Below are 45,887 nucleotides of genomic sequence, written 5' to 3'. Positions count from 1 at the left end.
GCCCCGGGCCCTTTCGAGGGCCCGGGGCAGACGGCGCACCGGGGCTATACCGCAGAAGGCGCGGCAGAGCGCCGCGCCGCTTCCAGGACGGCCGGCAGAAGCCCGGGGAAGCGCGCCTCCAGGTCGTCCTCGCGCAGCCTGCTCATGCGGGAGGTGCCCTCGTAGTGCTGCCGGATCACGCCCGCCTCGCGCAGCACCTTGAAGTGGTGGGTGGTGGTGGACTTGCTGACCGGGAGGTCGAACGCGATGCAGGCCATGTCCGCGTGGCCGTCCGCCAGCTCGCGCACGATGGTCAGCCGGACCGGGTCGGCCAGCGCGTGCAGCACGCCCTCCAGGCGGATCTCCTCCGTGGACGGATGGGCGAGGCGGCGCCCGGACGGGGCGGCTACGTCGGACTCGGTCGTGGGCATGGGCGGCCTCCTCAGGTCTCGCACCTCTAAAGTACGAACATCCTCGTAGTTTGACAACTGCCGTACTACGAGGGCTATCGTACTGGCCATGGTGGTCCTGCCCTCCGGCGAGGGCCGGACCACCACTCCGTGCCCCGACCCATCGAGGAGACGTTCCGGTGAGTGCTCTGTTCACGCCCCTGACCCTGCGGTCCCTGGAGATCCCCAACCGCGTGTGGATGTCCCCGATGTGCATGTACATCGCCGCCTCGCACGGCCCCGAGGCCGGGGTGCCGACGGACTTCCACCTCACGCACCTCGCCTCCCGCGCCGCCGGCGGCGCCGGGCTCGTGATGGCGGAGGCCACCGGCGTACGCCCGGACGGCCGGATCAGCCCCTGGGACCTGGGCCTGTGGAACGACCGCCAGCAGGAGGCCTTCACCCGCATCGCCGCGGCGATCGCCTCCCACGGATCGGTCCCCGCGATCCAGCTCGCCCACGCCGGCCGCAAGGCCTCCACCCAGCAGCCCTGGAACGGCGGCGGCCCGGTCGCCGAGAGCGACGGCGGCTGGCAGCCCGTGGCCCCCAGCGCGGTCGCGTTCGACGGCCTGCCCGTCCCGCACGAGCTGACCGAGGACGAGATCCAGCAGTTGGTCCGCGACTTCGCCGCGGCCGCCGAGCGCGCCCTCGCCGCCGGATTCCGGGTCGTGGAGATCCATGGCGCCCACGGCTACCTCATCAACTCCTTCCTCTCCCCGGCCGCCAACCACCGCACCGACGCCTACGGCGGTAGCTGGGAGAACCGGCTGCGCTTCCCGCTCCAGGTGGTCGACGCCGTCCGCGCGGTCTGGCCCGACGACCTGCCCGTCCTCTTCCGCACTTCGGCCACCGACTGGCTGACCGAGAACGACGAGGACCCGCGCGAGGGCTGGACCGGTGACGACACCGTCCGCCTCGCCAAGGAGCTGACCGCCCACGGCGTCGACCTGCTCGACGTCTCCACCGGCGGCCTGGTCCGCGACGCGCGGATCTCCGCCCACCCCGGCTACCAGGTGCCCTTCGCCGCACAGGTACGGCAGGCCACCGGCATACCCGTCTCCGCGGTCGGCCTGATCCTGGAGCCCGCCCAGGCCGAGGAGATCGTCGCCTCGGGCCAGGCCGACGCCGTCATGCTCGGCCGCGAGCTGCTGCGCGACCCGTACTGGGCCCACCACGCCGCCGACGCCCTCGGCGCCGAGCCCCGCTGGCCCGACTCGTACGGCTACGCCGTGGTGCGCCGCCGCACCGCCGAGAAGGAGGCCCGTACGGAGACGGCGACGGCCTGACCCGCCGCCTGGCCACCCGGAAGGAGTCGGCCTCGGCCTGACCTGCCGCCTGGACACCCGGAAGGAGTCGGTCACGGCCTGACCTGTCACCGGGCCCCGCCTGTCCGCCCTCCCGAGCGGGCGGCCCGGTCCAGGCCGACACTGGAGGATGTGACCGCCACCGGGCAGGAGAGGGCGACCATCCTCCGCCGTGCCGTCCGGGTCGCCGTCGCGGCGAGCGCCGGGTTCTACCCGCTGCTGTACGGCGCCGGGCTCCCGGTCATGGCGCTGTACGCCCTCTTCGCCCCAATCGCCGTCGGCCTGCTCTCACCGATCCCCGGCTCCGGCCGCCAGCGGGTCTCCGTCATGCTGCGGGCGCTGCCCCCGGCCCTGGTCCTGGCGACCCTGGGCACCCTGCTCGCGGTGGAGACCTGGGCGGCCGTCGGCGGCATGCTGGCCGTGGGGTTCGTGCTGGCGTTCGCCGCGGTGGGCGGCCCGCGTCCGGCGGGCGTCGCGCCGGGCCTCCAGCTCTTCTACATCCTCGCCTGCTTCCCGCCGTACGCCCCCGACTCGCTCGGTCAGCGGCTGGCGGGACTGACCATCGGCGTCCTGGCCCTCGCGGCCTGCGAACTCCTGCTGCCCGACCCGCCCGCCGCCTCCTACTCGGAACGCCTCGCCCGCGCGCTCGGCGAGGGGGCCCGCGGGGCCGCCCCCGGCGGCGTACCGCCCGAGAAGCTGCGCGAGGCGGGGGCGCGGCTGCGCCTGGCGTCCGTACCACCGGCGGAACGCCCGGCCGGCGCGGGGCGGAGCGACCGCGCGCTGGAACAGGGCGGCCGAGCGGTCCGCAGACTGCTGGACCAGTTGGCCACGCTCGCCGAGACGCCACCGGCAGCCCCCGACCCCGCCTCCACCGCCCTCCTGGAACGGGTGTCCGAGCTGTGCACCACCTGCGCCCGGTTCCTGCGCACCGGAACCGGGCCGCCGGTGGCCGGGGCCCTGGAAGAGGCGATGCGAGGCTTCCAGGCGGAGCGCGTACGCCTTGCCTCCGGGCCGCCCGGCGAGCGGCCACCGGTCGAGGTCCTGCGCCGCCAGTCGCAGGTGCTGGCGCTCGCCGAGTCGGCGCGGATGGCGGAGATCACCACCGACATCGCCGTGCGCGGCCGACCCACCGAGCCCGCCGTCCCGCGCCGGCTGTTCTGGTACGCGGAGCTGTCCACGCCGAGACTCTGGGCCCGGCGGGTCACCGGCAACGTGACCTTCCGGTCGGTGCTGTTCCAGAACGCCCTGCGGACCGCGCTCGGCCTCGCGGCGGCCCGCGCGGTGGCCGGCTCCCTCGATCTGTCCCACGGCTTCTGGGTGCTGCTCGCCGTCCTGACCCTGGGTCGCACGACGGCCGGCGCGACCTGGCGGGCGGTCCGCCTGGCGGTGGTCGGGAACGCGGCCGGAGCGCTCGTGGCGGGAGCACTCCTGATCGGGCTGAGCCCGCACACCGACGTGTACGCCGCGCTGCTCGCTCCGGTGATGCTGGTGGCGTTCGCCCTGGGACCGCTGCTGGGCATCGCGTACGCCCAGGGGCTGTTCACGCTGGTCGTCGCCACCGCGTTCGCCCAGATCGAACCGGTCACCTGGCGGCTCTCCGAGGCCCGGATGATCGATGTCGTCACCGGCAGCGTGATCGGTCTGCTGTGCGGACTGCTCGCCTGGCCGGCCGGTGCGCGGCGGGAGGTCCACCGGGCCATGGCGGGGCTGCTGCGCACCTGCGCCCCGCTGGTGCCGGTGACGGCGGACGCGCTGCTGGCGCCGCCGGGCGGTTCGCGGGCCGCGCCGCAGACCCTGCCCGGCGTCCACCGGCTGCGCCTCGCCGAGGCGGCGTACGCGCAGTACCGCACGGAGGCTCCGGGGGAGGACACCCGTACCGACTGGCACGCCCTGCTCATCGCGGCGAACCACATGCTCCTCGGCGCCCACTGGCTGCCCCGCTTCGGCCTCCGCCCCGAGTCCGGCGCGAGCGCCCCGGCCGCCGCCTGGGCCCGGACCACGGCCGGGGAGCTGGTCACGGAGACGGACCGGATCGCCTCCCGGCTGACCGGTGACCGCTCCAGCCCGGAGCCCGTACGGCGGTGGACCGCGCCGGAGGGCCCTCCGCCGACGCCCCTCTCGGTCGACCTGGAGGTGTGGATGACGAGCCTCGCCCACCAGCTCACCCGCATCGAGTCCTCGCTGACCCCGTCGCCGGGCCCGGACGCTCCGCCCGTCACGCCGTCGCGGCGTCGAACAGCACCCCCGGGTTGAGGATCCCGGCCGGGTCGAGGGCCCGCTTCGCCGCCCGTAGCGCGAGCGCGAACGGCTCCGGGCGCTGCCGGTCGTACCCCGGCCGGTGGTCGCGGCCGACCGCGTGGTGGTGGGTGACCGTCGCCCCCTGCTCACCGAGCACCTCCATGGCCGCGGCCTTGATCTCGTCCCACATCGCCACCTCCGCCCCGCGCCGGCCGGGGGCGATCACCGTGAAATAGGGGGCGGGACCGTCCGGGTAGACGTGGGTGAAGCGGCAGTTGACCAGGCCCGGCGCACCGGTCACCTTCCGTACGGCCGCCCCGACGTCCCGGTGCACCGCCTCGTACAGGGCCGGGAACCGGTCCCAGGTGCAGGCCGTCTCGAACGTCTCGCTGATCACGCTCATCCGGGCCAGCCCGTCGCGGAGGTACGGCATCCGCAGGAACGCCGAACGCCAGGTGCCGGCCGCCGAGTCGCCGTCACCGGACGCCTCGTCCACCGGGGAGCCGCCGTGGTCCCGGGCCACCACGACGAGTTCGGCGAGCCGGCCCTCCACCGGGCCGTGCGCCGACTCCACCCCCAGCACCAGCACGCTCCCACCCCCCGAAGCCACCCCCGACAGGGCCGCCTCGCCTGGGTCGAGCAGCCGGCAGTTGGCCGGGTGCAGCCCCGACTGCGCGATGGCCCGGACGGCTTCCACCGCGTCGGGGAACCGCTCGAACACCACCGAGGCCGACGCCTTGTGCGACGGGCGGTCCTGGAGCCGCATCCACGCCTCCGTGATGATCCCGAGCGTCCCCTCCGAGCCGAGGAACAGCCGGTCGGGCGAGGGCCCGGCCCCCGACCCCGGCACCCGCAGCGACTGGCTCACCCCTGAGGGCGTGACCACGCGCAGGGATTCGGTCAGGTCGTCGATGTGCGTGTGGAGGGTGGCGTAATGGCCGCCGGCGCGGGTGGCGAGCCAGCCGCCGAGGGTCGAGAACGCGAAGCTCTGCGGAAAATGGCGCAACGTCAGCCCGTGCGGCCGCAGTTGCGCCTCCAGTTCGGGGCCGAGGACACCGGCCTGGATGCGGGCGGCGCGGCTGACCCGGTCGACCTCCAGGACCCGGTCCAGCCCTGACAGGTCCAAGGAGAGGACGCCGGAATGGTCCCCGGCCCGGTACTCGACCCCGCCCACGACCGAACTGCCCGCCCCGTACGGCACCACGGCGACATCCGCCCCGGCGGCCCAGTCGAGCAGATCCACCACATCGCGTTCCTCCCTGGGGCGGCCCACCAGATCCGGCGCCGCCGACATATCCCCGTACAGCGCGCGGACCACGTCCCGGAAGGCCTTGCCGTAGGTGTGGGCCGCACGGTCGGCCGGGTCGGCGGAGAGAAGCGGCGCGAGTGCGGCGGGCCCGCTCACCCGGGGCGCCGGCAGCCCCAGCGAGGCGATGGACGGAACGGCCAGCGGCGACGGAGCCGCGCCCGGGACCAGCGCGGCGAGCGAGGCGCACTCCGCGTCGGGGAGGGCCTGGTCGAGGGCGCCCCAGCCCCACCAGGAACGGGTGCCGACGCTGTCGGGCCGGGGAGGAGAGGAGGAGGTGCGGTCCGCCATGAGATATGACCTTCCAGTAATTTACCTCTGGGTAATTTACTGCAACGTATAGTCTCAGTCATGAACACGGCAAGAGGTTCGTCGCCCTCCACCCGGCCGGTGCGCTCGGCCCGTCCCAACGCCGGGACCACCCGTCCCAACGCCGGGACCAAGGGAATCCCGCGCGCGCGACGCGAGGAGCAGATCCTCGCGGCGGCCATGGACGAGTTCGGCCGGCACGGCCACGCGGCGGCCTCGATGGCCGAGATCGCCCGGCGGGTGGGCGTGACCAAGCCGATGCTCTACACGTACTTCGGCTCCAAGGACGGCCTCTACCTCGCCTGCCTGGAGCACGTCGCACCCCGGCTCGTCACCGCGATCGAGGAGGCCATGGCGGAGGACGGGCAGCCTGAGGCGGAGACGCCTCACCGCGTGCTGAGCGCCGTCTTCGGTGTCCTGGAGGGTCAGCGGGGCGCCTGGTTCGTGCTGTACGACCGGACGCTGAAGCCCGGAACCGACCTGCACGCCGCCGCGCACCGGCACCGGCGGACCATCGACGACCTCGCCGCCTCAGGGACGGCGGACCTGCTGCGCGGGCACGGCAACGAGGACCCGCTGGACGCCGACGCGCTGAAGCACGTGTGGACCGGCACGGTCGGTGCCCTCGTCGGCTGGTGGACCTCCCACCCCGACCAGTCGGCGCGGGACATGGTGGCGCGCTGCGCCCGGCTGCTGACCGCGATCCGGGGCTGATTCACTACGCGGTAGGGCCCCGCCGCGTGCGACGGGGCCCTATGTGAGCGATGCGCGTGGTCAGCCGGTCAACCGGTCAGCGCGAACGACTGGGCGGCGGACCCGTTGCACGGCTGCTGGGAGAGCCGAGCTCCGTTGGCGGTGGAGGAGTTGTCGACGGTCAGGCACTTGCCGCTGTGGCGGGCGACGAAGCGGTAGCGGCCGCCTGCGGCCAGCGGCTCGGGGCGCCACTGCTGGTTGGTCGAGCCCACGGACGACCAGAGGTGGACCTTGGTGCCGTCGGCGGTCGCCCCGGCGCCGCCGTCCACGTCCCAGACCTTCGCGTTGTGCCGGTTCACCACCTGGTAGTGGCCGCCGCCGGCCGGCCGGAACTGCCAGCCCTGGTTGGCCCCGGTGCCGCAGGCCCACTGCTGCAGCGCGGTCCCGTCACCGGTGCCCCAGTCGGCGGCGTCCAGGCAGGCGCCGCTGTTGGTGTTCTGCACCCGGTACCAGGCGGCCGGGTCGATGGAACCGGCCGGAGGCTCCGTCGTACCGCCGTCGCCGCTCCAGGTGAAGGTGGCGACGGCACCGGCGGGCAGGGTGTACGCGAGCGACTTGCCGTTGTCCGTCAGCGAGAACCGCTGGGAACCCGATGCGGTGTTGACGACGACGGCCGCGCGAGTGCCGTCCGGGTTCTGGAAGGCGACGTTCTGCACACCCCCGGCACCCTGGCTGGTGGAGCCGATCCGGGTCGCGCCCGGCTTGATGAACTTGGTGACGTGCCCCAGGACGTAGTACTCGGCGTTCCGGGTGACCTGGCCGCCGGCGATCTCGACGATGCCGTTGCAGCGGTTGGTGCAGTGCCCCTGGTGGGGGCCGCCGTTCTGGTCCAGGGCCAGGTTCCAGTTGATGACCGTCTCGCCGCCGTTGCGCATGTTCTGGACGACGAGGTTCTCGGCGTGCCACTTGAGGGTGTCGCCGAACGTGGTGGCGGGGTTGGCGCTGTCGGTGCCGGAGCACTCGGTGAAGAAGACCCGCTTCCCGGCGTTCACGATCTGCTGCTGCGCCGCCGGGGCACCCCCGTAGCAGTGGAAGGCCGCGCCGATGATGCGCTGGATGCCCCCCGTGCGCGCGAAGACGTCGAGCGGGTAGTTGGGATGGTCCCAGTTGTGGTCGTACGCCAGCAGGTTGGTGGGCAGGTTCGCGGCCGTCAGCGTACGGTCCAGGACCTGGAAGAAGTCCGCCTGCTGCGTCGCCGTCATGCTCATCGACGGATAACTGGTCGCGAACTCCGGCTCGTTCTGCGCGGTGAGGTCGGTCAGGGTGATGCCCTCCTGTCCGTACGCCCTGATCGCCTTGACCAGGTAGTCGGCGTACGCCTGGTGGTGCTCGGTCCTGAGGCTGCCCCCGTTGAGGGAGTTGTTCGTCTTCATCCAGGCCGGGGGAGACCAGGGTGAGCCCATGAACCGGATGGCGGGGTTGATCGCGGTGGCCTGCTTCAGGACCGGGATGATCTGGCCCCGGTCCCGGTCGATGGAGAAGGAACCCCGGGTGTCCTCGTACGTGTACGCGTTGGAGTTCGCGTCGAAGTCGGTGCTGCCCAGGGGCTGGCGCAGGTAGTTGAGCCCGATGCCGTCCCCCTCCGCGGAGAACAGCGACCGCAGCAGCGAGGTGCGCCGGTCCTGCGGGAGGCTCTGGATGAGGTGGGCGGACGCACCGGTCACGGAGGCGCCCGCGCCGGTGAACTTCTGGCCCTTGCTGTTGGCGTCGATCCGGATGTCGAGGCCCTGCGGGGTGCCGGTGAACGGCACGCTTCCGTCGGCGGTCAGCTTCTTGCTGCCGTCGGTGGTGGTGACCCAGACCTGGGCGACCGGGTCGGCGGCCTGTGCGGTGGTGACGGTGGCATGGAGACCGAGACCGGCGACGGCCACGACGAACGCGGCGCCTGCCGCGCCTGCTCTGAGGCGGCGGGGGTGGGGGTGGGGGTGGAACATATGCGGCTCTCTCCTTGGGTCGATACGTCGATACCTGGAGACATCGGCGGGGCAACGGCATGAAACCACACCCACTAAGTGGTTAGTAAGTGGTCGGAGACGGTGTTCTGCCGCCCGGGGGAGATCTCTCCCGGATCACCGCCCGGAGCAGGCTTAAGCTGACCCGGTGAGCAACCAGTCAGTGGGCAAGCAGCCAGGGGGCAGGCAGCCGGTGGGCAAGCAATCGGCAGGCAAGAAGCCGGTCGGCAGGCCGGCACGCCGCCCGGCCGAGCCCCGTACGCCGCGCAGCCCGGAAGCCCAGCAGCGGCAGCAGGACATCCTGTCCATCGCCATGGACACCTTCGCCGCCCGCGGCTACAACAACGCCTCGCTCGCGGAGATCGCGGACCGGGTCGGCCTCACCCAGGCGGGCGTCCTGCACTACTTCCGCTCCAAGGCGCTGCTCCTCACCAGCGTCCTCGAACTGCGCGACCGGGCCGACATCGAACAGCTCGGCCCGGACCGCCCCCAAGGGCTCGACTTCCTGCGCCACCTGGTGAACACCGCGCTCCGCAACGCCGAGCGCGAGGGGATCGTCCGGCTGTACGCGGTCCTCTCGGCCGAGTCCGTCACCGACGACCACCCGGCCCAGGACTACTTCCGCGACCGCTACGACGGACTGCGGATCTTCGTCGCCGACGCCCTGCGCGAGGCGTGCGAACTCCCCGCCGACCGCGCGGAGACGGCCGGAAACGCGGCCAACGCCATCATCGCGGTCATGGACGGTCTCCAGGTCCAGTGGCTGCTGTCGCCCGACTCCGTGGACATGGCCGCCTCGACGGACCTCGTGGTCACCTCCCTCCTCGCCACCCTGGCACCTCAACGGTTCGGCCCGTCCGCCCGCCCCTGACCCCTGACCGCCGCGTACGGACGACGTATTGGCCCATTCCCCGGCCGGACGCGGCCGACCGGCCGTACCATGCGAGGGCTTCGGTGGATCCGGAGCGACAACTGAATGCGTGCGCGACTGGGGGAAGCCGGTGGGAATCCGGCGCTGACCTGCAACCGTGTGCGGCCCGCCGGGCCGCGAGTCGGACAGCCCGGCGCGTGACGTGTACCGCTTCCCCTGTCATGGTCTGCAGTGCGAAGCCCCGCGGCCCCGGTCTGCCGCGCGTACGCCGCGAGACGCGCGGACGGACGCGGTGCGGACGGTCGGGCTCCGGTGCGGGCACGGCAGGCCGCCCCGTACCGGAAAGGCACACTCGTGCACCTGACATCCGCCCGCCGCACCCTCGTCGTCACGGCCGCCCTCGGCCTCGCTCTCGCCTCCGCCCCCGCCGTCGCCCAGCCACAGGCCACGGCCGCTTCCACGAACGCTCCGGTGAAGGTCACCCTGACCGTGAAGGGGCCGGACGGGCGTCTCTTCAAGGGAAAGATCAAGACCAAGGGGCATGACGTGACCACCGCCACCGGCGGCACGCACCGCTGCGACGGCACCAACGGCGGAGCCAACCCGAGCGCCGTTCCCACGCCGACCGCCGCCCTCGACGACGCCGCACGGAAGAGACACTTCACCTGGGACGGCACCTGGTACGCGTCGTTCGACGACTTCTCCGTCGACACGATAAAGAACGTCAGCGGCGGCGGAGTCGCCTACTGGAACATCGCCGTCAACGGCACCTCGATCCCGGTCGGCGGCTGCCAGTTCAAGCTGAGCGCCGGGGACGAGGTCGCCTTCACCTGGACCGCCTTCTAGGGCGTCCGGGCCCGGGTCGTACCAGGCCCGGGCCCGGTCAGGGGCATCCGGGCGCCCCGCTCCCCGAGCCCCGTCGACAGGTGCGTGTCCAGCGCCTCCAGAAGCCAGTCATGGGCCGTTCCGGGCGTCGGCTCCCGTTGGCGGCCGTCCGGAGCGCCGAGCACCTCGGCCGTCAGCTCCCAGTACCGGTCGATACGCGGATCGGCCGCGAGCTGACCGGCGAGCCGACGGCGGAATCCGGGAGTGTCACGGGTGCCGTACGTGCTCGCGTACGCGTCCACGAACCCGTCCAGGGCCTCACCCGGGCGGGGTGTCCCGCCCCGCCGCATCTCCCCGCCCGCCAAGTCGTACGCCGTCGCGAGCCCCGCGTACAGCACGGCCGACTCACGGGCCCCGGCCGAGCTGTGCGCCCTGGGCTGGCACGGGCCGCCGCCGCTTCCTCCGCACGGCCGGGTCACGAAGGCGTACAGCCGGGCGAAGGCGAGCACCTGATCGGGGCGGGGGTCGTCGGGCGGCTGCGGTACCGCCGCCTCCAGGAACGCCCCGACCGAACGGGCGGGCATCCGGGCGGGCAGCCACGCGCGCCAGAACCGGACCAGGGCGGCGGTGCTCGGCGGAGCGGCCACCGCGCCGACCAGGCGCAGCCGGGCAGGCCGCTCCTCCGGCGGGCAGTCCCGCACCAGTTGGAGCGCGGCCTCCCGCCAGCGCAGGGCCCTGAGCTCGGAGCCGAGTACGCGCAGCCGGCCGTCGACCGCCGCCTCCAGCACATCGGCCGCGCCCCCGGCGTCCTGCTCGTCGAGGACGCGCCGTACGTCGGCGACCGGCAGGCCGAGACCGCGCAACGAGCGGATCAGGCCCAGCCGCTCCACGGCCTCCGGGGCGTACCTGCGGTGCCCGCCCGCACTGCGGGACGCCTCCGGCAGCAGCCCGCCGTCCGAGTAGAAGCGGACGGTCTTGACGGTGACGCCCGCGTACTCGGCCAGCTCACCGATCGTGCAGAGACCGTCGTACGACGAGAACACTTGAACCTCCCCCAAGAGGAGTTCCTACGGTACCGGCGAGCGCTGCCGGCGGATCGGGCCGGTGCGCGGAAGAGCAGGTGACGAGGAGGAACCATGACCGCATTCATCCTGGTGGCGGGGGCGTTCACCGGCCCGTACGTATGGCGGGACACGGCCGCGCGACTGACCGCGCAGGGCGCCGAGGTGCGTACGGTGGCGCTCACCGGGCTCGGCGGGCGCCCCGCCGGTCCCGGCGAGGCCGTCGACCTGGAGACGCACATCGCGGATGTGCTCGCGGTGATCGACTCGGTGGCGGTGGAGGGCGGCGGTGACATCGTCCTCGTCGGCCATGACTACGGCATCCACCCGGCGCTGGGCGCGGCGGACCGGCGGGCGCGGTCGGTCGCCCGGATCGTCCACCTGGACTCCGGGATGCCGCGGGACGGCGTCCCGGCCCTGGCCGCGGTGCCCGACCAGCGCCTGCGCGAGGAGCTCACCGAAGGCGGGGGAGGGGACGGGGTAGGGCAGGTCGGTGAACTGCCGCCGCCCGCCCGGGACGCGTGGCCCCGCTGGGGGAGCACCGCCGGGCTCTCCGAGGCGGCCCTCGACGGGCTCACCGCCCTCGCGGCACCGCAGCCCCTGGGCACCCTCCTCCAGCCGCTGCGCCTCACCGGTGCCGTGGCGGCGGTCCCCGTGACCGGGGTGCTGTGCACGGGCAACGGGCCGGGCATCGAGCTGGTCCAGCTGATGGTGGACCTCGGCGAACCCGCGCTCCAGGCCCTCGCCGACCCCCGGGTGACCTTCTTCGAACTGCCCACGGGCCACTGGCCGATGCTGTCCTGCCCCGTCGAGCTGGCCGAGGTCCTGGCCGAGGCGGCGGCCGGCCGGGGCCACCGGCTGAAGCCCGCCGACGCCGCCGAACCGCCCCCGCATCTGCGGCCGTTCCTCCTCGACGCACCCGAACGCCCCCGCGAACGGACCGGGAACACCGACCTGTACCTGCCCGAGGGACCGGGGCCGCACCCGGCCGTGGTGTTCGTCCACGGCGGCCCCGTACCCGCCGAAGCACGGCCGACGCCCCGGGACTGGCCGACCTTCACGGGGTACGCCCGGTACGTCGCCGGGCACGGAGCCGTGGCCGCGACCGTGGACCACCGGCTGCACGCTTTCACCGACTACGAGCGGGCCGCCGAGGACGTGGCCGCCGCGGTGGAACGGGTGCGGGCCGATCCCCGGGTCGACGCGGACCGGATCGCCCTGTGGTTCTTCTCGGGCGGCGGCCCCCTCACCGCGGACTGGCTGGCCGCACCCCCGGCCTGGCTGCGCTGCCTGGCCGCCAACTACCCGATCCTGGCCCCGCTGCCGGGCTGGGGGGTGGCGGACGCCCGCTTCCACCCGGTGCGGGCGGTCGCCCGGGCGGGGAAGCTCCCGATCGTGCTGGTCCGGGCGGGCCGTGAGATGGCCGAGATCGCCGCGACCGTGGAGGAGTTCCTGACCACGGCGAGGCGCTGCGGGGCCGACGTCGAGGTGGTCGACGTACCGGAAGGGCGCCACGGTTTCGAGACCCTCGGCCCGACGGACGAGGCGCGCGACGCGGTACGCCGGGCGGTCGAGACGGTGCTGGCCCGCCTGACCGCCTGACGGCCTGACCGCCCGGAAGCGGGGTCGACCGCCTGACGACGGGATTACTCGATGACCAGCTCCACGTCGATGTTCCCCCGGGTCGCCTTGGAGTAGGGGCAGTAGGCGTGGGTGGCCTCGACCAGCCGCTGTCCGACCTCTCCGGTGAGGGAGTCCGGCAGCTCCACGCGCATGACGACCGCGAGACCGAAGCCGCCGCCGTCCTTGCCGATGGAGACCTCGGCGGTCACGGAGACGTCCTTCGTGTCGAGCTTCATCTCGCGGGAGACGGCGGCCATCGCGCTGGCGAAGCAGGCCGCGTACCCGGCCGCGAAGAGCTGCTCGGGGTTGGTGCCCTTGCCGTTGCCGCCGAGGGCCGGGGGCAGGGCGAGCGGCAGGTCGATCTGGCCGTCCGAGCTCACGGCACGGCCCTCGCGGCCGTTGGCGGTTGCGGCGGCGGTGTACAGCGCGTCCATGGGGGTGACCCTCCTCGTCGGTGCCGCGAACGGATCGTCGCGGCCACGGAACAAAGATTGCACATCATTAAGTTGTACACAATTCAATGGCGCGGTCGGCGGTACGCTGGATCCATGACGCCTGCTTCCCACGCCTCGCCCGACCTCCCCGCCGTCCCCGACGAGGAGCTGCTGCGACTGGACCACCAGGTCTGCTTCTCGCTGCACGCCGCGTCGCGGGCGTTCGGCGGCTTCTATCGGCAGGCGCTCAAGGGTCTCGGCCTCACCTACCCCCAGTACCTGGTCATGCTGGTCCTGTGGGAGGAAGGTCCCCGGCCGGTCAAGGTCATCGGGGAGCGCCTCCGGCTGGACTCCGGCACGCTCTCGCCCCTGCTGAAGCGGCTGGAGGCGGCGGGGCTGGTCCGGCGTGAGCGCAGTCGTGAGGATGAGCGATCCGTCGTCATCGAACTCACCGGCGAGGGCGCGCGGCTGCGTGAATCCGCGCTGTCCGTCCCCCGTGGGGTGCTGGCCGCGACGGGTCTGTCCGTGGAGGAAGTTCTCGGGTTGCAGGAGGTTCTCGGCCGCCTCACCACGGCCCTGTCGGAAGCCGCTGACGCCCGGTGAGCGTCGGAGTGACAGTTTCTCTTGTCGTTCAGCCCTTGCGACAGCTAAAATTGTCGTATGGATGGAACGAAAGTTGTCCCCACCCCGACCCGCGACGACGAGAACTTCTGGACCGTCGTCATGACCCCCGTTGAGCCGGCCTGGAACGAGCCCGGCGATGACGACACGTTCGTCATGGACGAGCAGGTGCTCGCCGCGGTCCGCGCACTGGCCGAGCGGATCTCCACACGCGCGCTCGCCTACCGCACCGCCGGCGAGCCGTTCGACGCCGCGCTCCTGGCCGCCCCCGACGTACAACTGGCCACGCTCCGGGCCCTGTACGAAGCCAAGCGGTCCGTCGACCGGCTGGCCGAGAGCGCGGCCACCGCGGCGGGCCGCAGCGGAGCCAGCTACTCCCAGCTGGGCGCGGCCTGGGGCGGCATCAAGCGTCAGTCCGCCCGCCTCAAGTGGCCCCACGCGGTGGTCAAGAGGTCGGCCGGCGAGTCCGTTCCCCTCGCGTACGCAGGTGGCTCCGCCGTCATCCACCATGACCCGGGCGTGGACGCCTGGTGGTACACCGCGACGGCGGCGGACCGGCAGGAGGAGGAGTCCGAGGCCGTGCACGGCACATCGGCCGAGGCCATCGCCCGGGCGACCGAGTTCCTCCTGACGCACGCCCGGCCCGCGCCCCGGGAAACCGCATGACCCGAGCCGTGGACGCCCGACGCGACGACAGCCCCGACGAGCCCCGGCGGGCACGCCTGGCCCGTACGTTCGACGAGGACGCGGAGCTGTACGACCGGGCCAGGCCCGGATATCCGCCCGCGCTGTACGACGACCTCGCGGAGCTCGCCGGTGCCCGCGCCGGCAGCCGGGTCCTGGAGGTGGGCTGCGGGACCGGTCAGGCGACGGTGCCCCTGGCCGCACGGGGCTGCCGGATCACCGCTGTCGAGGCGAGCCCGCACATGGCCGCGATCGCCCGCCGCAACCTGGCCGGCGCCACGGACGTGGAGGTGGTGACGGCCCGGTTCGAGAGCTGGCCGCTGCCCCCGGAACCGTACGACGTGGTGGTCTCGGCGACCGCGTTCCACTGGATCGACCCGGCGGTACGGATGACCCGGGCCGCCGACGCCCTGCGCCCGGGCGGGGCGCTCGCCGTGGTGCGCGGCCAGCATGTCAGGGGCGGCACTGAGGAGTTCTTCGCCGAGGTCCAGCGCTGCTACGAGCGCTTCGACCCGCAGACCCCGCCCGGGCTGCGGCCTCCCGCGGCGGCCGACGTCGACGCGTCGGACCACCTGCGGGAGGTGGCGCGCAGCGGCCGGTTCGGCCCCACGGTCCTGCGCCGCCACGAGCAGGACCTCACCTTCACCACGGCCGGCTACCTGGAGCTGCTGCGGACCTTCTCCGGTCACCGGGCGCTTCCGGTGGCGGCCAGGAACGGGCTGCTGGGATGCGTCGAGGCCCTGATCGACGGGCGGTACGGAGGCAGGGTCACCAAGCGGTACCTCTTCGAACTGGCGGTGTCGCCCACGCGCTGACGTCCCGGGTCAGACGGTCCGGAGCCCGGAGGGGTGGTGCCGGCTGATGTTCCGCTCCAGCAGGGCGGTCGAGGCCCGCACGCCGATCGACGTACCGGGTGAGAACTCCGGGAGCCGTCCGTCGGCCTCCTTCAGCTCGCTGAGCGCGGAGTCGATGGCGGCGTGTGCGGCGAACAGGCAGGGCGTGCTGTAGATGGCCACCTGGCATTCCAGATCGGTGAGTTCGGAGAGCGAGAGCCTCGGCGACCTGCCGCCCGCGATCTGGTTGAAGAGCAGGGGCTTGTCGTCGATGACCTTGCGGATGCGGCGGATCCACTCGACATCCCGCACCCCGTCGACCAGCACCACGTCGGCATCGGTCTCCGCGAGCGCCTGGGCGCGGCGCAGGATGTCCTCCTCCTCGGTGGCGTCGGTGCGGGCCACGACCACCAGGTCCTGCCGGCTCTCCAGGACGAGGTTCAGCTTCTCCAGGTACTCGGCCAGCGGCAGCACCCGCTTGCCGTCGGCGTGGCCGCAGCGGCGCGGACGCCGCTGGTCCTCCAGGATGACGCCGGAGGCTCCGGCCCGCTCCAGCCGCTGCACCACGTGGCAGGCGACCTCCGGGTCCACGTAACCGTCGTCGATGTCGACCAGCAGATGGTGGGCGGGAAAGGCGAGCCGGAGCCGCTCGACGAACGCCACCATGTCCGGCCACGCGATGAAGCCGATGTCCGGCAGCCCGTAGTGGGAGGCGGCGAAGCCGAAACCGGAGACGAAGAAGCCGTCGTAGTGCCGGGCGGCGACCGATGCCGAGTACATGTCGTAGATGCCGACGAGCGGGGTCGTTCCCGGCGTGCGGATCTGCTCGCGCAGCGCGCTTCCGTAGCGCATGTCTCTCTCCTTGGGTGCGGCCGTGCACCGCGGGGGGTGGCGGACGCACCCCGAGGCGACGGCATGGGCACTCGACGGAAACCATGATCTCTTTGCGAGTGCTCGCATACATATACCGGCCCGGGACAAGCACACCGGGCGCCGACACACGTGCCCGACTGGTGCTGTGGAGCGGCGTGTTGACGACGTACCGCGCCAGGGTGGCGAACCCGGATCAGGTTCCGTGGCCGAAGGTCCAGGCCTCGATGTCGCGGTAGCGGATCGGCCCCGGGCCACGGCCGAAGTTGCTGCCGACCAGATGGAGCCGTTCGGCCTCCCACACGCGGCCGGAGAACGCGGCGAGTCCCGCGGCGACGTCCACCGCGGCACGGTGGTCGCCCCGGCGGGAGCGGGCCAGCGTCAGATGGGGCCGTAGCGGCCGGTCCGGGAAGGAGACACCGCAGGCCCTGACGGTGTCGCGTACGTCGGTGGCCAGCCGGTGCAGCCCTTCGAGGTCCCCCTCGATCCCGCTCCACAGAACCCGCTCGTCGAAGTGGCCGCCGCCGCGCAGCGCCAGCCGCAGGGGCCGGTGCCGGGCGGCGAGTTCAGCGAGCGGGGGCATCAGGAGCGGGACGGTGGTGAGCGGGAGCTCGCCGAGGAACGCCAGCGTGATGTGCCAGTCCTCGATCCGGTTCCAGCGCAGGCGCGGGTACTCCTCGTAGGCCGGACCCAGCGCCCGCGCCAGTTCGTCCTTGGCGTCGTCGGGCGGGGCGAGTGCCAGGAACACGCGGATCGTCGTGGCCGGTTCACGCTCGTCCACGGCGGGCTCGGCAGCGGCTTCGGGCGGTTCGTTCACCTGCCGTACCGTACGTGGCGGTCCTGCCCCCGGGGCAACGCGGGTCTCATACGCGGGCCCGTGGTCGCCGGTGACGTCATGAGCGGGGCTTTCAAGCCGCGGGCCGGGCTTTCAAGCCATGAGCGGGGCTTTCAAGGCATACGAGGGCGCGCCGTCGGCGTACGGCATGATTCAGGCCCCGCCCTCCCGTCCGGTTCCAGCCGTCGGCGGCCCGGTGGCCACGTCCGGCGTGAACCGGGCGCCCCTTCGGAGCTGAGCCGATGCGGTGCGGTTCGAACGCGTACGAATGGCACCGGCCAGATCCATGGCCCCGGTGAGCTGGCCGGTCTACCCGTCGACCGAATAGGTGCCTTAGGCATCCAATGGTGGGGAAGCGCGGAACGACCGGCTCCGCGCGTACGACCGAGCACTGCGAGGCGACCCGATCCCATGACGGAACCCACGACGGACGGCCCGGCCCGCCAGGGCCTCGCCCCCCACACCCTTGCCACCGCCCCGGCCCCCGCGACGTCCTTCCCCCAGGACCGGGGGTGCCCGTACCACCCGCCCACCGGGTACGCACCGCTCCGCGAGGAGCGCCCGCTGAGCCGGGTCGCCCTCTTCGACGGACGCCCGGTCTGGGCGGTCACCGGACACGCCCTGGCCCGCCGATTGCTGGCCGACCCGCGGCTCTCCAGTGACCGCAGCCACCCGGACTTCCCCGTCCCGGCCCAGCGGTTCGCGAACGCCCAGCGGCGTCGCGTGGCTCTGCTCGGCGTCGACGATCCCGAGCACAACACCCAGCGCAGGATGCTCATCCCGGCCTTCTCGGTGAAGCGGATCGGCGCGCTCCGGCCGCGCATCCAGGAGACCGTGGACCGCCTGCTCGACGCGATGGAACGACAAGGGCCGCCGGTCGAACTGGTGAGCGCGTTCGCCCTGCCGGTGCCGTCGATGGTGATCTGCGCCCTGCTCGGCGTGCCGTACGCCGACCACGCGTTCTTCGAGGAGTGCTCGCAGCGGCTCCTGCGCGGCCCGGGAGCCGACGATGTGGACACGGCACGCGACGAACTCGAGACCTACCTCGGCGCGCTGATCGACCGCAAGAGGACCGAGCCGGGGGACGGGCTCCTGGACGAGCTGATCCACCGGGACCACCCGGACGGACCGGTCGACCGCGAACAGTTGGTCGCGTTCGCCGTCATCCTGCTCATCGCGGGCCACGAGACGACGGCGAACATGATCTCGCTCGGCACGTTCACGCTGCTGCGCCACCCCGAACAGCTGGCGGCGCTGCGGGCCGGCGGGACGACGGCCGCCGTGGTGGTCGAGGAACTGCTGCGCTTCCTGTCCATCGCCGACGGCCTGCAGCGCCTGGCGACCGAGGACCTGGAGGTCGACGGGGCGACGATCCGCAAGGGTGAGGGCGTGGTCTTCTCGACCTCGCTCATCAATCGCGACGCGGAGGTGTTCCCCGGCGCCGAGACGCTCGACTGGGACCGTTCCGCCCGCCACCACCTCGCCTTCGGCTTCGGCATCCACCAGTGTCTGGGCCAGAACCTGGCCCGCGCCGAGCTGGAGATCGCGATGCGCACGCTGTTCGAGCGGCTGCCCGGCCTCAGGCTCGCCGTGCCCGCGGACGAGATCCTCCACAAACCGGGGGACACGATCCAGGGGCTGCTGGAACTCCCCGTGGCCTGGTGAGCGGTGTGGGAGTCCAGGTCGACAAGGAACGCTGTGTGGGAGCCGGCATGTGTGCGCTGACCGCGCCGGACGTGTTCACCCAGGACGACGACGGCCTCAGCGAGGTGCTCCCGGGCCGGGAGCAGACGACCGGGACTCACCCGCTGGTGAGGGAGGCCGTGCGGGCCTGCCCGGTGGGGGCGGTGGCCCTGGCGTCCGACTGACGTGCCGCTGTTCTCCGGCCGACGTGCCGCTGTTCTCCGGCCGACGTGCCGCTGTTCTCCGGCCGACGTGCCGCCGTCCTCCGGCCGACGTGCCGCCGTCCTCCGGCCGACGTGCCGCCGCTCCGCCGACCCGTGACGCAGAGGGGGCCGGCCCCCTGGCTCCCGTGGCTCGGCACCGAGGTCAACGACAAGCAATGACGCGCCATTTATGATGCCTTGATGCGATCTGCTCCTTGGTGGGCTCTGCTCTCCTCCGGATGTGCCCCGGTGCTGCTGGTCGGTTCCTGGATGATCGCCCAGCTACGGCAGGGTCCGGCGTACGACCCCGCGACGCAGACCCTGAGTGTGCTGGCGTCCTACGGGGCCGGCAGCTACTGGCTGATGACGGGCATGCTGCTGGTGCTGGGCACGTGTTACGTCGTCACGGCGCACGCGCTCCGGGAGGCGGCGTTCGCCGGGCGGGTCGCCCTGGCCGGCGGTGGACTGTGCGCCCTGGCCCTGACGTTGGTGCCGGTCCCGAGCAGCGGCGGGGCCCTGGAGCACGGGGCCGTGGCCACCGTGGGCCTCGTCCTGCTGGCGGTATGGCCTCCCCTCGCCGCCGTCTCGGGAAAGGGGCCGGTCCCGTGGGGGCTGAGGCTGGACGTGTCGCTCGCCGCGAGCGCGTTGATGGGCGCGACCGCGTTCTGGTTCCTGGCCGAGTTGCAGAGCGGGGGCGCGCCCGGCGTCGCGGAGCGGGTCGTGACGTTCCTGCAGGCGCTGTGGCCCTTCCTGGTGGTGGTCTCCTGTCGGCGGAGCGCGCGGTGGCGGGAGACCGGGCCGTGAGCGCCCCGGTCCGCCGCCGGATCAGCGGTTCGCGGCGCTGAAAGGCCCGCCGTCGCCGAAGGCGAGGCCGGCGAAGCGTTCGGCGATACGCCGGTGGGTGGCGGGGTCCGGGTGCAGGCCGTCGGGCAGCGGCAGCTCGGCGTGGTCGGTCGCGCCGTAGAGGGCGAGGCCGTCGAGGTGGTGCAGGTGAGGATCAGTGGCGGCGCGCTGTCCGACGAGCCGGGCCAGTTCGTCCCGGATGACGGTCAGGGTCAGCTTCCCGGCGGCGGTCTCCGCGGGATCCCCGGTGGCGACGAACCGCAGCCGCCCCTCGCTCATCGCGCTGAAGTCCGGGGCGCACGGGCCGGGCGTGTTCTCGTGGATGGGGCAGAGGATCGGCGAGACGACCAGCAGGGGCGTGGTGGGGTGTCCCTCGCGGATGGTGTCGAGGAACCCGTGGACGGCCGGGCCGAAGGCGCGCAGCCGCATCAGGTCGGCGTTGACGAGGTTGATGCCGATCTTGACGCTGATCAGGTCGGCGGCGGTGTCCCGTAGGGCACGGGCGGTGAAGGGGTCGAGGAGGGCGCTGCCGCCGAACCCCAGGTTGATCAGTTCGGCCCCGCCGAGAGCCGCCGCGAGTGCGGGCCAGGTGCCGGTGGGGGTGGCGGCGTTGGAACCGTGGCTGATGGAACTGCCATGGTGCAGCCAGACCGGCCGGTCGCTGGGCTGCGGGACAAGGAGGGGCGCGTCGGTGCGCAGGGCGACGAGTTCGGTGGTCTCGTCGTGCGGCAGCCAGATCTCGATGCTCTTCTCGTCGTCCGGCAGGCCGGTGAACCGCAGGGTCTCCACGGGGCCGGGACGGGTGTGCGTGGTCCCCGAGGCCAGGTCGATGGTGAGCGTGTCGCCGTCGGGCGCACTCGCCCGTCCCGCCAGGTGACCGTCCACGAGGAGCTCGTACACCCCGTCGGGACGCGGCGGCGCTCCCGGATAGACCCGCTTGGTGGCGACGACGTCCAGTTCGACGGCGGTGGCCCGGCTGCGGAAGGCCAGCCGGACCCCGGAGGGCTGCGACTCTGCCATGGCCAGCTGTCCGTCGGGGATCTGCTCCCGGGCGTGGGCGGGCAGCCGGTGGGGCAGTACGCCACGTCCGGTGCGCTCCAGGTCGAGGGCGCCGCGCAGGATGTCGAGGGTGATGGGGGTGGCGGTCCACCCGTGCCGGGCGTTCATCTTCAGGGCCTTCTTCGCGGGGTGAGGGTCAGGAGGGGGCGGGCCAGTTGCGCAGCAGGGCGTCGAGCGCTCCCAGGATCTCGGTCCAGCTCTCCTGGGAGGCGGGGGAGCTGTGGCTGAAGCCGCCGGCCGCCTCCAGGCCGACGTATCCGCTGAAGACGCTGCCCAGCAGCCGTACGGCATGCGTCTGCTGGATCTCCGTCAGGTCGTAGCCGCGCAGGACGGCCCGCATCATCTGCGAATGCCGTACGCCCGCGCTGGCGGCGGCCGTCTCCGCGTCGAGCCGGAAGCGGGCCGCCGCGAAGCGTCCCGGGTGCCGGCGGGCGTAGTCGCGGTACGCGTCGGCGAAGGCGCTGAGCGCTTCCTTGCCGGCCCGTCCCGCGATCGCGGCGGCCGCCCCGTCGGCGAGCTCCTCCAGGGCGAGCAGTGCGATCTTCGTCTTGAGGTCATGGGCGTTCTTGACGTGCGAATACAGGCTCGCGGTCCTGACGTCCAACTGCCGGGCGAGCGCGGAGGGGGTCACCTGCTCGAAGCCGATCTCGTCCGCGAGCTCGGCCCCCGCTCTCACCACGCGCTCCGCGGCCGGTCCTGTCTTCGCCATGCCACCCTCCGAACACTTCCCAGTGATTGCCTAAGGAAATATACGTTTGCCTAATATCTTTAGGCAAATTAGCGTGGCTGTCATGAAACCGCTGACCGAGCAAGAGATCCGTACCTCGTTCGTGAACTGCACCAAGGGCGAGGCCAAGCGCCTGAACATCCCCCGTGACCTGGCCGAACGGCCCTGGGACGACCTGGACTTCCTGGGCTGGCGCGACCCGCAGGCTCCCGACCGGGCGTACCTCGTGGCCGGCTGGGACGACCGCCCGGTCGGCGTCCAGCTCCGCTCCTCGGACGCCGGCTCCTGGCAGACCCGTCGCAGCATGTGCTCGATGTGCGTGACCGTCCACACCGGGGGCGTCTCCCTGCTGGTGGCCCCGAGGTCCGGGAAGGCCGGCCAGCAGGGCAACTCGGTCGGCGCCTACATGTGCAGCGACCTCGCCTGCTCGCTCTACGTACGCGGGAAGAAGGACGCGGGCATGGGCGCACGGCTCAACGAGTCGCTCACCCTGGAGGAGCAGATCCAGCGGACCGTGGCGAACCTCGCCGCGTTCATCGCCAGGGTGACCGGCTGACCGCCATGGTGACCAACCGGCTCGGCGACGTCCTCGCCCGGACCACCGGCTTCGAGGCGGTGGCGAGGGGCAGCGGACTGCTGGACGCCGACACGCCCAACCTCACCCGTTACGTGTTCACCGACCCCCGGCCCCGTATGTTCTTCGCCGACTGGGACGAGGTCGCGGACGAGCGGGCCTTCGAGCTGTGGCACGGGCCTTCGGGGGCCGGCTTCGACTGGTTCACCGCGGAACCTCGCCCCCGCCGCGGGTCCCGCGTTCACGAGCCGACTGAACCGGCACGTGGTTCCGCGACGAGGGCCTCTGCGGCTCCACCACCCGTCCGGGTGCGAACGGGAACTGGTCCGCGAGATCCTCGAAATCCCCGAGGAAGCACAGCAGTTGGTGGTCTTCCTCCCGGCGGACGAGGCAACGGCCCGCGCTGTCGACGGGCTCGCGGGTCGCTCCGCCGGCCGACTGCGGGCGGTCTGAACCCCCTTCGATATCGGAGCCACCGGGTTACGGCAGGCGCTCGCGGGCCGCCTCGACGGCATCCGTGACGCTCTCCACCGCACCGCCCGCCACATCACCGACCCGGCCGGCGGCGGCATGCGCCTGGTGGCTGACGGCGTCGGAGGCATGACCGGCGGCATGGCGGGTGCGATAGGCGAGCGAGGGCTTGCCGTGGGTGTCGGCGGCGGCGATGAGGAGCCCGCCGAGCAGGGACGCGTTCTTGAGGAACTGGACACGCTGCGCCGCGCGCTTCTCGGGGTCCTCGATCGTCCAGAAGCGGTGGGCGGCGAGGGTCGTCGGCACCAGGGTCACGGCGAGAGCCGCCGAGGCCAGCCGGGGTGCGCGCCCCAGCGCGAGCAGGAGGCCCGCACCGACCTGTACGGCGCCGTTGAGGCGTACGAGTCTCTCGGGGTCTTCCGGCAGCAGGGACGTCCGCCGGCCGATCGCCGAGGAGACGCGATCGGTCACGGGTTCGGCGACAGGGACCAGGGGCGCGGGATCGCGCACCGCGTTGTATCCGCCACTGACGAACATCGAGGCGAGCAGGGGGCGGGCAACTCTACGCAGAACAGTCATGACGGTCGGCTGCCCCGCCACGCGGAGAAGCACACGCTTCCACGCCCGGCGTCCGTCGTTCGGCGGCAGCTCGCGGAGGGCCGCCCCTTCCGATGGAGTCGGCGACCGGACCGGCCATGCTCCGTGGGCTCTCCGCCGCGATGGACGAGGCCACGAGGCCACCGTCACGGACGCGGAGCCGGGACCCGGAGCGGGGCCAGGACGTGCGACCCCGAAGTCCGACCGTGACGCGGCACGACCGCACCTGCCCGGCGACGGAGTTCCGTCGCCGGACAGATGCGGGTTCAGCGCGCGGTGGGTGCGGGTTCAGCGCGTGGTGGGCGCGTGCCGGAAGCCGGCCGCGGCGGGGCTACCGCTCATGCCACGGTCCACTTCTGGTTGGCGGCGCCGGTGCAGGTCCACAGCTGGGCGCGGGTGCCGTTGGCGGAGGAGTTGCCGGTGGCGTCGAGGCACTTGTCGGCGGGGATGGAGACGATGTCCTGGGCGCCGGAGATCCCCCACCGCTGGGCGCCCGTCCCGTTGCAGTCCCAGAGCTGGACGGGAGTGCCGTTGGCGGTGGCCGCGTCCTTGGCGTCCAGGCACTTGCCGAGGGCCCGGATGGTGCCGTCGGAGCGGACGTCCCACTGCTGGGCGCCCGTGCCGTTGCAGTCGTAGAGCTGGACGGCGGTGCCGTTGGCGGAGGAGGCACCCGCCACGTCGAGGCACTTTCCGCCGATGCCACGGATGGCCCTGCCGCCGGGCGGCGGGGTGGTGGTGTCGGTGCTCACGCGCACGTAGTCCACGACGAGCTGCTGCGGGAAGCGGGTCGAACTGTCCGGGTCGCCGGGCCAGTAGCCGCCGACCGCGAGGTTCAGGATCAGGAAGAAGGGCTTGTTGAAGACCCACTGCCGGCCGCCGAGGTCGGCGGGGGTGCGGGTCTGGTAGACATTGCCGTTCACCGACCACCGGATGGAGTTGGGGCTCCAGTCGATGGCGAAGGTGTGGAAGGCGTCCGCGAAGGCCGCGCCGCCGGGCAGGGTGTAGCCGGCGCCGATGCCGCCGGAGCCGGAGTAGCCCGGTCCGTGCAGGGTGCCGTGGACGGTGCCGGGTTCGAAGCCGACGTTCTCCATGATGTCGATCTCACCCGAGGCGGGCCAGCCGACGTTGCCGAGGTCGTTGCCGAGCATCCAGAAGGCGGGCCAGATGCCCTGGCCGCGCGGGAGCTTCATGCGGGCTTCGACGCGCCCGTACTGGGCGGTGAACTTCCCGGCCGTGTTGAGCCGGGCCGAGGTGTACTCGCACCGCCCGTACCAGCAGTTGTAGTTGGCCGGGTTCTCCCTCTTCGCCGTGATGACGAGGTTGCCCTGGCCGTCGAGCGCGGCGTTGTTGGTCCCCGATGTGTAGAACTGCCGCTCGTGGTTGTTGACGTTGTCGCCGGTCTCCAGTTGCCACCTGGAGGCGTTGACGCCGGAACCGGCCGGCCCGTCGAAGTTCTCGTCGAAGGTCACCGCGGCGGGAGCGACCGTACCGGACTCCGGGGCCGGGGCGGCCTGCACGGCGGTGGGGGAGAGGGCGGCGAGCGTGAGACAGGCGGCAGCGGCCAGCCAGGTGAGTGATCTGTGGCGCCAAGGCGTACGCACGGGGCATCACATCGCTTTCGTGGGGGTGTGCGGGGGCGGGGGAGAACAGGTCCACTGTGACGTGTGCATGACAGGACATCGGGCGCACTGCCGACCGTGTCGCGGACACGAAGTGAAGTGATCTGGGGATCGCCGGGACAGCAGCGTTCAACAGTTGGCGATACTGATTTAAGGAGCGTGCCGCAGACCCGTCAAGACGTTCGTCTGGGCCAATTCCCTGCGTCACCAGTCGACTTGAAGCCCCATGGGCCGATGCGAGAGCGGCCTCCCCGAGGTCGGTGGTGGTGACGGAGGCGCGGTTCTCGCCTCTCGGCCGAGGAGCCCAACCAGTCGCTTTGTCTCCCCAGTAGAGAAAGTTGAGGCCAGGTACGTCAAAGGGCTTTCTGGTCCGCGAAAAAGCCATTACCTTCCTGCTCTGTACCGAACGACAAGGCCTGAGTGCTCCTCCCTCCCCCCGGGAGCACCCATGCCTCCCGGCGCGACGGCGCGCGCCTGTGCTCCAGACCTCACCCCGTCACCAAACGGAGGACGCGCGTGCACAGGAGACTCACCCGACCCGTCGCGGCGCTGGCCTGCGCCCTGCTTGCCGCAGCGGGCGCCCTCACCGCCCAGCAGAGACCCGCCGCAGCGGCGCCCGAACCCGCGGCAAGCGTCGCCGCCGACGAGTTCCAGCAGGTCACCCTCGCCAAGGGGGTGGCCGAGACCGGCGAGCCCATGACGCTCGCCGTGCTGCCCGACCGATCCGTCCTGCACACCTCACGGGACGGCACGCTCCGCCTCACCGACGCCGCCGGCACCACGAAGACCGCCGGGAAACTGGACGTCTACTCGCACGACGAAGAGGGCCTCCAAGGCGTCGGCGTGGACCCCGCGTTCACCACCAACCGCTTCGTCTACCTCTACTACGCGCCGAAGCTGACCACCCCGGCAGGCGATGCGCCCGCCAACGGGTCCGCGGCCGACTTCGCGCCCTTCGACGGCGTCAACCGGCTCTCGCGCTTCGTCCTCAGGGCCGACGGCACACTCGACACCGCCAGCGAGAAGAAGGTCCTCGACGTCCCCGCGAGCCGAGGCCTGTGCTGCCACGTCGGCGGAGACATCGACTTCGACGCGCAAGGGAACCTGTACCTGTCCACCGGCGACGACAGCAACCCCTTCGCCTCCGACGGCTACACCCCCATCGACGAGCGGGCGAACCGCAACCCCGCGTACGACGCGCAGCGTTCCTCCGGCAACACCAACGACCTGCGCGGCAAGGTGCTGCGGATCAAGGTCGCCGCCGACGGCAGCTACACCATCCCGTCCGGCAACCTCTTCGCGCCCGGAACCGCGAGGACCAGGCCGGAGATCTACGCCATGGGCTTCCGCAACCCCTTCCGGATGAGCGTCGACAAGCCCACCGGCACCGTCTACCTCGGCGACTACGGCCCCGACGCCGGCACGGCGAACGCGGGACGCGGACCTGCCGGACAGGTCGAGTTCAACCGCATCACCAAGGCCGGCAACTACGGCTGGCCCTACTGCGTCGGCAACAACAGCCCCTACGTGGACTACAACTTCGCCACCTCCACCTCGGGCGCCACGTTCTCCTGCGCCGCCCCGAAGAACACCTCGCCGAACAACACCGGCCTGACCGACCTGCCCCCGGCCCAGCCTGCCTGGATACCGTACGACGGCGGCTCCGTACCCGAGTTCGGCGGCGGCTCCGAGTCACCCATGGGCGGACCCGTCTACCGCTACGACGCGGCCTCCACCTCCACGGTCAAGTTCCCGCAGAGCTTCGACGGCGACTACTTCGCGGGCGAGTTCGGCCGTAAGTGGATCAAACGCATCGAGCAGGGCTCCGACGGCACCGTGCAGTCGATCAACGCCTTCCCCTGGCAGGGCACCCAGGTCATGGACATGGCCTTCGGCCCGGACGGCGCGCTGTACGTCCTCGACTACGGCACCGGCTACTTCAACGGCGACGCCAACAGCGCGGTCTACCGCATCGAGTACGTCACCGGAGGCCGCGCCCCGCTCGCCAAGGCCACCGCGAACCGCACCTCGGGCAAGGCCCCGCTGGCGGTCGCGTTCTCCTCGGCCGGAACCTCCGACCCCGACGGCGACCCGCTCACGTACGCCTGGAAATTCGGCGACGGGACCACCTCCACAGCCGCGAACCCCTCGCACACCTACACCGCCAACGGCCGCTACACCGCCGAACTGACCGTCTCCGACGGCACCGGCAACACCGCCACCGCTTCCGTCATCATCACCGTCGGCAACACCGCACCGACCGTCACCCTCGACCTGCCCGCCGACGGCTCCATCATCGACCCGGGCGCGGCCGTCCCCTTCAAGGTCACCGTCACCGACCCGGAGGACGGCACGATCGACTGCTCCAAGGTGAAGGTCACCTTCATCATCGGCCACGACAGCCACGGCCACCCGCAGACCTCCGCCACCGGCTGCTCGGGCACCGTACAGACCATCGCCGACGGTGAGCACGACCCGAACGCCAACATCTTCGGCGTCTGGGACGCCGAGTACACCGACAAGGGGGCGAACGGCCAGCCCGCCCTGACCACGCACGACCAGAACATCAGCCAGGGCAGCAAGCGCCAGGCCGAGCACTTCGGCGGCTCCGCCGGCATCCAGATCGTGGACAAGGCCACGGCCAACGGCGGCAAGACCGTCGGCTACATCGACAACAACGACTGGATCTCCTTCACCCCGTACATCCTCGGCAACGCCACCAAGCTCACCGCCCGGGTCTCCTCCGGCGGCGCGGGAGGCACGCTGGAGGTACGGGCCGGCTCACCCACCGGCACCCTGCTCGGCTCGACGGCGGTCCCCGTCACCGGTGGCTGGGACACGTTCCGCGACGTCAGCGCCGACCTGACCAACCGCCCGGCCGCCACCACCACGCTCTACCTCGTCTTCAAGGGCGGCACCGGCTCCCTGTTCGACCTGGACGACTTCACCTTCACCACCGGCCAGACCACCCCGGCCGGCCGTGACCTCAAGGGCATCGGCGGCAAGTGCGCGGAGGCCGCGGGAGGAGCGAGCGCCGACGGGACACAGATCCAGCTGTGGACGTGCAACCAGACGCCCGCCCAGAAGTGGACGGCCGGCACGGACGACACGTACCGGGCACTCGGAAAGTGCCTGGACATCAGCGGCGCCGGTACGGCGGACGGTACGAAGATCCAGCTGTACGGGTGCAACGGCACGGGCGCCCAGAAGTGGGTGGCACAGGCTGACGGCACGTTGAAGAACCCGGTATCCGGCAAGTGCCTGGACGCGTCCGGAGCTTCCTCGGCGGACGGCACCAAGCTCCACCTGTGGACCTGCCACACCGGCGCCAACCAGAAGTGGACCCTGTCATGAACCGACGCCGCACTCGCCTCGCCTGCTGGGCCGCCGGCGCCCTGCTCGTCGCCGCCGCCCTGCCCACGACGGTCTCCACGGCCTCCGAACCGGCCCAGACCGCCCCCGCCCGAGCGGCGGCCGCCGCCGCCGCCGACCCCGCGTACGACGTGCTGGTCTTCTCCAAGACCGCCGGTTTCCGCCACGACTCCATCCCGGCGGGCATCACCGCCCTGCGCCAGCTCGGCGCCGCCAACAACTTCACCGTCACGGCGACCGAGGACGCCGCCGCCTTCACCCCCACGAACCTCGCCGGCTACGAGGCGGTCATCTTCCTCTCCACCACCGGCGATGTCCTCAACGCAGCCCAGCAGACCGCCTTCGAGGGGTACATCGAGTCGGGCGGCGGCTACGTCGGCATCCACGCGGCGGCCGACACCGAGTACGACTGGACCTGGTACGGCGGCCTGGCCGGCGCCCTGTTCAAGTCCCACCCGCACATCCAGCCGGCCACCGTCAAGGTGGAGGACCGCGCCCACGACGCCACCGCGCACCTCGGGCCGACCTGGCAGCGGACCGACGAGTGGTACGACTACCGCACCAACCCGCGGAGCTCGGCCCACGTCCTGGCCTCGCTCGACGAATCCACCTACAGCGGCGGCACCATGGGCGGCGACCACCCCATCGCCTGGTGCAAGGACTACCGGGGCGGGCGCGCCTTCTACACCGGCGGCGGCCACACCCAGGAGTCCTACGCCGAGCCCGCCTTCCGGCGCCACCTGCTCGGGGGCATCCGCTGGGCCGCCGAGATGACGGAGGCCGACTGCCGTCCGGAGACCGGCTACACCACCTTGTTCGGCACCTCCGGGACGGCGGGCTGGAAGCAGGCGGGCCCGGGTTCCTTCACGCACGCGAACGCCACCCTCACCTCCCAGGGTGGTCTGGGCCTGTACTGGTACCAGGCCAAGGAGTACAAGTCGTACTCCCTGAAGCTTGACTGGCGCCAGGCCGGTGACGACAACTCCGGCGTCTTCGTGGGCTTCCCCGCCTCCGACGACCCGTGGTCGGCCGTCAACAACGGCTACGAGATCCAGATCGACGCCACCGACGCCCCCGACCGCACGACCGGCGCTGTCTACGGCTTCAAGTCCGCTGACCTGGCGGCCCGGGACGCCGCCCTCAACCCGCCGGGGGAGTGGAACACGTACGAGATCCGGGTCGAGGGCGAGCGCCTCCAGCTCTTCCTCAACGGCCGCAAGATCAACGACTTCACCAACACCGACCCCGTCCGCAGCCTCCAGCAGGGTCACGTCGGCCTGCAGAACCACGGCGACGGCGACGACGTGTCCTTCCGCAACATCCGTATCAAGGAACTCGGAGGCGCGACCGGCCCCAGGGAAGGAGCCATCACCGGAATAGGCGGCAAGTGCGTCGACGTGGCAGGCGGGTCGAGTGCGGACGGAACACAGATCCAGCTGTGGACCTGCAACCAGTCGACAGCCCAGAGGTGGACGGCCGGCACGGACGACACGCTCCGCGCACTGGGCAAGTGCCTGGACATCAGTGGTGCGGGTACGGCGGACGGTACGAAGATCCAGCTGTACGGGTGCAACGGCACGGGCGCCCAGAAGTGGGTGGCACAGGCTGACGGCACGTTGAAGAACCCGGTATCCGGCAAGTGCCTGGACGCGTCCGGAGTCTCCTCTGCGGACGGCACCAAGCTCCACCTGTGGACCTGCCACACCGGCGCCAACCAGAAGTGGGTTCTCCCCAGCTGAGGGGACCTCTCGACTCCGGGGCCACCGCGGGAGGCGGTGACCCCGGAACCGGCCGCCACACGGGGCCGGTGACGGCGGCGGGGCGCAACGCCGAAACGCGCCGCCGCCGTTCTTCATCCGTCGGACCGGCCTCACACGCTCCTCCAAGAGCCGACCGGCCGACCAGCCGGTCACGCGCATGCGCGTGCGCGTGCCATCTCCCGCATGAGTTAAAAGAGTTGAGACATGCTCGTTGACAGCTCTCCCTCACGGCAGGACTCTGAGAGCGCTCTCAAGCGCAAGGTGATGAGCGCACCGCTCCACCCACGGATCCAACCCGATGAGGAGGACGAGCATGCCCGCTCCCTGGAAGAGCCTTGCTTCACTGACGGCCGCACTGGCCCTCGCCGCAGGTCTGACCACCGTCGTCGGTGAGACCGCCGCCGAGGCGGCGGTCCCCGCGACCATCCCCCTGACCTTCAGGAACGACTCGGGCCGCAGCGACCAGATCTACGTCTACAACCTGGGAACGGAGCTCTCGACGGGCCGTCAGGGCTGGGCCGACGCGAACGGTACGTTCCACCCCTGGCCGGCCGGAGGCAACCCGCCCACCCCGGCACCGGACGCGTCGATCACCGGCCCGCGCAACGGACAGTCGATGACGATCCGGATGCCGAAATTCTCCGGCCGGGTCTACTTCTCGTACGGCCAGAAGCTCGTCTTCAAGGTCACCACCGGTGGTCTCGTCCAGCCCGCGGTCCAGAATCCGAGCGACCCGAACAGGAACATCCTGTTCAACTGGACCGAGTACACACTCAACGACGCGGGTCTGTGGATCAACAGCACCCAGGTCGACATGTTCTCCGCTCCCTACTCCGTGGGAGTCAAGGCCCCCAGCGGGACCGTCAAGACCACCGGCCGCCTCAAGTCGGGTGGCTACAACGCCGTCTTCACCTCGCTCAGGAACCAGCCCGGCGGCTGGGCGAACCTGATCCAGACCAGGCCCGACGGAACCGTCCTGCGCGCTCTGTCCCCCGGCCACGGTGTCGGCGCCGGCGTCCTGCCGTCAGGCACCTTGAACGACTACGTCAACCGGGTCTGGAGCCGCTACAGCAGCTCCACGCTGACGGTGACCCCGTTCGCACACGAGCCCAACACCAAGTACTACGGCCGGGTCTCCGGGAACGTCATGAACTTCACCAACAGCGCCGGTGCGGTCGTCACCTCGTTCCAGAAGCCGGACTCGGACAGCGTCTTCGGCTGCTACAAGCATCTGGACGCCCCCAACGACCTGGTACGCGGCCCGATCTCCCGCACCCTGTGCGCGGGCTTCAACCGTTCCACCCTGCTGAACGGCGCGAACCACCCCGACAACAACGCGGCGAACTTCTACAAGGACGCCGTCACCAACCACTACTCCCGCGCCATCCACGCGCAGATGGTGGACGGCAAGGCCTACGGCTTCGCCTTCGACGACGTGGGCGCCCACGAGTCGCTCGTCCACGACGGCAACCCGCAGGAAGCCCTGATCACGCTCGACCGGTTTAGCTGACCCTCCTCGCCCCGGGCCGGGTGCGCTGCGGACTGCTCCGACGCGCACCCGAGCCGCACCATCGATCAGCCTGCGCGGTCCTTCCCCGGGGGGTTGTTTCCGGGGTGTTGGTGTTGGTGGGGGAAAGTGTTCGTAAAGGGTGGACCAAAAAAGAACCAGTTGGCCGGTATGATTATGGCTGCGGTGTGGGTGTGGTGGCTTGGGTGTGGATGGTGGCGCCGTGTTCGGGGGTGAGGGTGAGGGTGATGAGGGTGGAGGGGTGGGTGATGGTGGGGAGGATGTGGTGGAGGAGGGTGGTGATGCGTTGGGGGAGGTCGTGGTAGCGGGTGAGGGTTTGGGCCATGGCTTGGATGCCGGCGAAGGCGCCGACGAGGACTTCGGCGGTTTCGGTGGGGTTGACGTGGGGGAGGAGTTCGCCGCGTTGGTGGGATTGTTCGAGGAGGTGGTGGAGGACTTGGGTCCAGCGGAGGAAGGGGCCGCTGCGGTCGAGTTCGGTGGCTTTCTGGTCGAGGGTGAGGGAGACGCCGGCGCGGACCATGGGTTCGGTCTGTAGGCGGTAGGCCTGCAGGCAGATGGTGTCGATGACTTGTTGGATTTTGCAGGTGCGGGTGGGGGCGGCGAGGAGTTGGTCCTGTTCGGCGAGGACGCCTTGGGCGAGGTGTTCCTTGGATTTGAAGTGGAAGTAGAGGGCGCCTTTGGTGACTCCGGCTTTCTGGAGGATGTCGGTGATGGTGGCCGCTTGGTATCCGCGTTCTTCGAAGACGACGGCGGCTGCTTCGAGGACGGCTTGGCGGGTGCGGAGTGCCCGGTCTTGTTTTGCCACGGACTGACCTTCTTCAGGGCGGTGAGCTCTGGGGAGTTCATTCGTAAAATACCGTCGGGCACGTACCTTACTGGGTGGGTCGGTCGGCCGACCAGGTGGTATGGCGGGTGTGGGGGGCCCGGCGGCCGGCGTGCGGCGGGCGGGCCCGCGCACCGGATGACCCCGGCAGGCCCGGGGGGCCCGCCAGGCCCGGGGGGTCCGGGGGGCGGGTGCCGCTTCCGCGGCCGCGTGGCGGTTCCTTCCCGCCCGCCCTGTGCCGGGCCGCGGTTGCCCGGCCCCGCGGGCCCCGCGGGTTTCCCGGGCTCTGCCGGTTCCCCGGGTTCCGCGGGGCCCCCGGGCTTCACCGGTTCCATGGGTTCCACCAGTCCCCAGGGCTCCCCGGTTCCCCGGGTTCCCCGGGTTCTGCGGGGGGTGGGTGGTCGTTCTCCGTCCGTGGTGCGGTGTCTTTGCGGTGCGGGGGAGATGTCTGCGCGGTAAAAAAACCGTCGAGCCCGTATGTTGCTTGTTCTGGGGGTGTGTTGAGGAACGGGCTGCTCGCCCGGGGCGGGGGCCTGACGGCCGCCCGGGGCGAGGGCCTGACGGCCGGCTGTGACGTGGGATGGCGGCCGGTTGTGTTCTGGGTTGGCGGTCGGCTGTGACGTGGGATGAGGGCCGGTTGTGTTCTGGGTTGGCGGTCGGCTGTGACGTGGGATGAGGGCTGGTTGGGATCTGGGTTGGCGGCCGGTCGTGACGTGGGATGAGGGCCGGTTGTGTTCTGGGTTGGTTGCTGGTTGCTGGTTGGTGGTTGGTGGTTGGTGGTTGGTGGTTGGTGGTTGGTTGTTGGTTGTGTTCTGGTTTGGGGGAGTTGTGGTTGAGGTGTCGTTGTTGTGTGGTTCTGTTGGTGGGGTTGTGGGGGAGGGGGGTGTGTCGGTTGTGGGGGGTCGGGCGTCGCTTGAGTTGGTGCATCGGGTGCGGGTTGAGGATGCGTTTGCGGTGAGTTGGGTGCGTACGGGTGGGGAGCGGTTTTCTGTGGTGGCGCGGTGGCCGCGGGAGCATGTGTTCTTCGGTCCGGTGGTGGGTGGGCGGTTCGATCCGTTGTTGGTGGCGGAGACGGTGCGGCAGTCGGTGATGCTGGTGTTGCATGCGGGTTATGGGGTGCCGAGGGCGGATGCGTTTTTGCTGGGTCGTCTGCGGTTGAGCTGTGTGCCGGGGGGGCTGGGTGTGGAGGGGGTGCCGGCGGAGGTGGGGGTGCCGGCGGGGGTGGGGGTGGGGGCTGAGGTGGGGGTGCGTGTGGTGTGTCCTGATCCGGCTCGTTTTCGTCGGTCGGCTCGTTTGCGGGCGACGTTGGCGGTGTGCCGGGCGGGGGTGGTGGTGGCGACGGGGGCGGTGGATTTCCAGGTGGTGGGTCCGGCGGTGTACCGGCGGTTGCGGGGGGTGCGTACGGCGTTGTGTTCTTCGGAGCCGGGTGTGCCTGCTATATCCGCGGTCCGGGCGGGGAGGGTGCGGGCGGGTGATGTGCTGCTGTCGGCGACGGGGCAGCGGTGCCGGTGGCGGTTGAGGGCCGATACGCGGCATCCGGTGCTTTTCCAGAGTCCGAAGGATCATGTGCCGGGGATGCTTCTGCTGGAGGCGGCGCGGCAGGCGGCTCATGCGGCTCTGGTGCCTGGTTCTTTCGTGCCGTGGAGGATGGATGTGTCTTTCCATCGTTATGCGGAGTTCGACGGTGTGTGCTGGATCGGGGCGCGTGCTGTGCGTCTGGGGGCTGGGGGGGCGGTGGTGCGGGTGACGGGGGAGCAGGAGGGCCGGCCGGTTTTCAGTGCGACGCTGCACGGCCGTGAGGGTGGGGCCCGGCCGGTCTGCGGGGGGCCGGGGGCGGCGGGCAGGTGATTTTGGTGACCGGGGTGACGGGGAGGGTCGGGCGGGAGGTGGCCCGGTTGCTGGGTGGGGTGCGGCCGTTGCGGGTCCTTGCCAGGGATCCTGGCCGGGTGCCGGTGGCGGGCGGGGTCCCTGAGGTGGTGGTAGGTGATTACGCGGACCGGGGTTCGCTGGCGAGGGCGCTGGAGGGGGTGGCTGCCGCGTTCGTCGTGACGGTGCCCGGTGCGGGCGGGGGGGAGGATGATGCGCGGTTCGCGGAAGCGGCGCGGGCGGCCGGGGTGCGGCATCTGGTGAAGGTGTCCGCGGCTGCGGTGACCGATCCGTATGCGGATGATTTCATCACCCGGTGGCAGCGTGGGGCCGAGGACGTGATCCGTTCCTGCGGGGTGGGGTGGACTTTTCTGCGGCCTCGTTCCTTCATGTCGAACACGTTGTCCTGGGCGTCGGCGATCCGGTCGCAGGGGGTGGTCCGTGCGGTCCACGGCACCTCGGTCAACGCCTGTGTGGATCCTCGTGATGTCGCGGAGGTGGCGGTACGGGTTCTCACCGAGGACGGGCACCAGGGCATGGCCTATCTGCTGACCGGCCCGGAGGCTCTCAGTGCGGTCGATCAGACGGAGCGGCTGTCGCGGGTTCTGGGCCGTTGTCTGCGTTTTGAGGAGCTGGGGCTCGGGCAGGCCTGGGAGCTGTGGTCGGCGCGGTATCCGGAGCCGGTGGCCCGGGCGCTGCTGGAGAGCGCGGAGCGTCAGCTGGCGGGAGCGAAGGCGCAGGTGGGGCCGGCTGTGTCCGAGGTGACCGGGAGACCGGCCCGGCCGTTCGGTGTCTGGGCGGCCGACCACGCCGCCGCTTTCGCCCTGCCGGCGGCCCCGGGCGGTGCGTGATCCCGTGACGGCGGGCACCCCGCTACAGGCACCCGGGCTACGGGTGCCCGCCGTCACGGGTGCCCGCGGCCCGGACTCCCGCCGTCACGGGTGCCTGTGGCGGGGTGTCCGCGGTCCGGGTGTCCGCGGTCCGGGTGTCTGTAGGGGGTGTGCGTTGTCATGGCGGGGTTCCGCCGGTCTCGGAGGGGCGGGGGCGGCCTGTCTGTCTGGGGCCGGTGGTGGCTGGTGCGTCGGTCTCGGCGCAGGAGCGGCATCCGATGGCGGCGGGGCGGGGGCCCGGGCTGCAGCGGCGGGTGCGGGGCGGGATGTCGCCGGTGTGTTTGAACTGCCCGGGCAGGGTGTCGGCCGGCGGGCCGCTGCCGGCGGGGTCGAGTGTGGCCAGTACCCGCGGGGCGGCGACCACGGGCAGCAGCAGCTGCCAGAAGCCGGTGAGTGAGTAGTGCGACAGCCAGTGGCCGTTGGCCCTGCCGAGCACCTCGAAGCCGGTCGTCGCGCCCACCACGGTCATGACCAGGGGTTCCTGCGCCACGTCACGGGCCAGTGCCTCCTCCTCCCCGGCCCGGGAGACGAGGTCGCGCACGCAGCTCTGCCACTGCCGGCGCAGATCGCGTCCGGTGTGCAGGCCCGCGTCACCGTTGATCCGGAACCCGGCCCGCACCACCACGTCCCGGCTCAGCAGCTGCGCGAAGGTGTGCGACAGGTTCGTCAGCGCCTGCAGGGCGTTCGTCTGCCCCTGCTCGGCCCCGCGGGCGGCGCGGTGCAGGGAACGGGCGGCGGCGCCTTCCACGGCATCGGCCAGGTCCGCCTTGTTGACGAAGTGGAAGTGCAGGGCGCCGCGGCTCACTCCGGCACCCGCGCTGATCTCGTACAGGCTGGCCTTGGTGTAGCCGCACTGCTCGAACAGCTCGGCCGCAGAACGGATCAGTGCGCTGCGGGTGCGGGCAGCCCGTTCCTGTTTGCTCACCTACTGCCTCCCGTTGCGGAAGTGTTTCCCTGCAGTGAATTATCAAACCAGGATGCCGGTTTGATATCCAGGAGGGAGGTCGGGTCCTTCGCGAATGGCCGATTGTCGCCACCCCCGGCCCGGCGGGGCGGGTACGCCGCGCACCGGCCGCACGGGGCGGGCGGGACGGGGTGCGGATCGGGTCCGGGGCTTTGACAAACCGACGTGCCGGTTTGTACGGTGGCGGGGGTACCTCCACGGGGGATGTGCCGGGTGTACGGACACGGGGGAGAGCGGATGGAACGGCAGTCGACCGATGTACTGGCGCCGGGGGCGCCGGGGCGCACCTCGCCCAAGCCCCCGGCCGGCCCGGGGGTGTACCGGCCCGTGGCGCAGCCGGGGCCCCGTCCGCGCCGGGAGGAGCTGCGGGTCCTCGTTGTGGAGAGCGAGCCGCGCGGGGCGGACTGCCTGGTGCAGGGCCTGCGCCGGCACGGCTACCTGGTGGAGAGCGTCGCGACCGGGGCCAGGGCGCTGCAGGTGCACCGGAGCGCGGATCTGATCCTGCTGGACCTCGACCTGCCGGATCTGGACGGTCTGGAGGTCTGCCGCAGTATCCGCGTCACCTGTGACACCCCGGTCATCGCCGTCACCGCCCGGGACTCCGAACTCGACCGGGTGCTGGGCCTGCAGGCCGGTGCGGACGACTACATGGCCAAGCCCTACGGTTTCCGTGAACTGATGGCCCGGATGGAAGCGATCATGCGCAGGGTCAGGCCGGTGCAGCCCCTCCAGCAGGTCATCGCGCGCGGCACGCTGTGGATCGATGCGGGCGCACGGGAGATCCGGGTCGACGGCACGCCGGTGGAGATGACCCGCAAGGAGTTCGACCTGCTGTATCTGCTGGCCTCGCAGCCCGAAACGGTCATCCTGCGCAAGCAGTTGATGACCCAGGTGTGGGACGACTCCTGGTCGCGGTCGGAGCGCACCATCGACACGCACGTCAGCAGCCTGCGCAGCAAGCTGGGGGCCACCAGTTGGATCATCACCGTACGCGGGGTGGGGTTCCGGCTCGGGCACCCGTGAGCCAGGCCCGGAACACCGGCGCCAGGCACCGCACAGGCACACCCGCCGGCCGGCCGGTCACCCTCCTCGTCCCCGCCTGTGTCCACCGGTCCTCCCGGCCGTGCACGGCCGGCCCCTCGGCCGCCTCCGGCCTCCCCGAACCGGCTTCTCCAGCCGCCTCCGCCTCCGCCGGGCGGACTGCTTCCCCGCCCGGCGGCTGCGGTCCCGGCCCCGGCCCCGGCCCCTGTGGCGGTGGAGCCCGCGGGCCGCTCCCGTCCCGCGTCTGCCGCCTTTGCTGCGCCGGGCGGACGCCGTCCCGCGGATCCCTGGCAGTCCACCGGGCTCGCCTCGCCCCGGGCGGACATCCCGGCCGCCTGGGGCCGTAACTCCTCGCGCAGCTACCGCCGTTCGCCGGCCGGTCAGCCGGTCAGCCGGCCGGCCGGCTTCGGGGGGGTGCCGGATGCCCCGGTGGTTCCGCGGGGGTGAGGGGCTGTCAGCCTGTGGCGCCACGCGTTCTGGCCGCGGTGCCCGGCCGCGGGTTCTCCGCCGGGCCCCCGCAGGTCCGTGGCGGGGGCTCGTACCGTGTCCGGTCACAGGGCCGGGACGCCGGTGGTTGCCTGCGGGAGGGGCCGTGCTGGTTCCGGCGTCCGGCGTCCGGCGTGGGGCGGGGGGCGGGCCGTGCGCAGATCCCCGGGGGACCTCTGGCGTGGGTCTTTCGGGCATCCGCGCGTGACGTCAGGCGGATCCGGCTCCGGTGCCGTGCGGGGCGCCGGTCTCTCCTCGGTGGCGGTGCGGGCCTCCTCCCGCCCGGGCTGTACGGCGCGGCCGGTCCGGCGGCCGGCGCCCCTGGGGGGTCACCGTCCGGGCCGGAACGCGGGCGCGGCCCCTTTTTCGGTGTGGTGCGGGGCTCCGGCGTGTGCGGCTTGACATCAAGTCAAGTCGAGGTTGCAGGGTGGGTGTCGTCGTCCCGCAGATCCACCGGAAGGAACGGTCATGCGCGCTGTCGTGCTGCACGAGTTCGGCCCCGCCGAGAACCTCCGCTACGAGTCCGTGCCCGATCCCGTACCGGGGCCGGGCGAGGTCCGTGTCCGGGTGAGGGCCGCGGGCGTCCACCAGATCGAGACGGTGATGCGGGAGGGGCTGGAGACCGGTCCGCCGCTTCCCGGGCTCCCGGCGATCTTCGGGGGGGAGGTGGCCGGCGTGGTCGAGTCGGTCGGGCCGGGGGTGGACGGGGCGTGGACCGGCACCAGGGTCGTGACCGCGCACGGCGGCCCGGGGGGCTACGCCGAGCTCGCCGTCGCCGGCGTCGCGTCCCTGCACCGGATTCCGGCCGGGCTCGGTGACGAGGCGGCGGTCGCCATGGTCGTCACGGGCGCCACCGCCATCGGCCTGCTGGACATCGCCGGGCTCACCCCCGGCGACGTGGTCCTGGTCACCTCCGCGGCCGGCGGCATCGGCCGTCTGGTCGTCCAGTTCGCCCACCGCCTGGGCGCGACGGTCATCGGTGCGGCCGGCGGGCCGGCCAAGACGGCGGCCGTGCGCGGGCTGGGGGCCGACATCGCCGTCGACTACAACCTGCCGCAGTGGGCGGACACCGTCCGCGAGACCCTGGGCGGCCGCGGCGTCACGGTCGTTCTGGACGGTGTCGAGGGCGACAAGGGGCCGGCCGCGTTCGGGCTGCTGGCCCGAGGCGGGCGCTACATCACCATCGGCGCCTCCTCCGGGCAGGAGTTCCGCCCCGGGGAGGCGGAGCTGAAGGAGCGTGGCGTGAGCTTCACCGACGCACTGGCCCTGCTGCTGGCGGGCCAGGACGCCGCCGCCGACGAAGCCCGCGCGCTCGCGGAGGCCGCCGCGGCCACCCTGGTGCCCTCCTTCCAGACCTTCCCCCTGTCGCAGGCGGCCCAGGCGCACGCCGCGCTCCAGAGGCGGGCCACGACGGGCAAGGTCGTCCTCGTCCCCGACGGCCGGGGGTGAGACACGGGCGGCGGAAGGAACCGTGCGGCCACCACCGCGGGCCGCCGCAGGGGCATCGCGCGCAAGCGGCCGCCGCCGCCCGCGCCGCTGCCGGCCGTGATGCCGTGCCCCGTCCGGTGCCTCCGCCACCCGGCCGGCCACCTGCGGGGGCGTGAGGGACAGCGAGAGAAAAATACAGACCAACGTCCCGGTATTGGAGGGGGCGGGGTCGGCCGTCGAGCTGTCCGCGCCCCGGCCGCCGGCCCCGGACAAGCGCCCCGGATGCCGGAAAACAAGGGATTTGCCGCCCGGTTCGCACCGCTCGGTGACGGGTCTGAAGGGTGGTGTGGCCATCGGTCGTTGCAGGGAGTCAAGTCATTGCCAAACCGGCGTACCGGTTTGTAAAGTTCTGCCGAAGGGTCACTCCTGAGGAGCCTCATCGCACGGTAGGAGCAGCTCATGAAACGGCAGTTCACGGACCTACGCGAGCCCCGCCCGGCGAAGCGCCCCCAGGGCGGCTCCTGTACAGAGGCACTCCCCGGCCCCGCTCCCGCCCCTGTGGCCGAAGCGGTCCGTCCGGCGGAGCGGGAGCCCCTGAGTGTGCTGGTGGTGGAGGGCGACGAACGGGCCGCCGAGTGCCTGGTGGTCGGGCTGCGGCGGCACGGCTATCAGGCGCAGAGTGTGGGAACCGGCGCCAAGGCGCTGCGTGTTCACCCGCACGCGGACCTTGTCCTGCTCGACCTGGACCTTCCCGATCTGGACGGTCTCGAGGTCTGCCGCAGCATCCGGGCGGCCTGCGACACCCCGGTCATCGCTGTCACGGCGCGGGACACCGAGCTCGACCGGGTCCTGGGTCTGCAGGCGGGCTCGGACGACTACATGATCAAGCCGTACGGGTTCCGTGAGCTGATGGCCCGTATGGAAGCCGTGATGCGCAGAGTGAGGTCGCACCCTTCCTCGGCGGAGGAACAGGTCGTCGAGCACGGTCCGCTGCGCATCTACGCGGGCATCCGGGAGATCCGGCTCGACGGACAGCTCATCACGGCCACCCGGAAGGAGTTCGACCTCCTGCACCTGCTGGCATCCCGTCCGGAGCATGTCTTCTCGCGCAAGGAGCTGATGGTGCAGGTCTGGGACGACGCGTGGTCCAGATCGGGCCGCACGATCGACACACACGTCAGCAACCTGCGCAGCAAGCTCGGTTCCTGCAGCTGGATCGTCACGCTCCGCGGCGTCGGCTTCCGCTTCGGCCACCCCTGACAGACGCAGAAACACGCCGCCGGGCACCGGGCACCACGGGCTTCGGCGGTGTCGCCCGCATGCCGTCAGACAGCCGCATGCGGGCGTGCGCGGGCGGGCGGCGGGCGGCGGGTGCGGAACGCCGGACCGGTGACGGCAGCGCAGGACCGGGGCAGGACCGGCGCGGGCCGAGGAGGGCCGTGAAGGTTGTGTCCACCAATTATGTACGTGCGGACGCCGAATTGACCAGGCCCTGAGTCCCGGAAAATCCCCGGTCGCGGCACCCGCCAGGGACAGGAGCACACCGGTGCGGTGCGCCGTAGGTGGAACGGCACGTTCGGTTTTAGTTTCCTTGACGCTTGCTTGACCTCCCCGTTCCGAACGTGCCGATCTCTGAAGAAACATCACGGAGACCTGAGAAGGACCGCCTTGAAGTCGCCGCCCAGGGCTGGGAATCTCACTGGGTAGTTGTCGTTGCTCGGACCTGGGACGCGGATGTGCCGCCTCGGGGGCGACGTGCCGGATCACCCCGAAGAATCCCTTGCGATGATCGAGGAGAGGTACATGGACGCTGCAGTGATCGTCGTGGGCGCAGGTCCGGCGGGAATGATGCTGGCCGGCGAACTCAGGCTCGCGGGAGTCGACGTCATCGTCCTGGAGCGCCTTGCGGAGCGCTCGGGCGAATCACGCGGTCTCGGATTCACCGCCCGGACCATGGAGGTCTTCGACCAGCGGGGAATCCTGTCGCGGTTCGGCGAGGTGGAGACCAGCAACGTCGGTCACTTCGGCGGTGTGCCCATCGATTTCGGGGTGCTGGAAGGCGCCTGGCAGGCGGCGAAGAGCGTGCCGCAGTCCGCCACCGAGACACACCTGGAGGAATGGGCCACCGGCCTCGGCGCCGACATCCGGCGCAGCCACGAGTTCCTCGATCTGCGGGACCTCGGTACGCAGGTCGAGGTCGATGTCCGCGGCCCCGACGGGGTCCACACCCTGCGCGCGGACTACCTGGTGGGCTGTGACGGCGGGCGCAGCGCCGTACGCAAGGCCACCGGCTTCGACTTCCCCGGCACCGCGGCGACTCTGGAGATGTTCCTCGCCGATGTGAAGGGCCTCGAACTCGAACCGCGCATGATCGGCGAGACCCTGCCCGGCGGCATGGTCATGGTCGGTCCGCTGCCCGGCGGCATCACCCGCCTGATCGTCTGCGAGCGCGGCACCCCGCCCCAGCGGCGTACCGCACCCCCCTCCTTCGACGAAGTCGCCGACGCCTGGAAGCGCCTGACCGGAGACGACATATCCCACGCACAACCGGTGTGGGTCAGCGCGTTCGGCGACGCGAGCCGCCAGGTCACCGAGTACCGGCGCGGCCGGGTCCTGCTGGCCGGGGACTCCGCGCACATCCACCTGCCCGCCGGGGGGCAGGGCATGAACACCAGCATCCAGGACTCGGTGAACCTCGGCTGGAAACTCGCCGCCGAGATCAGGGGATCGGCCCCCGCGGGCCTGCTGGACTCCTACCACGGCGAGCGGCACCCGGTCGGCAAACGCCTGCTGATGAACACCCGGGCCCAGGGCCTGCTCTTCCTCAGCGGACCCGAAGTACAGCCGCTGCGTGACGTCCTGGGCGAGCTCACCGCCTACGGGGACGTCGCCCGCCATCTCGCCGGCATGGTCAGCGGCCTCGAGATCACCTACGACGTCGGCACCGGCACCCACCCGCTCCTGGGCAAACGCATGCCGCACCTGGCACTGGACAGCGCACGGGCCCGGACCTCGACCACCGAACTGCTGCACTCCGCCCGCGGCGTCCTCCTCGACTTCGAGGACAACGAGCGGCTGCGCAAACGCGCCGGCGGATGGGCCGACCGCGTCGACACCGTCACCACCGCACCCCCCTCCTTCTCACCCGGCAGCCGGCTCGCCGGCACATCCGCCGTGCTGGTCCGGCCCGACGGACACGTCGTATGGGCGGCACCCGGCAGCCACCACGACCTGCAGATGGCGCTGGAACGATGGTTCGGACAGCCGGCCGCGGCCTGAACCAGCCCACCACGCCGCCCCCACGGACACCGGCCGGCCCAACCGAAGGACCCGGCACCGCCCTCCCCACCCCCCGGCACCGCCCTCCCCGCCCCCCCCGGGCCCGTGCACGCGACAGACCCCGGCACCCTGCCGTGTCCGCTCACGCCCGGGGCCGGGACCGGACACCCTGACCTGTCCGCGGCCGGCCCCGGCCGCCGGCCGCGATCCACCCGCGAACGGCCCGCACCCCCACCACCCCGCACCCCCACCACCCCGCACCCCCGCCACCCCGCGGACCCGCCGCCGGACGTCGACCCACGAAAAGAGAGAAGACATGCACAGCAACCTGATCGTGGCCCGCATGGACGCCGCCTCCGGCGCCCACGTGGCGCGCCTGTTCGAAGCATTCGACAACACCGACATGCCGCACCGGATGGGCACCCGGCGCCGCCAGCTGTTCCAGTACCGGGGCCTGTACTTCCACCTGCAGGACTTCGACGCCGACAACGGCGGCGACCTCATCGAGGACGCCAAGTCCGACCCCCGGTTCCAGCAGATCAGCGACGACCTCAAACCCCACATCGAAGCCTACGACCCGGCGACCTGGCGCTCACCGGCCGACGCGATGGCCCAGCGCTTCTACGACTGGACGGCGACCCGGTGAAACTCCGCCGCACGGACACGAGGGGAGGCGGCCGCCGGTGAGCCGCCGCGTAGCAATCACCGGAGTCGGAGTCCTGGCACCGGGCGGGACGGGCGTGAAGAACTTCTGGAGCCTGCTGAGCGAAGGACGCACAGCGACCCGCGGCATCACCTTCTTCGACCCCGCCCCCTTCCGCTCCAGGGTCGCCGCGGAGATCGACTTCGACGCGGCACAGCACGGGCTGCGCCCCCAGGAACTGCGCCGCATGGACCGCGCCGCCCAGTTCGCCGTGGTCACCGCACGCGAGGCACTCGCCGACAGCCACCTGACTGTCGCCGACTTCGACCCGCACCGCACCGGCGTCACCATCGGCAGCGCCGTCGGGGCCACCACCGGACTCGACGACGAGTACCGCGTGGTCAGCGACGACGGCCGCCTCGACCTCGTCGACCACACCTACGCACCCCGGCACCTGTACAACTACTTCGTCCCCAGCTCGTTCTCCGCCGAAGTGGCCTGGGCCGTCGGCGCCGAAGGACCCGCCACCGTCATCTCCACCGGTTGCACCTCGGGCATCGACTCCGTCGGCCACGCCGCCGAGCTGATCCGCGAGGGCACCGCCGACGTGATGATCGCCGGCGCCACCGACGCCCCGATCTCCCCGATCACCCTGGCCTGCTTCGACGCCATCAAGGCCACCACCGCCCGCAACGACGACCCCGAGCACGCCTCCCGCCCCTTCGACAACACCCGCAACGGGTTCGTCCTCGGAGAAGGCAGCGCCGTCTTCGTCCTGGAGGAACTGGACCACGCCCGCCGCCGCGGCGCCCACATCTACGCCGAGATCGCCGGGTACGCCTCCCGGTGCAACGCCTTCCACATGACCGGCCTGCGCCCCGACGGGCGCGAGATGGCGGAGGCGATCCGCGTCGCCCTGACCGAGGCGCGGATGAACCCCGAAGACATCGACTACATCAACGCGCACGGATCGGGCACCAAGCAGAACGACCGCCACGAGACCGCGGCGTTCAAGCTGAGCCTGGGCGAACACGCCTACCGGACCCCGGTCAGCTCCATCAAGTCGATGGTCGGGCACTCACTGGGCGCCATCGGCTCCATCGAGATCGCCGCGTCCGTCCTGGCCATGGAGCACCACGTCGTGCCCCCCACCGCCAACCTGCGCACCCCCGACCCCGAGTGCGACCTGGACTACGTACCGCTCACCGCCCGCGAGCAGCGCACCGACACCGTCCTCACGGTCGGCAGCGGCTTCGGCGGGTTCCAGAGCGCGATGGTCCTCGCACGGCCCGAAAGGAAGGCGGCATGAGCGCCAAGGCCGTCGTCACCGGCATAGGAATCTTCACCCCCCACGGGCTGGGGGTGGACGACTTCTGGAGCGCGACCCGTACCGGGAAGAACGCGATCGGCCAGGTCACCCGCTTCGACGCCACCCCCTACCCCGCCCGGCTCGCCGGCGAGATCCGCAGCTTCGCCGCCGCCGACCACCTCCCCAGCCGGCTCATCCCGCAGACCGACCGGATGACCCGGATGGCCCTGGTCGCGGCCGACTGCGCCTTCGGCGACGCGGACGTGCGGCCCGGCGAGTTCGCCGAGTACGACATGGGCGTGGTCACCGCCTCCACCTCCGGCGGCTTCGAGTTCGGACAGAACGAACTGCGGAAACTGTGGAGCCAGGGCAGCCACTACGTCAGCGCCTACCAGTCCTTCGCCTGGTTCTACGCCGTCAACAGCGGACAGATCTCCATCCGCAACGGCATGCGCGGCCCCAGCAGCGTCGTCGTCAGCGACCACGCCGGCGGCCTCGACGCGCTCGCCCAGGCCCGGCGGCTCATCCGCAAAGGCAGCCGGCTGATCCTCTCCGGCGGCTTCGACGCCTCCATCTGCACCTGGGGATGGGTGGCCCAGCTGGCCAGCGACCGGCTGTCCACCAGCACCGACCCCGAACGCGCCTACCTCCCCTTCGACGAAGCCGCCGACGGCTACGTGCCCGGCGAAGGAGGCGCACTGCTCACCCTGGAAAGCGCACAGTCGGCCCGGGCCCGCGGCGCACAGCGGATCTACGGCGAGATCGCCGGCTACGGCGCCACGTTCGACCCCCCGCCCGGCAGCGGCCGCGAACCCGGCCTGCGCCGCGCCGTCGAGGCCGCCCTCACCGACGCCGGCGTCCCGGCCGCCGACATCGACGTGGTCTTCGCCGACGGCGCGGGAACACCCCGCCTGGACCGTGAGGAAGCCCAGGCGATCACCGCCGTCTTCGGGCCCGCCGGCGTGCCGGTCACCGTGCCCAAGGCATCGACCGGCCGCCTCTACTCCGGCGCCGCACCGGTGGACGTGGTCACCGCCCTGCTCACCATCGGCGAAGACCTGATCCCGCCCACCGTCAACGTCCGCCCCTCACCCGGCTACGGCCTCGACCTGGTCACCGGCCAGGCCCGCGCCACACCGGTGAACACCGCACTCGTCCTGGCCCGCGGCTACGGCGGCTTCAACTCCGCGATGGTCCTCAAAGCCCCCGACTGACCCCCCGCACACCGCCCCCACCACCACCCCCGCACGCCCGCCCGCCGCCCGCCCGCATCCCGCCCGCGCGGCGCCGCGTGCGGCACATCGACGAAAGGCATCCCATGCCCCAGAAGGAATTCACCCTCGACGACCTCACCCGGATCCTGCTGGAGGGAGCGGGCGCCGACGAGGACGTCGTCCTCGACGAAGACATCCTCGACAAGGAATTCGGGGACCTCGGCTACGAGTCACTGGCCCTGCTGGAGACGGCGAGCCGGATCGAGCGCGAGTACGGCATAGCGCTCGACGACGACATCTTCGTCCAGCACCCCACCCCCCGGACGCTGATCAAGGCCATCAACACCGAGCTGGCCAAGCTCATCAGCGCCTGACCCCCCACCCACCACCGCGGCCCACCCACCGCCGCCACCGCGGCCCCCCACCTTCACCGCGGCCGCCGCGCCCCGGGGCGGCGGGCGCCCCCCCCCCCCCCCCGTGGTTGGGGTTAACCGCAAGGACCAGGACCAACCCCGCGCGCACGGCACCCGGGCCACCCCCCGGAAAGGCCGGGCCGTGGCC

General features: G+C 71.8%; 40 protein-coding genes and 1 pseudogene. 28 read left to right on the top strand and 13 right to left on the bottom strand.

The features are described 5' to 3' along the window. Positions 1-44 precede the first annotated feature (44 nt). Complete coding sequence (locus ACFWRT_RS35375; RefSeq protein WP_380953804.1) at positions 45-410, bottom strand: ArsR/SmtB family transcription factor; 366 nt, start codon at positions 408-410, stop codon at positions 45-47. A gap of 158 nt (positions 411-568) precedes the next feature. On the opposite strand from ACFWRT_RS35375, the gene ACFWRT_RS35370 reads away from it, so the two are divergent. Then, the gene (locus ACFWRT_RS35370) at positions 569-1,714 is read left to right on the top strand and encodes an NADH:flavin oxidoreductase/NADH oxidase (RefSeq protein ID WP_380953805.1); all 1,146 of its coding nucleotides are present in this window, start codon (positions 569-571) and stop codon (positions 1,712-1,714) included. Between the two features lie 141 nt (positions 1,715-1,855). Continuing rightward, positions 1,856-3,985, top strand: a complete 2,130-nt coding sequence (locus tag ACFWRT_RS35365) for an FUSC family protein (RefSeq protein WP_380953831.1) — start codon at positions 1,856-1,858, stop codon at positions 3,983-3,985. Here the strand turns inward: ACFWRT_RS35365 and ACFWRT_RS35360 are convergent. Next, positions 3,948-5,567 (bottom strand): FAD-binding oxidoreductase, encoded by a 1,620-nt coding sequence (locus ACFWRT_RS35360; RefSeq protein WP_380953806.1) that lies wholly within the window; start codon positions 5,565-5,567, stop codon positions 3,948-3,950. The genes ACFWRT_RS35365 and ACFWRT_RS35360 overlap by 38 nt on opposite strands. Before the next feature lie 60 nt (positions 5,568-5,627). Here ACFWRT_RS35360 and ACFWRT_RS35355 point away from each other — a divergent pair, with 60 nt between their 5' ends. Continuing rightward, complete coding sequence (locus ACFWRT_RS35355; protein ID WP_380953807.1) at positions 5,628-6,299, top strand: TetR/AcrR family transcriptional regulator; 672 nt, start codon at positions 5,628-5,630, stop codon at positions 6,297-6,299. 68 nt (positions 6,300-6,367) lie between these two features. Here the strand turns inward: ACFWRT_RS35355 and ACFWRT_RS35350 are convergent, their stop codons facing one another. Then, entirely contained in the window at positions 6,368-8,272 is a 1,905-nt protein-coding gene (locus ACFWRT_RS35350; protein ID WP_380953808.1) for an RICIN domain-containing protein, read from the bottom strand. Between the two features lie 331 nt (positions 8,273-8,603). Here ACFWRT_RS35350 and ACFWRT_RS35345 point away from each other — a divergent pair, with 331 nt between their 5' ends. Beyond that, positions 8,604-9,161 (top strand): TetR/AcrR family transcriptional regulator, encoded by a 558-nt coding sequence (locus ACFWRT_RS35345; protein WP_463288404.1) that lies wholly within the window; start codon positions 8,604-8,606, stop codon positions 9,159-9,161. Positions 9,162-9,515: 354 nt separating this feature from the next. Beyond that, entirely contained in the window at positions 9,516-10,007 is a 492-nt protein-coding gene (locus ACFWRT_RS35340; protein WP_380953809.1) for a DUF4430 domain-containing protein, read from the top strand. Here the strand turns inward: ACFWRT_RS35340 and ACFWRT_RS35335 are convergent. Next, positions 10,004-11,029, bottom strand: a complete 1,026-nt coding sequence (locus ACFWRT_RS35335; RefSeq protein WP_380953833.1) for a MerR family transcriptional regulator — start codon at positions 11,027-11,029, stop codon at positions 10,004-10,006. The genes ACFWRT_RS35340 and ACFWRT_RS35335 overlap by 4 nt on opposite strands. A gap of 93 nt (positions 11,030-11,122) precedes the next feature. On the opposite strand from ACFWRT_RS35335, the gene ACFWRT_RS35330 reads away from it, so the two are divergent. Beyond that, on the top strand, positions 11,123-12,649 hold the full coding sequence (locus ACFWRT_RS35330) for an alpha/beta hydrolase (protein ID WP_380953810.1): 1,527 nt from the start codon (positions 11,123-11,125) through the stop codon (positions 12,647-12,649). A gap of 44 nt (positions 12,650-12,693) precedes the next feature. Here ACFWRT_RS35330 and ACFWRT_RS35325 read toward each other — a convergent pair whose 3' ends face one another. Next, positions 12,694-13,104 (bottom strand): Ohr family peroxiredoxin, encoded by a 411-nt coding sequence (locus ACFWRT_RS35325; protein ID WP_380953811.1) that lies wholly within the window; start codon positions 13,102-13,104, stop codon positions 12,694-12,696. 114 nt (positions 13,105-13,218) lie between these two features. On the opposite strand from ACFWRT_RS35325, the gene ACFWRT_RS35320 reads away from it, so the two are divergent. From ACFWRT_RS35320 to ACFWRT_RS35310, 3 genes are read left to right on the top strand one after another with little or no spacing between them, the layout of a single operon-like run. Continuing rightward, entirely contained in the window at positions 13,219-13,707 is a 489-nt protein-coding gene (locus ACFWRT_RS35320) for a MarR family winged helix-turn-helix transcriptional regulator (protein ID WP_380953812.1), read from the top strand. 57 nt (positions 13,708-13,764) lie between these two features. After that, the gene (locus ACFWRT_RS35315; protein WP_380953813.1) at positions 13,765-14,391 is read left to right on the top strand and encodes a hypothetical protein; all 627 of its coding nucleotides are present in this window, start codon (positions 13,765-13,767) and stop codon (positions 14,389-14,391) included. Continuing rightward, complete coding sequence (locus ACFWRT_RS35310) at positions 14,388-15,224, top strand: class I SAM-dependent methyltransferase (RefSeq protein ID WP_380953814.1); 837 nt, start codon at positions 14,388-14,390, stop codon at positions 15,222-15,224. Before ACFWRT_RS35315 ends, ACFWRT_RS35310 begins: the two co-directional genes overlap by 4 nt. Positions 15,225-15,233: 9 nt before the next feature. On the opposite strand, the gene ACFWRT_RS35305 is transcribed toward ACFWRT_RS35310, so the two are convergent. Then, on the bottom strand, positions 15,234-16,094 hold the full coding sequence (locus ACFWRT_RS35305; protein ID WP_380953815.1) for an isocitrate lyase/PEP mutase family protein: 861 nt from the start codon (positions 16,092-16,094) through the stop codon (positions 15,234-15,236). Between the two features lie 214 nt (positions 16,095-16,308). Next, complete coding sequence (thpR, locus tag ACFWRT_RS35300) at positions 16,309-16,929, bottom strand: RNA 2',3'-cyclic phosphodiesterase (RefSeq protein WP_380953816.1); 621 nt, start codon at positions 16,927-16,929, stop codon at positions 16,309-16,311. Positions 16,930-17,358: 429 nt separating this feature from the next. Here thpR and ACFWRT_RS35295 point away from each other — a divergent pair, with 429 nt between their 5' ends. The 3 genes from ACFWRT_RS35295 (at position 17,359) to ACFWRT_RS35285 (ending at position 19,637) form a co-directional block, all read left to right on the top strand. Next, the gene (locus ACFWRT_RS35295) at positions 17,359-18,612 is read left to right on the top strand and encodes a cytochrome P450 (protein WP_380953817.1); all 1,254 of its coding nucleotides are present in this window, start codon (positions 17,359-17,361) and stop codon (positions 18,610-18,612) included. Continuing rightward, positions 18,609-18,815, top strand: coding sequence for a ferredoxin (locus ACFWRT_RS35290; RefSeq protein ID WP_380953818.1), 207 nt, complete (start codon positions 18,609-18,611; stop codon positions 18,813-18,815). Before ACFWRT_RS35295 ends, ACFWRT_RS35290 begins: the two co-directional genes overlap by 4 nt. Before the next feature lie 219 nt (positions 18,816-19,034). Continuing rightward, positions 19,035-19,637, top strand: coding sequence for a DUF998 domain-containing protein (locus ACFWRT_RS35285; protein WP_380953819.1), 603 nt, complete (start codon positions 19,035-19,037; stop codon positions 19,635-19,637). A 21-nt stretch (positions 19,638-19,658) separates the two neighbouring features. Here the strand turns inward: ACFWRT_RS35285 and ACFWRT_RS35280 are convergent, their stop codons facing one another. Together ACFWRT_RS35280 and ACFWRT_RS35275 are read right to left on the bottom strand one after the other, a co-directional pair. Next, entirely contained in the window at positions 19,659-20,843 is a 1,185-nt protein-coding gene (locus tag ACFWRT_RS35280) for a GDSL-type esterase/lipase family protein (RefSeq protein ID WP_380953820.1), read from the bottom strand. A gap of 28 nt (positions 20,844-20,871) precedes the next feature. Next, on the bottom strand, positions 20,872-21,444 hold the full coding sequence (locus ACFWRT_RS35275; RefSeq protein ID WP_380953821.1) for a TetR/AcrR family transcriptional regulator: 573 nt from the start codon (positions 21,442-21,444) through the stop codon (positions 20,872-20,874). A gap of 82 nt (positions 21,445-21,526) precedes the next feature. Between ACFWRT_RS35275 and ACFWRT_RS35270 the strand changes: the two genes are divergently transcribed. The 3 genes and pseudogenes from ACFWRT_RS35270 to ACFWRT_RS35260 all read left to right on the top strand — a co-directional run bounded on the left by ACFWRT_RS35270 (position 21,527) and on the right by ACFWRT_RS35260 (position 22,489). After that, a complete protein-coding gene (locus tag ACFWRT_RS35270; protein ID WP_380953822.1) occupies positions 21,527-22,018 on the top strand; it encodes an FBP domain-containing protein in 492 nt (163 codons plus the stop codon). A gap of 5 nt (positions 22,019-22,023) precedes the next feature. Further along, a pseudogene (locus tag ACFWRT_RS35265) lies at positions 22,024-22,134 on the top strand (helix-turn-helix domain-containing protein); the annotation flags it as partial. A gap of 166 nt (positions 22,135-22,300) precedes the next feature. Beyond that, the gene (locus ACFWRT_RS35260) at positions 22,301-22,489 is read left to right on the top strand and encodes a hypothetical protein (protein WP_380953834.1); all 189 of its coding nucleotides are present in this window, start codon (positions 22,301-22,303) and stop codon (positions 22,487-22,489) included. A 27-nt stretch (positions 22,490-22,516) separates the two neighbouring features. On the opposite strand, the gene ACFWRT_RS35255 is transcribed toward ACFWRT_RS35260, so the two are convergent. Together ACFWRT_RS35255 and ACFWRT_RS35250 are read right to left on the bottom strand one after the other, a co-directional pair. Further along, entirely contained in the window at positions 22,517-23,086 is a 570-nt protein-coding gene (locus ACFWRT_RS35255; RefSeq protein ID WP_380953823.1) for a DoxX family protein, read from the bottom strand. Between the two features lie 356 nt (positions 23,087-23,442). Further along, complete coding sequence (locus ACFWRT_RS35250; RefSeq protein WP_380953824.1) at positions 23,443-24,705, bottom strand: ricin-type beta-trefoil lectin domain protein; 1,263 nt, start codon at positions 24,703-24,705, stop codon at positions 23,443-23,445. Positions 24,706-25,239: 534 nt separating this feature from the next. Between ACFWRT_RS35250 and ACFWRT_RS35245 the strand changes: the two genes are divergently transcribed. The 3 genes from ACFWRT_RS35245 (at position 25,240) to ACFWRT_RS35235 (ending at position 31,365) form a co-directional block, all read left to right on the top strand. Next, positions 25,240-28,077, top strand: coding sequence for a PQQ-dependent sugar dehydrogenase (locus ACFWRT_RS35245; protein ID WP_380953825.1), 2,838 nt, complete (start codon positions 25,240-25,242; stop codon positions 28,075-28,077). After that, positions 28,074-29,834 (top strand): ThuA domain-containing protein, encoded by a 1,761-nt coding sequence (locus ACFWRT_RS35240; protein WP_380953826.1) that lies wholly within the window; start codon positions 28,074-28,076, stop codon positions 29,832-29,834. Before ACFWRT_RS35245 ends, ACFWRT_RS35240 begins: the two co-directional genes overlap by 4 nt. A gap of 334 nt (positions 29,835-30,168) precedes the next feature. After that, positions 30,169-31,365 (top strand): glycoside hydrolase family 64 protein, encoded by a 1,197-nt coding sequence (locus ACFWRT_RS35235; RefSeq protein ID WP_380953827.1) that lies wholly within the window; start codon positions 30,169-30,171, stop codon positions 31,363-31,365. 172 nt (positions 31,366-31,537) lie between these two features. Here the strand turns inward: ACFWRT_RS35235 and ACFWRT_RS35230 are convergent, their stop codons facing one another. Then, positions 31,538-32,188 carry a ScbR family autoregulator-binding transcription factor gene (locus tag ACFWRT_RS35230; RefSeq protein ID WP_381121415.1) on the bottom strand — a complete coding sequence of 217 codons (651 nt, stop codon included), beginning with the start codon at positions 32,186-32,188 and terminating at the stop codon, positions 31,538-31,540. 690 nt (positions 32,189-32,878) lie between these two features. On the opposite strand from ACFWRT_RS35230, the gene ACFWRT_RS35225 reads away from it, so the two are divergent. Continuing rightward, positions 32,879-34,054 (top strand): ScbA/BarX family gamma-butyrolactone biosynthesis protein, encoded by a 1,176-nt coding sequence (locus ACFWRT_RS35225; RefSeq protein WP_380952744.1) that lies wholly within the window; start codon positions 32,879-32,881, stop codon positions 34,052-34,054. Then, positions 34,051-34,923 carry an NAD(P)H-binding protein gene (locus tag ACFWRT_RS35220; RefSeq protein WP_380952743.1) on the top strand — a complete coding sequence of 291 codons (873 nt, stop codon included), beginning with the start codon at positions 34,051-34,053 and terminating at the stop codon, positions 34,921-34,923. Before ACFWRT_RS35225 ends, ACFWRT_RS35220 begins: the two co-directional genes overlap by 4 nt. A gap of 157 nt (positions 34,924-35,080) precedes the next feature. Here the strand turns inward: ACFWRT_RS35220 and ACFWRT_RS35215 are convergent, their stop codons facing one another. Continuing rightward, positions 35,081-35,887, bottom strand: coding sequence for a ScbR family autoregulator-binding transcription factor (locus ACFWRT_RS35215; protein WP_380952742.1), 807 nt, complete (start codon positions 35,885-35,887; stop codon positions 35,081-35,083). Positions 35,888-36,163: 276 nt separating this feature from the next. On the opposite strand from ACFWRT_RS35215, the gene ACFWRT_RS35210 reads away from it, so the two are divergent. From ACFWRT_RS35210 to ACFWRT_RS35175, 8 genes are all read left to right on the top strand, one after another. Continuing rightward, a complete protein-coding gene (locus ACFWRT_RS35210; protein ID WP_380952741.1) occupies positions 36,164-36,949 on the top strand; it encodes a response regulator transcription factor in 786 nt (261 codons plus the stop codon). A 972-nt stretch (positions 36,950-37,921) separates the two neighbouring features. Beyond that, the gene (locus ACFWRT_RS35205) at positions 37,922-38,902 is read left to right on the top strand and encodes a zinc-binding dehydrogenase (RefSeq protein ID WP_380952740.1); all 981 of its coding nucleotides are present in this window, start codon (positions 37,922-37,924) and stop codon (positions 38,900-38,902) included. A gap of 438 nt (positions 38,903-39,340) precedes the next feature. Beyond that, positions 39,341-40,141, top strand: a complete 801-nt coding sequence (locus tag ACFWRT_RS35200) for a response regulator transcription factor (protein ID WP_380952738.1) — start codon at positions 39,341-39,343, stop codon at positions 40,139-40,141. A 543-nt stretch (positions 40,142-40,684) separates the two neighbouring features. Continuing rightward, on the top strand, positions 40,685-42,160 hold the full coding sequence (locus ACFWRT_RS35195; RefSeq protein ID WP_380952737.1) for an FAD-dependent monooxygenase: 1,476 nt from the start codon (positions 40,685-40,687) through the stop codon (positions 42,158-42,160). 316 nt (positions 42,161-42,476) lie between these two features. Further along, the gene (locus ACFWRT_RS35190) at positions 42,477-42,806 is read left to right on the top strand and encodes a TcmI family type II polyketide cyclase (protein WP_380952736.1); all 330 of its coding nucleotides are present in this window, start codon (positions 42,477-42,479) and stop codon (positions 42,804-42,806) included. Positions 42,807-42,843: 37 nt separating this feature from the next. Continuing rightward, positions 42,844-44,112 carry a beta-ketoacyl-[acyl-carrier-protein] synthase family protein gene (locus ACFWRT_RS35185; RefSeq protein ID WP_380952735.1) on the top strand — a complete coding sequence of 423 codons (1,269 nt, stop codon included), beginning with the start codon at positions 42,844-42,846 and terminating at the stop codon, positions 44,110-44,112. Then, a complete protein-coding gene (locus tag ACFWRT_RS35180; RefSeq protein WP_380952734.1) occupies positions 44,109-45,326 on the top strand; it encodes a ketosynthase chain-length factor in 1,218 nt (405 codons plus the stop codon). Before ACFWRT_RS35185 ends, ACFWRT_RS35180 begins: the two co-directional genes overlap by 4 nt. A 104-nt stretch (positions 45,327-45,430) precedes the next feature. Beyond that, positions 45,431-45,700 (top strand): acyl carrier protein, encoded by a 270-nt coding sequence (locus ACFWRT_RS35175; RefSeq protein ID WP_380952733.1) that lies wholly within the window; start codon positions 45,431-45,433, stop codon positions 45,698-45,700. The last annotated feature ends 187 nt before the right edge of the window (positions 45,701-45,887 follow it).

The sequence above is a fragment of the Streptomyces cyaneofuscatus genome, assembly GCF_042718795.1.
GTDB lineage: Bacteria > Actinomycetota > Actinomycetes > Streptomycetales > Streptomycetaceae > Streptomyces > Streptomyces cyaneofuscatus_A.
The sequence above is the reverse complement of the archived record's forward strand: the minus strand, read 5'-3'. Positions and strand labels throughout refer to the sequence as shown.

Coding starts and splice junctions, on each gene's coding strand:
- ACFWRT_RS35375 (WP_380953804.1), bottom strand. CDS start 410: ATGCCCACGACCGAGTCCGACGTAGCCGCCCCGTCCGGGCGCCGCCTC.
- ACFWRT_RS35360 (WP_380953806.1), bottom strand. CDS start 5,567: ATGGCGGACCGCACCTCCTCCTCTCCTCCCCGGCCCGACAGCGTCGGC.
- ACFWRT_RS35355 (WP_380953807.1), top strand. CDS start 5,628: ATGAACACGGCAAGAGGTTCGTCGCCCTCCACCCGGCCGGTGCGCTCG.
- ACFWRT_RS35350 (WP_380953808.1), bottom strand. CDS start 8,272: ATGTTCCACCCCCACCCCCACCCCCGCCGCCTCAGAGCAGGCGCGGCA.
- ACFWRT_RS35345 (WP_463288404.1), top strand. CDS start 8,604: ATGGACACCTTCGCCGCCCGCGGCTACAACAACGCCTCGCTCGCGGAG.
- ACFWRT_RS35330 (WP_380953810.1), top strand. CDS start 11,123: ATGACCGCATTCATCCTGGTGGCGGGGGCGTTCACCGGCCCGTACGTA.
- ACFWRT_RS35325 (WP_380953811.1), bottom strand. CDS start 13,104: ATGGACGCGCTGTACACCGCCGCCGCAACCGCCAACGGCCGCGAGGGC.
- ACFWRT_RS35320 (WP_380953812.1), top strand. CDS start 13,219: ATGACGCCTGCTTCCCACGCCTCGCCCGACCTCCCCGCCGTCCCCGAC.
- ACFWRT_RS35315 (WP_380953813.1), top strand. CDS start 13,765: ATGGATGGAACGAAAGTTGTCCCCACCCCGACCCGCGACGACGAGAAC.
- ACFWRT_RS35310 (WP_380953814.1), top strand. CDS start 14,388: ATGACCCGAGCCGTGGACGCCCGACGCGACGACAGCCCCGACGAGCCC.
- ACFWRT_RS35305 (WP_380953815.1), bottom strand. CDS start 16,094: ATGCGCTACGGAAGCGCGCTGCGCGAGCAGATCCGCACGCCGGGAACG.
- ACFWRT_RS35295 (WP_380953817.1), top strand. CDS start 17,359: ATGACGGAACCCACGACGGACGGCCCGGCCCGCCAGGGCCTCGCCCCC.
- ACFWRT_RS35285 (WP_380953819.1), top strand. CDS start 19,035: ATGCGATCTGCTCCTTGGTGGGCTCTGCTCTCCTCCGGATGTGCCCCG.
- ACFWRT_RS35280 (WP_380953820.1), bottom strand. CDS start 20,843: ATGAACGCCCGGCACGGGTGGACCGCCACCCCCATCACCCTCGACATC.
- ACFWRT_RS35275 (WP_380953821.1), bottom strand. CDS start 21,444: ATGGCGAAGACAGGACCGGCCGCGGAGCGCGTGGTGAGAGCGGGGGCC.
- ACFWRT_RS35270 (WP_380953822.1), top strand. CDS start 21,527: ATGAAACCGCTGACCGAGCAAGAGATCCGTACCTCGTTCGTGAACTGC.
- ACFWRT_RS35255 (WP_380953823.1), bottom strand. CDS start 23,086: ATGACTGTTCTGCGTAGAGTTGCCCGCCCCCTGCTCGCCTCGATGTTC.
- ACFWRT_RS35240 (WP_380953826.1), top strand. CDS start 28,074: ATGAACCGACGCCGCACTCGCCTCGCCTGCTGGGCCGCCGGCGCCCTG.
- ACFWRT_RS35235 (WP_380953827.1), top strand. CDS start 30,169: ATGCCCGCTCCCTGGAAGAGCCTTGCTTCACTGACGGCCGCACTGGCC.
- ACFWRT_RS35225 (WP_380952744.1), top strand. CDS start 32,879: ATGAGGGCTGGTTGGGATCTGGGTTGGCGGCCGGTCGTGACGTGGGAT.
- ACFWRT_RS35210 (WP_380952741.1), top strand. CDS start 36,164: ATGGAACGGCAGTCGACCGATGTACTGGCGCCGGGGGCGCCGGGGCGC.
- ACFWRT_RS35205 (WP_380952740.1), top strand. CDS start 37,922: ATGCGCGCTGTCGTGCTGCACGAGTTCGGCCCCGCCGAGAACCTCCGC.
- ACFWRT_RS35200 (WP_380952738.1), top strand. CDS start 39,341: ATGAAACGGCAGTTCACGGACCTACGCGAGCCCCGCCCGGCGAAGCGC.
- ACFWRT_RS35195 (WP_380952737.1), top strand. CDS start 40,685: ATGGACGCTGCAGTGATCGTCGTGGGCGCAGGTCCGGCGGGAATGATG.
- ACFWRT_RS35190 (WP_380952736.1), top strand. CDS start 42,477: ATGCACAGCAACCTGATCGTGGCCCGCATGGACGCCGCCTCCGGCGCC.
- ACFWRT_RS35180 (WP_380952734.1), top strand. CDS start 44,109: ATGAGCGCCAAGGCCGTCGTCACCGGCATAGGAATCTTCACCCCCCAC.
- ACFWRT_RS35175 (WP_380952733.1), top strand. CDS start 45,431: ATGCCCCAGAAGGAATTCACCCTCGACGACCTCACCCGGATCCTGCTG.